This window comes from Streptomyces sp. NPDC002853 (genome assembly GCF_053591915.1).
In genome coordinates this window covers 453,001-510,179 of the sequence record NZ_JBSFUS010000001.1, presented here as the reverse complement: position 1 = coordinate 510,179, position 57,179 = coordinate 453,001, and the positions used below count along the sequence as shown (strand labels likewise).

The following is a 57,179-nucleotide window of genomic DNA, read 5'->3' as shown; positions in this document are numbered from 1 at the left end:
CGCGGTGATGCGACCGCCCAGGAGCCCGGCGATCTCGCGGCTGATGGAGAGGCCGAGGCCGGTGCCGCCGTACTTGCGGTTGGTGGTGCCGTCCGCCTGCTGGAACGCCTCGAAGATGGCCGGGAGCTGATCGGCGGGAATGCCGATGCCGGTGTCCGTGACCGCGAAGCAGAGGCGGTCGCCGCCGTCGTGGAGCCGCCGCTCGCCGGTGTTCTTGACGCGGCTGACGCGCAGCTCGACCCGGCCGCTCGCGGTGAACTTGACCGCGTTCGACAGGAGGTTGCGCAGGATCTGCTGGAGCCGCTGCTCGTCGGAGAACATCTCGCGCGGCACGTCCTCGCCGACCGACACCTCGAAGGCGAGACCGCGGTCCAGGGTGAGCGGGCGGAACGTCGCGTGGACGTAGTCGAGGACCTTGATGAGGGGGAGCTTCTTGGGGCGGACGTCCATCCGGCCCGCCTCGATCTTCGACAGATCCAGGATGTCGTTGATGAGCTGGAGGAGGTCCGAGCCCGAGCGGTGGATCGTGGTCGCGAACTGCACCTCCTGGTCGGAGAGATGGCTGTCGGGGTTGTCGGAGAGCAGCCGGGCCAGGATGAGCAGGGAGTTCAGCGGCGTGCGCAACTCGTGCGACATGTTCGCGAGGAACTCCGACTTGTACTGCGACGACGTGGCGAGGAGCGCCGCCTTCTCCTCCAGTTCGGCGTTCGAGCGCTGCAACTCCGCCTGCTGGAGCTGAAGTTCGTCCGATCGGTCCTGGAGCTGCGTGGCGAGCCGCTGGGACTCGCTGAGCAGCGACTCCGTACGGGAGTTGGCGATGATGGTGTTGATCGCGACGCCGATGGTGCTCACGAACTGGTCGAAGAACGCCAGGTGCACGTCCGAGAAGCGAGAGAACGTGGCCAGCTCGATGACGCCGAGCAGCTTGTCCTCGAAGAGGATGGGGATGATCACCAGGCTGGCCGGGGCGGCGTCCCCGAGCCCCGAAGTGATCTTGATGTAGTCGGGCGGTACCTCGTCCACGAGGATGCGCTTCTTCTCCAGGGCCGCCTGCCGCACCAGGCCGTGCGCGGGCATCGCGCCCGTGTCGACGACCGAGCCCTGCGCGGAGCCGTACCCGGCGATGAAGGCGAGGCCCTTGACCGGGGGAGTCTGCAGCGTCGTGGCGTCCCCGGCCTCCGGATCGGCCAGGAAGAAGGCGCCGTACTGCGCGTTCACCAGCGGGGTCAGCTCGCGCAGGATCAGGTCCGCGACCTCCATCAGGTCACGGTGGCCCTGCATCAGGCCCGCGAGACGGGCCAGGTTCGACTCCAGCCAGTCCTTGGCGCGGGTGGTCTCGCGGAGGTTGGAGACCATGACGTTGATGTTGTTCTTGAGCTCGGAGACCTCGCCGCGGGTCTCCACGGTGATGGACCGGGTCATGTCGCCCTGCGCCACGGCCGACGCGACCTCGGCGATCGCGCGGACCTGGGTGGTGAGGTTCAGGGCGAGTTCGTTCACGTTCGTCGTCAGGCGCTTCCACGTGCCGTAGACGCCCTCGACCCGGGCCTGGCCGCCCAGTTGGCCCTCGGAGCCGACCTCGCGGGCCACCCGGGTGACCTCCGAGGAGAACGAGGACAGCGTGTCCACCATGGTGTTGATGGTGGTCTTCAGCTCCAGGATCTCGCCGCGCGCGTCCACGTCGATCTTCTTGGAGAGGTCGCCCTGGGCCACCGCCGTCGCGACCTGCGCGATGTTGCGGACCTGGCCGGTGAGGTTGTCGGCCATGTAGTTGACGTTGTCCGTGAGGTCCTTCCACACGCCCGATACGCCGAGCACCTGGGCCCGCCCGCCGAGCCGGCCGTCCGTGCCGACCTCGCGGGCGACGCGGGTCACCTCGTCCGCGAAGGCACGCAGCTGCTCCACCATCGTGTTGACGGTGTCCTTCAGCTCCAGGATCTCGCCGCGAGCCGTCACCGTGATCATCTTGGACAGGTCGCCGTTGGCGACGGCCGTGGTGACCTGGGCGATGTTCCGCACCTGGGAGGTGAGGTTCAGCGCCATGAAGTTGACGTTGTCCGTGAGGTCCTTCCAGACGCCGGACACGCCGCGCACCTGGGCCTGTCCGCCCAGGTTTCCTTCGGTGCCGACCTCGCGGGCCACGCGCGTGACCTCGTCGGCGAACGCGGAGAGCTGGTCGACCATCGTGTTGATGGTCGACTTCAGTTCGAGGATCTCGCCCTTCGCCTCGACCGTGATCTTCTTGCCGAGGTCTCCCTGGGCGACGGCCGTCGACACCAGGGCGATGTTCCGCACCTGGGAGGTGAGGTTGTCGGCCATGAAGTTGACGTTGTCGGTGAGGTCCTTCCAGACCCCGGACACGCCGCGCACCTGAGCACGACCGCCCAGGTTGCCCTCCGTGCCGACCTCGCGGGCCACACGCGTGACCTCGTCGGCGAACGCGGAGAGCTGGTCGACCATCGTGTTGACCGTCGACTTCAGCTCCAGGATCTCGCCCCGGGCGTCGACGGTGATCTTCTGGCTCAGGTCGCCGTTGGCGACCGCCGTGGTGACCTGCGCGATGTTCCGCACCTGAGAGGTGAGGTTGGACGCCATGAAGTTGACGTTGTCCGTGAGGTCCTTCCAGACCCCCGAGACACCACGGGCCTGCGCCCGGCCGCCCAACTGACCCTCGGTGCCGACCTCGCGGGCCACGCGGGTCACCTCGGCCGCGAACGCGGAGAGCTGCTCCACCATCGTGTTGACGGTCAGCTTCAGTTCGAGCAGCTCGCCCGTCGCCTCGACCGTGACCGTCCGCGTCAGGTCACCCTGCGCCACCGCCGTCGTCACCAGGGCGATGTCACGCACCTGGGCGGTGAGCCGGGCGGCCATCGTGTTGACGGCCTCCGTCACGTCACGCCAACTGCCCGAAAGGCCCCGCACCTTGGCGCGCCCGCCGAGCCGCCCCTCCGTGCCGACCTCACGGGCGACCCGGGTGACCTCGCCCGTGAAGAGTGACAGCTGGTCGACCATCGTGTTCACCGCGCGGCCGAGCCGTCGCAGGTCTCCCCGCAGTTCACGGGAGCCGTCGTGCAGATCCACGCGCTGGGTGAGGTCACCGCCCGCGACCGCGTTCAGGACGCGCGTCGCGTTGGCCGCCGGGGCGACCAGGGAGTCGAGCAGGGAGTTGGCGTCCGCCACGCGCGTGGCCCAGCTGCCCTGCCCCGGACTCGCGGTGAACCGCTCGTCCAGGTGGCCGTGCCGGATGATCTCCCGGCGCACGCGCGTGAGTTCGCTGTCGAAGTGCAGGGAACGGTCGAGCATCTCGTTGAACACCGTGTGCAGCTCGGCGACCACGCCGTGGCCACCCACCGTGACCTTGGTGAAGTCCCCGTCGCGCGCCGACCGCATGGCGGCCAGGAGGTTACGCAGATCGGACGCCGCTTCCGGGGCGGTTTCCGAGATGTTTTCTACTGCCGTGTCCGGATCGCTCCCGGTGCGCGGCTGAGGTGTCGAGGCTGGTTTCGGCGCCGGAATCCGACCGTAACCGAGCGCGGGCATAGCACTGTTATCACTCATAGCGGCCCACTTCAGTAACTCGGTGCTTATGGGCGTGGCCAGTCTGTCACTCTGTCCGTGTCGCCTGAGGCGTATTCGACCGAACTGCTCAGGAGCCGAAACGTGGGGTCCATTCCGATGCAACGGGAGAACACTTTCCGTGCGTCCGCCCAGCCGGGGCACCAGCCCGGCCCGCCGGCGGTGGTGTGCACGTCGCTGCCCGGAAACCCGATGGCGCCCGCCGCCGCACGAAGGTTTGTGCGGGCCGCACTCGCCGACTGGGTGGAGCTCTCCGTGCCCGCCGCCGCGGGCGTCACCGACCGCCTCGTGGACGACGCCGTGCTGCTGGTCAGCGAGCTCGTCACGAACGCCGTCGTGCACGCGGGCACGACGGTCGAGCTGGTGTGCAGGCTCGACGAGGCGGGCCTGGGGGAGAACTGCGACACCCTGGTCATCGAGGTCTCCGACCACCACCCCGCCCGCGCGGTCCGCAGCGAACCCCCGCCCCAGCAGCCCGGCATGCCGGAGTACGGCCGCGGCCTCCAGCTCGTCGCCACCCTCGCCGACTCCTGGGGCATCACCTACCGCACCGGCACGAAGGCCGTCTGGGCCCGCCTCCCCGTCGGCGGCGTACAGGCGGCAGGCCAGGAGATCGAGTCGTACGCGAGTGAACAGGCGGCACAGCGGGGTCTGCGCACCGCCGAGATCCTCGCGCCGCTGCCCCGACGGATCACGCACGACACGGAGTGGGTCAACCGCGGCGCGCTCACCTTCCTCGCCGAGGCCTCCGATCTGCTCGCCGGGCAGTTCGACGAGGACCTGGTGGCCGCGCTCGCCGGGCAGCTGCTCGTGCCGCGGCTCGCGGACTGGTGCGCGGTCTGGCTCGACGACGAGGCGGAGGTCGCGCAGCGCGGCTCCGCGAGCGGGAGCACGGGCTCCCGGCTCGCCCGCGTCTGGCACACCAGCGAACAGCGGATAGAGGAACTGCGCCGCAGCCTGGAGAAGGACCCGCCCCAGCTGCCCGACACGGTGGGCTCCGGCGCCGTCCCCGTGCCCTGGCCCATCGAGGCGTCGGCGGGAGAGGCGAACGGCACGGCCCTGGCGTACCGCCTCACGGCGGGCGGCCGGGTGCTGGGCACGCTCGTCATCGGGCGGGCCGGGATGATGCGTTTCGCGGACGAAGTCACCGGCCTCATCGAGGACTTCAGCCGCCGCGTCGCCCTGGCCATCAGCGCGGCGCGGCGCTATCAGCGCCAGGCCACCATCAGCCAGGTCCTGCAGCGCGGACTCCTGCCGAGCTCCGTCGCCGACATCCCCGGCGTGAGCAGCGGTGTCGTGTACGAGCCGCGGGACAAGGGCGGGCCGGGCGGCGACTTCTACGACGTGTTCCAGGCGGGCAAGGGCCGCTGGTGCTTCGCGCTCGGCGACGTGCAGGGCAAGGGCGTCGAGGCGGCCGTCGTGATCGGCCTCGCCCGGCCCTGGCTGCGGCTGCTCGCCCGCGAGGGGTACGAGGTCGCGGAGGTGCTCGACCGTCTCAACCAGCTCCTCCTCGACGACGCGACCGAGGCGGCGGACGCGGCCGCGGCGGTGGTCGCCGTGGCGGGCGGCCAGGGCGTGCCGCCCGACGGGGCCACCTCCCGCTTCCTCTCCCTGCTCTACGGCGAGCTGGTGCCCATGGACGACGGCGGCGTCCGCTGCACGGTGGCCAGCGCGGGGCACCCCCTGCCGCTCCTCCTCTCCCCGGACGGAAACGTCCAGGTGGCGGCCACGCCCCAACTGCTGCTCGGGGTCGTCGACGACGCGACGTACAAGAGCGAGACCTTCGAGCTGCGCACGGGGGACACGCTCCTCTGCGTCACGGACGGGGTGACGGAGCGGCGTACGGGACAGCGGATGTTCGACGACAGCGACGGCCTCGCGGCGGCCCTCGCGAGCTGCGCGGGCCTCGACGCGGGCCTGGTGGCGGAACGGATCAAGCGCATGGTCCACGAATTCTCGGAGCGGCCGCCGGACGATGATCTGGCGGTGCTCGTGCTGCAGGCGCAGTGACTCGTGCCACAGGCGCGGTGATGTGGGGGTGAGACGCCGTAGCGGCGTCGGTCTTCTCCGGGGTGCGGGACAATCGGGGTATGCCTTCCGCACTGCCCGATGGTGAGCCCATGCCCGAGGACGGGGCCCTGCCCGCGTCCGCCCTCGCGGGTGCGGGGACGCGTCCGCTCGGTTTCTACCTGCACGTCCCGTACTGCGCCACGCGCTGCGGGTACTGCGACTTCAACACGTACACCGCGACCGAGCTGCGCGGCTCCGGCGGTGTGCTCGCCTCGCGCGACAACTACGCGGACACCCTGATCGACGAGGTGCGGCTCGCGCGCAAGACCCTGGGTGACGACCCGCGTCCGGTACAGACCGTCTTCGTCGGGGGCGGTACGCCGACGCTGCTCGCCGCGGGCGATCTGGTCCGCATGCTGGGGGCCGTGCGCGAGGAGTTCGGCCTCGCGGACGACGCGGAGATCACGACGGAGGCGAACCCGGAGTCCGTCGATCCGGCGTACCTGAGCGAGCTGCGGGCGGGGGGCTTCAACCGCGTCTCCTTCGGGATGCAGAGCGCCAAGCAGCACGTACTGAAGGTGCTCGACCGTACGCACACCCCCGGCCGGCCCGAGGCCTGCGTGGCCGAGGCGCGTGCGGCGGGCTTCGAGCACGTCAACCTGGACCTGATCTACGGCACTCCGGGCGAGACCGACGACGACTGGCGGGCCACGCTGGACGCGGCCATCGGCGCCGGGCCCGACCACGTCAGCGCGTACGCCCTGATCGTCGAGGAAGGCACGCAGCTGGCGCGGCGGATCCGGCGCGGTGAGGTGCCCATGACCGACGACGACGTGCACGCGGACCGGTACCTGATCGCCGACGAGGTCCTCGGGGGCGCCGGCTTCTCCTGGTACGAGGTGTCCAACTGGGCCACGTCCGATGCCGGGCGCTGCCTGCACAACGAGTTGTACTGGCGTGGGGCCGACTGGTGGGGGGCCGGGCCGGGGGCCCACAGCCACGTGGGGGGCGTGCGGTGGTGGAACGTCAAGCATCCGGGGGCTTATGCGGGTGCGCTTGCCGCTGGGCGCTCACCTGGGGCCGGGCGGGAGATTCTCGCCGCCGAGGACCGGCGGGTGGAGCGGATTCTGCTGGAGCTGCGGCTGCTCGAGGGGTGCCCGTTGTCTCTCCTGCGCCCCGCCGGCCTCGCGGCCGCGGGACGGGCCCTCACGGACGGCCTCCTCGAGGCGGGGCCGTACGAGGAGGGGCGGGCCGTGCTGACCCTGCGGGGGCGGTTGCTGGCGGACGCCGTCGTGCGGGACCTGGTGGACTGAAGTGGGCTGAGGTCCGTGCGGCCCCTGCGGGGCTTCCCCCAACCCCACCCCACCCCACCCCTCCCCGAACCCGGGGCTCCGCCCCGAACCCCGGTCCTCAAACGCCGGACGGGCTGGAGAAGGGCTCGGGTGGGCGGGCTGCGGGGTGATCGGGTGGGTGGGAGAGTTCTGAGCTGCAGGGGGCTGTGGCGAGGGCCGGGGCCCGGGTGGGCAGGGCCGCGGGGTGATCGGGCGGGTGGGTGGGGAAGATCCGCCGCGCAGCGGCGGTGTAGTGCGCCGTGCAGCGGTGGTGCAGGGCGAGGGGAGCACGGCCCGCGAGGCTAGTTATCCGGGGCCGTGACGAAGTCGATCAGCTCCTCCACGCGACCCAGCAGCGCCGGCTCAAGATCCCGGTAGCTGCGGACCGAGCCCAGGATCCGCTGCCACGCGGCACCCGTGTTGGGGGGCCAGCCCAGCGCCTCGCAGACGCCCGTCTTCCAGTCCTGTCCCCGAGGCACCCGGGGCCAGGCCGCGATCCCCACCGACGACGGCTTCACCGCCTCCCACACGTCGATGTAGGGGTGCCCCACCACCAGGGCCGAAGGGGAACTCACCTGCGCCGCGATCCGTGATTCCTTCGAGCCGGGCACCAAGTGGTCCACCAGGACGCCCAGGCGCGCGTCGGGCCCGGGGGAGAACTCCTCGACGATCCCCGGGAGGTCGTCGATGCCCTCCAGGTACTCGACGACCACACCCTCGATCCGCAGGTCGTCGCCCCACACCCGCTCGACCAGCTCCGCGTCGTGCCGCCCCTCGACGTAGATCCGCCCGGCACGGGCGACCCGGGCCCGCGCCCCCGGCACGGCCACCGAACCCGACGCGGTACGCGTAGGACGTACGGGAGTGGAGGCAGCGGAAGAGGGGCGGACGAGAGTGACCCGCCGGCCCTCCAGGGCGAAGGCCCCCGGCGTCATGGGAAAGACGCGGTGCTTGCCGAAGCGGTCCTCCAGGGTCACCGTCGGACCCTCCGCCGTCTTCTCGCAGCGGATCACCGCCCCGCAGAACCCGGTGCTCAGCTCCTCCACCACGAGGTCCGCCTCCGCGGCGACCTCCGGCACGGGCTTCGGCTTCTTCCACGGCGGAGTGAGGTCTGCGGAGTACTGGCGCATTCGCATGACGATAAGAGAAGCGGCGTACGAGCGGCTACGACACGCCGAAGCGAGCCGCCAGTGTGGCGCGTTGCGCGCGGACAAATGCCGCATCGACCACCGCCCCGTGCCCCGGCACGTACAACGCGTCCTCGCCGCCCAGGTCCAGCAGCCGGTCGAGCGCGGCCGGCCACCGCGACGGGACCGCGTCAGGACCGGCCTGCGGTTCGCCCGACTCCTCGACCAGGTCGCCGCAGAAGACGATCTCGGGGGTGTCGCCCGTGCCGGGGACCAGGACCGCCAGGTCGTGGCCCGTGTGCCCCGGGCCGACGTTCGCGAGCAGGACCTGTGCCCCGCCGCCCAGGTCGAGCGTCCACTCCCCGCACACGGAGTGGCGCGGGCGGACGAGCAGGTCGGCGGCCTCCGCCGCGGCGTCCGGGGCGACCCCCTGCCGCACGGCGTCGTCGCGCAGCTCGTCGCGTCCCCTCGCGAGCAGCGCGTCGAGGCCGACCGCGCCGTACACCTCCACGCCCGCGAACGCAGCGGCGCCCAGGACGTGGTCGAAGTGCGGATGCGTCAGGGCGAGATGGGTGACCCGGCGGCCCCCGCCGAGGATGCCGCGCGCCTGGGTCCGCAGCTCCGCACCCTCGCGCAGGGTCGCGCCCGCCTCGATCATCAGCGCCGACTCCCCGCCGACGACCAGGCCCGCCGTACAGTCCCAGACCGGCAGGCGCCTGCGTCCCACGTGCGGCGCGAGCCGTTCCCAACCCGCCTCGTCCCAAGCCAGTGCCACGTCCATGGAGCCGACGCTAGTCCCGCGCGGGCGGCTTGGCAGCCGTCACTTCGGCCGTCGGACCGACATAGGGTCCGGCCCTTGCCGGGCCCGTACCTCGCAGCCGTACACTGGGCGCGGTGCAGGCTGGCACTCACCTGCGGGGAGTGCCAGGCAGGACCGCGGGGCAGACAGGTCTCAGGGCGAAAAGGTGGAGGTGTTGCGCGGATGCTCAGTGAACGCAGGCTCGAGGTGCTGCGCGCCATCGTCCATGACTACGTCGGCACCGAGGAGCCCGTCGGCTCCAAGGCGCTCACCGAGCGGCACAGCCTCGGCGTCTCTCCGGCCACCGTCCGAAACGACATGGCGGCACTGGAGGAGGAAGGGTTCATCGCCCAGCCTCATACGAGTGCGGGGCGCATCCCGACGGACAAGGGGTACCGCCTCTTCGTCGACAAGCTCACCGCCGTCAAGCCGATGGCGGCGCCGGAGCGCAGGGCCATCCAGAACTTCCTCGACGGCGCCGTCGACCTCGACGACGTCGTGGCGCGCACGGTGCGGCTGCTCGCGCAGCTGACCCGGCAGGTCGCGGTCGTGCAGTATCCGTCCCTCACACGGTCGACGGTGCGGCACGTGGAGCTGCTCTCGCTGGCCCCCGCCCGCCTGATGCTCGTACTGATCACGGACACGGGCCGGGTCGAGCAGCGCATGATCGACTGTCCCGCCCCGTTCGGCGAGACCTCGCTCGCGGACCTGCGGGCGCGGCTCAACAGCAGGGTCGCGGGGCGTCGCTTCGCGGACGTGCCGCAGTTGGTGCAGGACATGACGGAGTCCTTCGACGCGGAGGACCGCGGCACGGTGGCGACGGTGCTCTCCACCCTCCTCGAAACCCTTGTCGAGGAGACCGAGGAGCGGCTGATGATCGGCGGAACGGCCAATCTCACCCGCTTCGGACATGACTTTCCCCTCACCATCAGGCCCGTCCTGGAGGCTCTTGAGGAGCAGGTCGTCCTGCTCAAGTTGCTTGGCGAGGCCACGGATTCGGGCATGACCGTACGGATCGGTCACGAGAACGCCCATGAGGGACTCAGCTCTACGTCCGTGGTCTCCGTCGGCTACGGTTCGGGCAGCGAGGCAGTAGCCAAACTCGGCGTGGTCGGCCCGACCCGCATGGACTATCCGGGAACGATGGGAGCAGTACGCGCAGTGGCACGTTACGTCGGACAGATCCTGGCGGAGTCGTAAGTGGCCACGGACTACTACGCCGTACTAGGCGTGCGCCGCGACGCTTCCCAGGACGAGATCAAGAAGGCCTTCCGGAGGCTTGCGCGAGAGCTTCACCCGGATGTGAATCCGGACCCGAAGACTCAGGAGCGCTTCAAGGAGATCAACGCCGCGTACGAGGTGTTGTCGGACCCGCAGAAGAAGCAGGTCTACGACCTCGGCGGTGACCCGCTGTCCCAGGCGGGCGGCGGCGGTGGCGCGGGCGGTTTCGGGGCCGGTGGCTTCGGCAACTTCTCGGACATCATGGACGCGTTCTTCGGGACGGCGTCGCAGCGTGGCCCCCGGTCGCGCACGCGCCGCGGCCAGGACGCCATGATCCGGCTCGAGATCGACCTGGACGAGGCGGCCTTCGGGACCACCAAGGACATACAGGTCGACACGGCGGTCGTCTGTACGACCTGCAGCGGTGAAGGTGCCGCGCCGGGAACGTCCGCCCAGACGTGTGACATGTGCCGCGGTCGCGGCGAGGTGTCGCAGGTCACGCGGTCCTTCCTCGGCCAGGTCATGACGTCGCGGCCGTGCCCGCAGTGTCAGGGCTTCGGCACGGTCGTGCCCACCCCCTGCCCGGAGTGCGCCGGCGACGGCCGCATCCGGTCGCGGCGGACGCTCACCGTGAAGATCCCCGCCGGTGTCGACAACGGCACGCGGATCCAGCTCGCGGGCGAGGGCGAGGTCGGCCCCGGCGGCGGCCCCGCCGGCGACCTGTACGTGGAGATCCACGAGCTGCCGCACGCCGTGTTCCAGCGGCGCGGGGACGACCTGCACTGCACGGTCACCATTCCGATGACCGCAGCGGCTCTGGGAACCAAGGTGCCCCTGGAGACGCTGGACGGCCTGGAAGAGGTCGACATCCGGCCGGGCACGCAGTCCGGCCAGTCGGTGCCGCTGCACGGCAGGGGCATCACGCACCTGCGGGGCGGCGGCCGTGGTGACCTCATCGTGCACGTCGAGGTCCTCACGCCGAGCAAGCTGGACGCGGAGCAGGAGCGGGTCCTGCGGGAGCTCGCGCAGCTGCGCGGCGAGGAGCGGCCCACGGGGCAGTTCCAGCCGGGGCAGCAGGGCTTGTTCTCTCGCCTGAAGGACGCGTTCAACGGGCGGTAGCGCCTGAAGCGGTTCTCTTTGTGCCCCCGGTCGCGGATACCGCGCCGGGGGCACTTCGCCGTCTTCGCCCGCAGGTTGTGTGTGGTTGCTCGCGCCCCGCGGCGGAGCCGCACATGTCACAGCCCCGCGCCCCCTATGGGGCGCTCGCAGGCCCCGCGCGAGCGCGATTCGGCGCCCCGGCCAGGGCATGGCACGATGCGTTCATGCCCACCGCACTGACCGATCTCTGCCGCCTTCCGATCGTGCAGGCCCCCATGGCGGGCGGCGCCTCGTGCCCCCAGCTCGCCGCGGCCGTCTCCGAGGCCGGGGGGCTCGGATATCTCGCCGCCGGATACAAAACCGCCGACGGGATGTACCAGGAGATCAAACAGCTGCGGGGGCTCACGAGCCGGCCGTTCGGCGTGAACCTGTTCATGCCGCAGCCCGAGTACGCCGACGCCGCCGCCGTCGACGTCTACCGCAACCAGCTCGCCGGCGAGGCCGCCTGGTACGAGACGCAGCTCGGCGACCCGGACAGCGGCCGCGACGACGGCTACGACGCCAAGCTCGCCATCCTCGTCGAGGACCCGGTGCCGCTGGTGTCGTTCACCTTCGGCTGCCCCACCCGCGACGTCTTCGACGCCTTCGCGCGGGTCGGCACGATCACCGTCGCCACCGTCACCTCGCCCGAAGAGGCGCAGACCGCCCAGTGGTCGGGCGCCGACGCCGTGTGCGTCCAGGGCATCGAGGCGGGCGGCCACCAGGGCACGCACCGCGACAACCCCGAGACGGACGGCGCCGGGCTCGGCCTCCTCTCGCTCATCGCGCAGGTGCGCGACACCGTGCAGATCCCGGTCGTCGCGGCCGGCGGCCTGATGCGCGGCTCACAGATCGCCGCGGTGCTCGCGGCCGGCGCGGACGCCGCGCAGCTCGGCACGGCCTTCCTGGTCTGCCCCGAGTCGGGCGCGAACGCCCTGCACAAGCAGGCCATGACCAACCCGCTGTTCACCCGGACCGAACTGACCCGGGCCTTCTCGGGGCGCCCCGCGCGCGGCCTCGTCAACCGCTTCATGCGGGAGCACGGGCCCTACGCCCCCGCCGCGTACCCCCAGGTCCACCACCTCACCAGCGGCCTGCGCAAGGCCGCGGCCAAGGCCGGTGACGCGCAGGGCATGGCGCTGTGGGCGGGACAGGGGCACCGCATGGCGCGGGAGCTTCCCGCCGGGCAGCTCGTGGAGGTCCTCGCGGCCGAACTGGCCGAGTCGAAGGCCGCGTTGGCGGCCGGAGGGCAGCAGGGGACCCAGCCCGGGAGCCAGGCGTGACCGCGCCCGTCTTCGTCGTCGAGACCTTCGGGAACGCTGCCGGACGCCACGTACTCGATGGTCCCGAAGGACGCCACGCCGTCTCCGTGAAGCGGCTGCACGCCGGTGAGGACGTCGTCCTGACCGACGGGGCCGGGCGCTGGGCCGACTGCGTGGTCGAGGACACCGAGGGCAAGGACCGGCTGATCCTGCGGATGGGCTCCGTACGGGAAGAGGCCCCCCAGGAACCCCGCATCACCGTCGTACAGGCACTGCCCAAGGGCGACCGCGGTGAACTCGCCGTCGAGACCATGACGGAGACCGGCGTCGACGCGATCGTGCCCTGGTCCGCGTCGCGCTGCATCACGCAGTGGAAGGGCGAGCGCGGGCTCAAGGCCCTCGGCAAGTGGCGTGCCACGGCGCGCGAGGCAGGCAAGCAGTCGCGCCGGGTGCGCTTCCCCGAGGTGGCGGACGCCATGTCGACCAAGCAGGTGGCGGCGCTGCTCGCCGCCGCCGACCTGGCCGCGGTCCTGCACGAGGAGGGCAGCGAACCGCTGGCCACGGCCGATCTCCCGGCGGCGGGGCACATCGTCCTCGTGGTCGGCCCCGAGGGCGGCGTGTCACCGGACGAGCTCGCGGCCTTCGCGGACGCGGGGGCGAAGCCGTACCGCCTGGGGCGCAGCGTGCTGCGTACGTCGACCGCGGGGACGGCGGCGGCCGCGCTGCTCCTGGGACGCACCGGCCGCTGGTCCTGAACTTCCGCGCCGGGCGAGGAAGACGCCGTGGAACATCCTCGGCCGCAAGCCGCAGTCACCGACCGGAACTTGGTGGAGATGCGGGAGTGGCTGCTGCCGCGCGGCTGAGCGTGCCCTCCAGCAGGGGCCAGCCGTCCAGCTCGCGCGGCGATCCGGCGTCGTGGCCCGGCAGCAGTGCGCGTGCCGTCGCCTCGTCGACGAGCAGCCGGACGGTTCCGGGCTCGTAGAGGTTGAGCCACTTCCGGTCGTCGTCCGCTGTCGTGCCGACGAGCGAGCCATGCTCCCAGTGGCCCTCGGAGATGATGTGCCCGGGTCCCGCCCGGAAGACGAACGCCGTGCGCGACCGGCTGCCCTCGCGGTAGAGGGACAGCACGTGCCGGCAGCCGGGACCGCCGAGACCTGCGGCGCTGTCGTGGCGGTGCCGGAACGACCACAGGTAGACGGTGTGGTCATCGACGACCAGGCGCCGGAGTCTGCGGTCGTTTCTCATGCGGGGAGGCTATGTGCGGGAGCCGGTGCCAGGCGTGTTCTTTTCCGGGCCCCATGTCCCTTGGCTCCCTCGGGACCGGACGCAAAGGGGACTGTCGTCAAACGGCTCGCAGTGGCACCCTGCCGCCTATGGGGGCATTGAGGCGCTTACGTGATCATTCGGTGGCGGTACGCGGACGGCGCGGGCGGGTGCTGTACGCCGTCGCGTTCGCGGGGGCGGCGGTGGTCGGGGCCGCCGCGTGCGATCCGGTGGCCGGCGGCATGAACACCGCGGCCATCGCGATCACCACGGACGAGATGGCGACCAAGGAGCTGGAGCGGCAGCGTCTCGACGTGCTGTGGATCAGCTGCACCGCCCGCTACAAGTCCAGGGTCACACCGTCGAGCGGATCCCCGGACCGGGACGCCGTCGCCACCGTCGACTGCCAGGGCCAGGCCAAGACCGGCAAGGGCTCGGACGACACCAGCGACATCACCGTCAAGGGCTCGGTGCGGTCCGTCGTCGACGGCCACTGCGTACGCGGCAACCTCACCGCCAAGGTCGACGGTGTGGTCATCGACGACCAGGCGCCGGAGTCTGCGGTCGTTTCTCATGCGGGGAGGCTATGTGCGGGAGCCGGTGCCAGGCGTGTTCTTTTCCGGGCCCCATGTCCCTTGGCTCCCTCGGGACCGGACGCAAAGGGGACTGTCGTCAAACGGCTCGCAGTGGCACCCTGCCGCCTATGGGGGCATTGAGGCGCTTACGTGATCATTCGGTGGCGGTACGCGGACGGCGCGGGCGGGTGCTGTACGCCGTCGCGTTCGCGGGGGCGGCGGTGGTCGGGGCCGCCGCGTGCGATCCGGTGGCCGGCGGCATGAACACCGCGGCCATCGCGATCACCACGGACGAGATGGCGACCAAGGAGCTGGAGCGGCAGCGTCTCGACGTGCTGTGGATCAGCTGCACCGCCCGCTACAAGTCCAGGGTCACACCGTCGAGCGGATCCCCGGACCGGGACGCCGTCGCCACCGTCGACTGCCAGGGCCAGGCCAAGACCGGCAAGGGCTCGGACGACACCAGCGACATCACCGTCAAGGGCTCGGTGCGGTCCGTCGTCGACGGCCACTGCGTACGCGGCAACCTCACCGCCAAGGTCGACGGCAAGGTGTGGTTCCGGGTGGACGTGCTCGGCGACTGCGCCGGAGGCGACGAACCGGAGCAGCCGGAGGACCCGGGCCAGTCGGACCAGCCGGATCAGCCGGATCAGCCGGATGAGCCCGACCAGCCGCCCGCGGCGACCGTCACGGTGACCGTCACGCCCCATCCGTCCTGCTCGTGCATCAGGGGCAAGTGATCCAAAACCCTGTCCGGCTCCGCCGACGCTGCCTAGGCTGGCTGAGTGACACTGACTGGGCACTCTGCGTATCTCCGGTTTCCCCATCTGCGCGGCGAGTTGGCCGCCTTCACCGCCGAGGACGACGTCTGGGTCGCGCCTCTCGACGGCGGCCGGGCGTGGCGCGTCAGCGCCGACAACATGCCGGTGAACCACCCCCGCATCTCCCGGGACGGGACGACCGTCGCCTGGACGTCCACGCGGGACGGCTCCCCGGAGGTGCATGTCGCCCCGGTCGACGGCGGGCCGTCCAAGCGCCTCACGTACTGGGGCAGTGCACGCACCTCGGTGCGCGGCTGGACCCCGGACGGCCGGGTCCTCGCGGTCAGCACGTCCGGCCAGGCCTCGCTGCGCCGCAGCTGGGCGCGGGCCGTCCCGCTGGACGGCGGGCCCGCGGACACGCTGCCGTACGGACTCGTGGGAGACGTCGCGTACGGCCCGCGGGACGGTCAAGTCCTGCTGCTCTCCGCGCCGATGGGACGCGAGGCCGCCTGGTGGAAGCGCTACCGCGGCGGCACGGCGGGCAAGCTCTGGATCCGGCGCGGGGACACCGGCGCGGACGCGGACGGCGGCGAGACCAGCTTCGTACGCGTCCACGAAGAACTCGACGGGAACATCGAGTACCCCCTGTGGGTGGGCGAGCGCATCGCCTTCCTCTCCGACCACGAGGGCGTCGGCGCCGTCTACTCCTCGCTGCCCGACGGCTCCGACCTGCGCAGGCACACCGGCGACGGCGGAGGCTTCTACGCCCGGCACGCCGCGACCGACGGCACCCGCGTCGTGTACGCGTCGGCGGGTGAACTCTGGCTCCTGGACGACCTGATGGACGCCGAGCCGCGCCGCGTGGACGTCCGTCTCGGCGGCCAGCGCACCGACCTCCAGCCGCACCCCGTGAGCGCGTCACGCTGGTTCGGCGCGGCCTCTCCCGACCACACGGGACGGGGCAGCGCCGTCTCCGTGCGCGGCGGCGTGCACTGGGTGACGCACCGCGAGGGGCCCGCCCGCGCGCTCGCCGCCGAGCACGGGGTGCGCGCACGGCTGCCGCGCACGTTCCGTGTCGACGGCGAGGAACACGTGGTCTGGGTGACGGACGCGGAGGGCGACGACGCGCTCCAGTTCGCGCCGGCCACCGGCCTCGCGCCCGGTGCCACCCCGCGCAGGATCGCCGCGGGGCAACTGGGCCGGGTGCTCGGGCTCGCCGTGGCCCCCGACGGCAGCCGGGCCGCCGTCGCCGCGCACGACGGCAGGGTGCTGCTGGTCGAGCGGGAGAGCGGTGAGGTGCGTGAGGTCGACCGCGGGGAGCACGGGGACGCCACCGGGCTCGTCTTCTCGCCGGACTCGGCCTGGCTCGCGTGGTCGCATCCGGGGCCGAGTCCGCTGCGCCAGCTGAAGCTGGCGAACACGGCCGATCTCTCGGTGTCCGAGGCGACGCCGCTGCGGTTCCGTGACTACGCGCCCGCGTTCACCCTCGACGGGAAGCACCTGGCGTTCCTGTCCGCGCGGGCCTTCGACCCCGTCTACGACGAGCACGTCTTCGACCTCGCCTTCGTAGGCGGATCGCGGCCCCACCTCATCACGCTGGCCGCCACCACGCCCTCGCCCTTCGGGCCGCAGCGGCACGGGCGGCCATTCGAGGCGCCCGACAAGGACGAGACCCCGGACAGCGAGGGTTCGCCCGTCACCCGCATCGACCTCGACGGTCTCGCCGACCGCATCGTGCCGTTCCCCGTCGAGGCCGCCCGGTACTCGACGCTGCGGGCCGCCAAGGACGGCGTCCTGTGGCTGCGGCACCCCGTGCGGGGCGTCCTCGGCGCGTCCCGGGCCACCCCGTCCGACCCCGACCCGCGGACCGAGCTCGAACGCTACGACCTCGTACAGCAGCGCATCGAGGAACTGGCGTCGGACGCCGACCACTTCGCCGTCAGCGGGGACGGCAAGCGGGTGCTGCTGTGGGCCGACGGGAAGCTGAAGGTCGTGCCGAGCGACCGGCGTGCCTCCGGCGACGAGAGCTCCGACTCGAACATCACCGTCGACCTGACACGGGTCCGGCAGACCGTCGATCCGGCCGCCGAATGGCGCCAGATGTACGACGAGGCCGGCCGCCTCATGCGGGACAACTTCTGGCGGCCCGACCTGGGCGGGATCGACTGGGACGGCGTGCTCGACCGGTACCGTCCGGTGCTCGACCGGGTGGCCACGCACGACGACCTCGTGGACCTCCTGTGGGAGGTGGCCGGGGAGCTCGGCACCTCGCACGCGTACGTCATGGGGGGCGGGTCCAGGGGGAGTTCGGCGGCACGTCAGGGGCTGCTCGGCGCGGACATCTCGCGGGGCGCGGACGGGGCATGGCGCATCGACCGCGTCCTGCCCTCCGAGACCTCTGATCCCTCCGCCCGGTCGCCGCTCGCCGCGCCCGGAGTCGCGGTGCGTGCCGGGGACGCCTTGCTGGCCGTCGCGGGACGGCCGGTCGATCCGGTGGTGGGCCCCGGGCCGCTCCTGGTGGGCACGGCGGGGAAGCCGGTGGAGCTGACGGTGTCGCCCGCGGGCGGGGGTGACCCGCGGCACGCGGTGGTGATCCCCGTCGACGACGAGGAGCCGCTGCGGTACCACGCCTGGGTCGTGGACCGGCGTGCGTACGTCCACGAGCGGTCGGGCGGGCGGCTCGGATATCTCCACGTGCCGGACATGCAGGCTCCCGGCTGGGCGCAGATCCACCGGGACCTGCGGGTGGAGGTGGCCAGGGACGGTCTCGTGGTGGACGTACGGGAGAACCGCGGCGGGCACACCTCCCAGCTGGTGGTGGAGAAGCTGGCCCGCAAGATCGTGGGCTGGGACCTGCCGCGGGGTTCGCGGCCCCTCAGTTATCCGGCGGACGCGCCGCGGGGGCCCGTCGTCGCCGTCGCCAATGAATTCTCCGGCTCCGACGGGGACATCGTGAACGCGGCGATCAAGGCGCTGGGGATCGGGCCCGTGGTGGGGACGCGGACGTGGGGCGGCGTCATCGGCATCGACAGCCGCTACCGGCTGGTGGACGGGACGCTGGTGACCCAGCCGAAGTACGCGTTCTGGCTGGAGGGTTATGGCTGGGGCGTCGAGAACTACGGGGTCGACCCGGACGTGGAGGTGGTGGCGACCCCGGAGGATCACGCCGCGGGACGCGACCCGCAACTGGACGAGGCGATCCGCCTGGCACTGGCCTCCCTGGAGACGACACCGCCCAAGACGGCACCGGAGCTGCCGGGGGTCTGAGGCCGCCGGATAGCATGCGCAAGGACCAGTGAAGAGCGAGGACCGGAGGCACCACATGGCGGGAGAACCGCAGGCCGACTGCCTGTTCTGCAAGATCGTCGCGGGGGACGTGCCCGCGACCCTCGTCAGGGAGACGGACACGACCGTGGCCTTCCGGGACATCAACCCGCAGGCCCCCAGCCACGTACTGATCATCCCCAAGGCGCACTACGCGGACGCCGCCGCCCTCGCCGCAGCCGAACCCACCATCGCCGCCGACGTCCTGCGCGAGGCCGGCGAGGTCGCCGCCGAGGAGAAGGCGGAGAGCTACCGCATCGTCTTCAACACCGGCACCGGCGCGGGCCAGACCGTCTTCCACGCGCACGCCCACGTCCTCGGCGGACGCGGCCTGCAGTGGCCTCCGGGATAAGCCCCCTTGTCCGTACGTGAACTGGTGGTCCTCGGCACCGCGAGCCAGGTCCCCACCCGGCACCGCAACCACAACGGGTACGTCCTGCTCTGGGACGGGCAGGGCATCCTCTTCGACCCCGGCGAGGGCACGCAGCGCCAGATGCTGCGTGCCGGGGTCGCCGCGCACGACCTGCACCGGATCTGCGTCACCCATTTCCACGGTGACCATTCGCTGGGCCTGCCCGGGGTCATCCAGCGCATCAACCTGGACCGCGTCCCGCACGACGTGACGGTGCACTTCCCGCGCTCCGGGCAGCACTTCTTCGACCGGCTTCGGTACGCGACCGCCTACCGCGAGACCGTCTCCCTCGTCCAGGAGCCCGTGTCGGACGACGGGCCGCTGGCCGTCACCCCCTCCTTCACGCTCGACGCCGTCAAGCTCTCGCACCCCGTCGAGTCCTTCGGCTACCGCATCACCGAGCCCGACGGCCGGCGGATACTCCCGGAGCTGCTCGCCGCGCGCGGCATCGCGGGGCCCGACGTGGGCCGCCTGCAGCGGGAGGGCTCGCTGCGGGGCGTCACGCTCGACGAGGTGAGCGCGGTTCGGCGGGGGCAGAAGTTCGCCTTCGTGATGGACACCCGCCTCTGCGACGGCGTCCACGCGCTCGCCGACGGCTGCGACATGCTCGTCATCGAGTCCACCTTCCTGGACGAGGACGAGCAACTCGCCCTGGACCACGGGCACTTGACCGTGGGTCAGGCGGCCCGGGTCGCCGTCGACTCCGGCGTCCGGCATCTCGTGCTGACCCATTTCAGTCAGCGCTACCCCGACCCCGGCGTCTTCGAGCAGCAGGCCCGGGACGCGGGATTCGGCGGTGAACTCACCGTCGCCAAAGACCTGCTGCGTGTACCTCTGCCCAAACGAACCACCTGAGTGAGCCGCCGCCATGCCCCTTCCCAAAGCCGAACTCCACCTCCACATCGAGGGGACGCTCGAACCCGAGCTCGCTTTCGCCCTCGCCGCCCGCAACGGCGTGACGCTCCCGTACGCGGACACCGAAGAGCTCCGCAAGGCCTACCTCTTCGATGATCTGCAGTCCTTCCTGAACCTCTACTACGGCCTGATGACCGTCCTGCGCACCGAGGCGGACTTCGAGGAGCTCGCGGACGCCTACCTGGCGCGAGCGGCCCGGCAGGGCGTGCGGCACGCGGAGATCTTCTTCGACCCGCAGGCGCACATGGCGCGCGGCGTCGGCATCGGAACGGTGATCGAAGGGCTCGGGCGCGCCCTCGACCGCAGCGTCGAGCGGCACGGGATCTCGACCAAGCTCATCATGTGCTTCCTGCGCGACGAGTCCGCCGAGTCCGCCCTGGAGACACTGGAGGCCGCCAGGCCCCACCTGCACCGCATCATCGGCGTCGGACTCGACTCCGCCGAGGTCGGCCACCCGCCCGCCAAGTTCCGCGAGGTGTACGAGGCGGCCGCCGCGCTGGGGCTGCGCCGCGTCGCGCACGCCGGTGAGGAGGGGCCGCCCGCGTACATCACGGAGGCCCTGGACGTCCTTGGCGTCGAGCGCGTCGACCACGGGCTGCGCTGCATGGAGGACCCGCAGCTGGTGAAGCGGCTCGTGAGCGAGCGGGTGCCGCTCACCCTCTGCCCGCTGTCCAACGTCAGGCTGCGCGCCATCGACGTACTCGAACAGCACCCCCTCGCGCGGATGATGGACGCCGGGCTGCTGTGCACCGTGAACTCCGACGACCCGGCGTACTTCGGCGGCTATGTCGACGACACCTTCCACGCCGTACGCGAAGCCCTCGGTCTCGACCAGGAGCGGCTGCGTGAGCTCGCGCGCAACTCGTTCGAGGCGTCCTTCCTCGACGGGAGCGCGCAGGACGAGGAGCTGCGGGCGCGGTACCTCGCCGAGGTCGCGGAATATTCCTTCGACTGATCGCAAGGGGCGGGCCCACGGTCCGCCCATGCTCCGTCGAACGGCGGTCGTCCGTTACGGTCCCTGCATGGTCGTACCTCTCAAACCCAGCATCGACCCGCTCAAGGGAGCCCGCAGGGCCGGTGATCCGCCCTGTGACGTCTTCCTCACCGGCACGGTCTTCCTCGACATCATCTTCACCGGGCTCGATTCCGCGCCCGTGCGCGGCACCGAGTCCTGGGCCCGTGGCATGGGGTCGAGCCCCGGTGGCGTCGCGAACATGGCGACCGCGCTGGCCCGGCTCGGCCTGCGCACCTCGCTCGCGGCGGCGTTCGGGGACGACCACTACGGGGAGTACTGCTGGGACGCGCTCGAACAGGGCGAGGGCATCGACCTCACGACGTCACGCACCGTGCCCGGCTGGCACTCGCCGGTGACCGTCTCCATGGCCTACGAGGGCGAGCGGACCATGGTCAGCCACGGGCACGAGCCGCCGCCCGACGCCGAATCCCCGGACGGCGGCGCCCCGGAGTGCCCGCCCCGCGCGCGGGCAGCCGTCGCCTCCCTGACGCCCGGCACGCGCGCGCCGTGGATCGCCGAGGCCGCGCGCACCGGCACGCGGATCTTCGCCGACGTCGGGTGGGACGACACCGGGCGCTGGGACCTGGCGGGGCTCGCGGACCTGCGGCACTGCGAGGCGTTCCTGCCGAACGCGGAGGAGGCCATGCGGTACACCCGCACGCAGTGCCCCCGGGCCGCCGCTCGCGCGCTGACCGAACACGTGCCGCTCGCCGTGGTGACGCTGGGTGCCGAAGGGGCGTATGCGGTGGACGGGCGGACCGGCGAGACCGCCGAGGTTCCGGCCATCGCGGTGGAGGCGCTCGATCCCACGGGGGCCGGTGATGTCTTCGTGGCGGGCTTCGTGACCGGCACCCTCGCCGGGTGGCCGCTCGCCGACCGGCTCGCCTTCGCGGGGCTCACGGCCGCGCTGTCGGTGCAGGAGTTCGGCGGCTCCCTCTCCGCGCCGGGCTGGGCGGAGGTCGCCACGTGGTGGCGGACCGTGCGGGAGGTCGACGACCAGGACCCCGTGGCGCTGCGCAGGTACGGCTTCCTGGAAGGCCTGCTTCCGGAGGCCACCCGTCCGTGGCCGCTGCGGCGGGCGGTGCCCACGATCGGGTTCCGGTCGGCGTAGCCGCCCCAAGAAATCGCACAGTCGTGCGTGACCGGAGTGGAAAAGCCCTACGGCGGTGACAGTGGGGCGTCGTACTCTTGGCAGTGCAAGGCTGTCGAGCGGCCACCAAGCCCCGCATGAGGAGGATGAGCAGGCCATAGTGCCGGCCCATGACTCAGACACCCACAGCTCGTACCCCTGCCCAGGGCCAGTCGCGAGCACACTTCACCGTCCCGGCCAACCACCCGATGGTGACGGTGCTCGGTTCCGGAGACGCCCTGTTGCGCGTGATCGAGAAGGCCTTCCCGGCGGCCGACATCCATGTCCGGGGCAATGAGATCAGCGCTGTCGGTGACGCCCATGAAGTCACCCTCATCCAGCGCCTTTTCGACGAGATGATGCTGGTGCTCCGCACCGGTCAGCCGATGACGGAGGACGCAGTGGAACGCTCGATCGCCATGCTCAGGGCGGACGAGGCAGGGGAGGGCGACGGCCAGGAGACCCCGGCCGAGGTCCTCACGCAGAACATCCTCTCGTCCCGCGGCCGCACGATCCGCCCCAAGACGCTCAACCAGAAGCGGTACGTCGACGCCATCGACAAGAACACCATCGTCTTCGGCATCGGCCCCGCGGGCACCGGCAAGACCTACCTCGCCATGGCCAAGGCCGTGCAGGCCCTCCAGGCCAAGCAGGTCAACCGCATCATCCTGACCCGCCCCGCCGTCGAGGCCGGCGAGCGGCTCGGCTTCCTGCCGGGCACGCTCTACGAGAAGATCGACCCGTACCTGAGGCCGTTGTACGACGCGCTGCACGACATGCTCGACCCGGACTCGATCCCGCGTCTGATGGCGGCGGGCACGATCGAGGTCGCCCCGCTGGCGTACATGCGTGGCCGCACCCTGAACGACGCGTTCATCATCCTCGACGAGGCACAGAACACCAGCGTCGAGCAGATGAAGATGTTCCTCACCCGCCTCGGCTTCGAGTCGAAGATCGTGATCACGGGCGACGTCACCCAGGTCGACCTGCCGAACGGCACCAAGTCGGGTCTGCGCCAGGTCCAGGACATCCTGGAGGGCATCGACGACGTGCACTTCTCGCGGCTCACGTCCCACGATGTCGTCCGGCACAAGCTCGTCGGCCGTATCGTCGACGCGTACGAGAAGTACGACGACAGCCAGCAGAGTCAGCAGCACAAGAAACACGGGAAGTAGCGGAAGCCGCACCATGTCGATCGACGTCAACAACGAATCCGGAACCGAGGTCGACGAGCAGGCGATCCTCGACATCGCCCGCTACGCCCTCGCGCGGATGCGCATCCACCCGCTCTCCGAGCTCTCGGTGATCGTCGTGGACGAGGACGCCATGGAGCAGCTCCACATCCAGTGGATGGACCTGCCGGGGCCGACGGACGTCATGTCCTTCCCCATGGACGAACTGCGCCCGCCGGCCAAGGACGAGGAGGAGCCCCCGCAGGGCCTCCTCGGCGACATCGTGCTCTGCCCCGAGGTCGCCACCAAGCAGGGCAAGGAAGCGCCCACGGAGCACTCCATGGACGAGGAGCTCCAGCTGCTCACCGTCCACGGGGTGCTGCACCTGCTCGGGTACGACCACGAGGAGCCGGACGAGAAGGCCGAGATGTTCGGCCTCCAGGCGGCCATCGTCGACGGCTGGCGCGGGGAGAACGGCCTGACCGGTCCCTCTCCGGCGCCCACGGTCTCGTAGGCCCATGAGTTTCCAGCTGATCGCGGGCGCCGTCGCCCTGGTCGTCGTCGCCTGGCTCGCCGCCTGCGCCGAGGCGGGCATCGCCCGCACCTCCAGCTTCCGCGCCGAGGAGGCGGTCCGCTCCGGGCGGCGCGGCAGCGCCAAGCTCGCGCAGGTCGCCGCCGACCCCACCCGCTATCTGAACGTGGCGCTGCTCGTGCGCGTCGCGTGCGAGATGGCGGCGGCGTCCCTGGTGACGTACGCCTGCCTGAACGAATTCGCCGAGACGTGGGAGGCGCTGGCCGTCGCCATCGCGGTGATGGTCCTCGTGTCGTACGTCGCGGTGGGCGTCTCGCCGCGCACCATCGGCCGCCAGCACCCGCTCAACACGGCCACCGCCGCCGCGTACGTCCTGCTGCCGCTGGCCCGCATCATGGGTCCGATCCCGCCGCTCCTGATCCTCATCGGCAACGCGCTCACACCCGGCAAGGGCTTCAGGCGCGGCCCGTTCGCCTCCGAGGCCGAGCTGCGCGCGATGGTCGACCTCGCCGAGAAGGAATCCCTCATCGAGGACGACGAGCGCCGCATGGTGCACTCCGTCTTCGAGCTCGGCGACACCCTCGTACGCGAAGTCATGGTCCCCCGGACGGACTTGGTCGCCATCGAGCGCTTCAAGACCATCCGGCAGGCGCTCACGCTCGCCCTGCGCTCGGGCTTCTCCCGCATCCCCGTGACCGGGGAGAGCGAGGACGATGTCGTCGGCATGGTGTATCTCAAGGACCTGGCCCGCAAGACGCACATCAACCGCGACAGCGAGTCGGACCTGGTGTCGACGGCCATGCGCCCGGCGACCTTCGTGCCCGACACGAAGAACGCCGGTGACCTGCTGCGCGAGATGCAGCAGGAGCGCAACCACGTCGCCGTCGTCATCGACGAGTACGGCGGCACGGCCGGCATCGTCACCATCGAGGACATCCTCGAGGAGATCGTCGGCGAGATCACCGACGAGTACGACCGTGAACTGCCGCCCGTCGAGGAGCTCGACGACGGCTGCTACCGCGTCACCGCCCGCCTCGACATCGGCGACCTCGGCGAGCTCTTCGGACTCGACGAGTTCGACGACGAGGACGTCGAGACTGTCGGCGGTCTGCTCGCCAAGGCCCTCGGCCGGGTGCCGATCGCCGACGCGTCCGCGCTCGTGCCGCTGCCGGACGGCCGCGAGCTGCGGCTCACCGCGGAATCCGCGGCCGGGCGGCGGAACAAGATCGTGACGGTGCTCGTGGAGCCGGTCGCGCCGGCGGGCGCGGAGAAGGAGACCTCGGGGTGACGCCGCAGGAGCTGCGCACGTTCTGCCTGTCGTTCAACGACGCGGTGGAGGAGTTCCCGTTCGGCCCCGAGACCTCGGTGTTCAAGGTCGCGGGCAAGATGTTCGCGCTCACCTCGCTGGACGCCGAGCCGCTGAACGTGAACCTGAAGTGCGAGCCCGACATGGCGGTCCAACTGCGGGACGCGCACCCGGAGATCGCGCCGGGCTGGCACATGAACAAGCGGCACTGGAACACCGTGACCGTCGACGCGAAGCTCCCGGACCAGCAGGTCCGGGAGCTCATCGAGGATTCGTACGACCTGGTCGTCGCCGGTCTGCCGAAGGCGCAACGACTGCGGCTCGACCGCCCCTAGGCGTTACGCCGCACACGCAGGCCCGTCGCCACCAGGGCCGCCGTCACCAGCAGGACCGCCGCGTCGGTCAGGAGCACCGTGCGCGTTCCCGCCAGGAGATCGGTGCTCGTGGTGGCGAGGACGCCCAGGATCGGGATGCCGATCGTGATGCCCACCTGCTGGGTGGACGTCACCAGGCCCGTGGCCAGGCCCTGCTCCTCGTCCGGGACACCCGAGGTGACGGTCACGCCGTACGAGATGATCGCGCCCAGGTGGAACATGCTCGCCACCGAGACGCCCGCCGTGGCGAGCCAGACCGACCAGGTGCCCTCGTCGATGCCGAGCAGCGTCGCGATGAACAGGCCCTGGCCGAGCAGCGAGACGACGAGCGTGCGGCGCGCCCCGAAGCGGCTGATGACCCTGGGCGCGTAGATCCCGGCGACCACCGAGAGCACCCCCTGCACACCGAAGACGAGACCGGTCTCGAAGGCGGAGAGCTCCAGCACCTCCTGCAGGTACAGGGTGAGGGCGAAGATGACCGCCGACATCATCGAGAAGGTGACGAGACCGCCCAGGTTGCCCCACGCCACCGTCCGCCGCCGCAGCATCGGCAGCGAGACGAGCGGCGACTCGGCGCGCGACTCGACGTATCCGAATGCGGCGAGCAGCAGCACACCGGCGGTCAGCGTGACGATGACGTCCGCCCCGCCGAAGCCGCGCTCGGCGGCCGTGGAGAGCGCGTAGATCAGGGCGAGCAGTCCGCCGGTGACGGTGACCGCGCCCGGGATGTCGAGGCGGGGGCGGTCCGGGGTGCGGGACTCGGGCAGGAGGCCAGGCGCCAGCGGCAGCACGATCAGCACGAAGAGGGTCAGCAGGCCCATCGTGGAGCGCCAGCCGAGCGTGTCGGTGAGTACGCCGCCAAGGACCATGCCCACCGTGAAGCCGAGCGAGAGCAGCGTGCCGGATATCCCCAGCGCCCGGTCGCGCTGCGGGCCTTCGGGGAACGTGGTCGTGAGCAGCGACATGCCGGTCGGCACGATGGCCGCCGCGCCCACGCCCTGCAGCGCCCGCCCGGCGAGGAAGGACGCCGGGTCCCAGGCGAAGGTGGCCAGGAGCGAGGCGAGACCGAAGAGCGCGAGCCCGCCGATGAACAGCTTGCGGCGGCCGAACAGGTCGCCGGTGCGGCCGAAGAGGAGCAGGAAACCGCCGGAGGGAAGGGCGAACGCGGTCACCGCCCACTGCAGCGCGGACTGACTCATGCCCAGGTCGGCGCCGAGCACGGGCAGCGCCACGTTCAGCACGGAGAAGTCGAGCGCGACCATGAACTGGGCGGCGCAGAGCACGAAGAGGACGAGTCTGTCGCGGGAGGAGAGCTTGGGTGCCGCGACCGCGGGGGCAGGCGTGGGTGTCGTGGTGGACGGGGGAGTGGTGGTGTCGATCGCCATGCGACGAGCTTCGGGCGTCAGGAATAGCCGTGGGGAGCGGGAACTTATGCTGGTGGTCGTAACACCAGGCAGGGGGAGCTGCGGATGGCAGGGACGAGTGAGGCGGCGGCCGTCAGGCCCCAGGACGAGGCCAAGGCACGGCGGCTCGGCGAGCTGCGCGAGTTCCTGATGAGCCGCCGCGCCCGGATCAGCCCCGCGGAGGCCGGCCTCCCCGACGGCGGCGCGCGGCGGCGTACGCCGGGGCTGCGCCGCGAGGAGGTCGCCGTGCTCGCCGGGGTCGGCGCGTCCTGGTACCAGTGGCTCGAGCAGGGCCGTGACATCTCGGTGTCGCCGCAGGTCCTGGACTCCGTGGGCCGGGTCCTGAAGCTGTCGAGCACCGAGCGACGGCACCTGTACGTCCTCGCCGGTCTCAACCCGCCCGCGCCCGAGGTCGAGCAGGCCGACCGTGACATGTGCCAGGGGATGCAGCGCCTGATCGACACCTGGATGCCGTACCCGGCGCACATCATGGACCGCTACTACAACTGCGTCATGTACAACGACGCCGCCGGGATGGTCTTCGGGATGCGCCCCGAGATCACCCAGAACTGCATCGTGGACTTCTTCACGGACCCCATCTACCGCTCCCGGAGCGTGAGTTGGCGGACGAACGCGGAGACGGTCGTCGCGCAGTTCCGCGCTTCGTGCTCCGAGACCCCGAACGACGAGGGGTTCCAGGCGGTCCTGGCCGAACTGCGGGAGACGGCGGGCGCCGAGTTCACCGAGCTGTGGGAGCGGCGGGACGTGCGGCCCGCGGGACAGGTGCACAAGGAGCTCACGCATCCGCTGGTGGGGGCGTTGCACGTCGAGTCGACGGCCCTGCGGGTGCCGGCGCGGCCCGACCTCACGATCGTGCTGCACACGCCGTTGCCGGAGGCGGAGACCGCGGCGAAACTGGAGTGGCTCGCGTCGCCGGAGGGGCGGCGGGGTTCGATGTACCCGGTGGCCGGGTGAGCCCCTGTTCTCCGTCCTCCGTATGCTCGGCTCATGACCGAGAGTGCTGCGCTTGACGCTGAGGACCGGAAGATCGTTACGCTGGCTCGTTCGGCGCGGGCGCGGAATGGGGTGGCCGAGGGGGCCGCTGTGCGGGACGAGACGGGGCGGACGTATGTCGCCGGGACCGTCTCTCTCGACTCCCTGAAGCTTTCCGCGCTGCGTACCGCCGTCGCCATGGCTGTCGCCTCCGGTGCGGAGTCCCTTGAGGCTGCGGCCGTCGTCTCCTCCGAGGAGGCGCTCTCCGCCGAGGATCTTTCCGCTGTGCGGGACCTTGGTGGGGCCGGGACGCCGGTGTTCCTGGCGGGGCCTGACGGTGAGGTCCGGGTGCGGGCTCAGGCGAACTGATTCATTCCCCAACCCCACCCCTTCCCGAAAACCGTGCCTGCGCCCCGGACCTACCTGGGGCTCCGCCCCAGACCCCGCTCCTCAAACGCCGGAGGGGCTGGATCTTGGCCCCCGCGCCGAGCGGGTTTTCGGGAAGGGGCGGGGTCGGGGAGGATCAGACCGCGTCCGGGCCCCGTTCCCCCGTCCGCACCCGCACCACCGTCTCCACCGGGACCGCCCACACCTTCCCGTCACCGATCTTGCCCGTGGATGCCGCGCGGACGATTCCGTCGATGACCGCTTCGGCGTCCGCGTCGTCGACGACGACCTCCACCCGCACCTTCGGGACCAGGTCCACCTGGTACTCCGCGCCCCGGTACACCTCCGTGTGCCCCCGCTGGCGCCCGTACCCGCTCGCCTCCGTGACGGTGAGGCCCTGGACGCCCAGTTCCTGGAGCGCGGTCTTCACCTCGTCCAGGCGGAACGGCTTGATGACCGCGGTAACGAGCTTCATCGGACGGTGCTCCCCTTCATCGGGCTGACCAGGACGCCGTGATCGTAGGCCGTCTCCGCGTGGTGCGTCTGGTCGAGGCCCGTCTGCTCGTCCTCCGCCGACGCCCTGAAGCCCATGAGCCCGTCGATCGCCTTGCCGATGCCGTACGTCACCGAGAACGTGTACGCCGCCACCGCGAGCACCGCCACCGCCTGCTTGCCCAACTGGGCGAGCCCGCCCCCGTAGAAGAGGCCCTCCGCGCCCTGAGTCATCGTGGCCGTCGCGAACAGGCCGATCAGGAGCGTGCCGACCACGCCGCCGACCAGGTGGACGCCCACCACGTCCAGCGAGTCGTCGTAGTCGAGGCGGAACTTCCACGCCACGGCGTACGAGCAGACCACCCCGGCCGCGAGACCGACCACCCCGGCGCCGAGCACCCCGACGACCCCGCACGCGGGGGTGATGGCGACGAGGCCCGCCACCGCGCCCGACGCCGCCCCGAACGTCGTGGGGTGGCCGTCGCGCCGCTGCTCGACGAAGAGCCAGCCGAGCAGGCCCGTGCAGCCGGCGAGCAGCGTGTTCAGGAGGGAGGCGGCCGCGAGGCCGTTCGCGCCGAGCGCCGAGCCGCCGTTGAAGCCGAGCCAGCCGAACCACAGCAGGCCCGCGCCCATCAGGACCATCGGCAGGTTGTGCGGACGCATCGCGTCCTTCTTGAAGCCGATGCGCGGGCCGATGACCAGGACGAGCGCCAGGCCGGACGCGCCGGAGGCGATCTCGACGACCAGGCCGCCCGCGAAGTCGAGCGCGCCGAGGGACGAGGAGATCCAGCCGTCCGGCCCCCACACCCAGTGCGCCACGGGAACGTATACGAGCAGCGCCCAGAGCGGCACGAAGACCAGCCAGGCCGCGAACTTCGTGCGGTCCGCGATGGCACCGCTGATCAGTGCCGTGGTGAGGATCGCGAAAGTGAGCTGGAACGTGGTGAAGAGGAGGGTGGGGACCGTCCCCGTGAGCGTGTTCGGGCCGATGCCCGCCATGCCGAGGTGGTCGAGGCCGCCGATCAGGCCCCCGAAGGCGTCCTCGCCGAACGCGAGCGAGTAGCCGGCGAGCAGCCACACCACGGTGACCAGGGCGATCGAGACGAAGGACATCAGGAGCATGTTGAGGACGCTCTTCGTGCGGACCATGCCGCCGTAGAAGAGTGCGAGGCCCGGTGTCATCAGCAGGACGAGCGCGGTGGCCGCGAGCAGCCAGGCGGTGTCGCCGGTGTCGGGGCCCTCGGCCGCGGCCAAGGTGGTGGTCAGGGACTGCACGGGGAATCTCTCCTCCGGGTGGGGGCAGAGGGAGAGCGTCACCGCCCCGCGTTTCGGAACGGGCACCCGGGCGTTTCCGCGATGTTTCGTGTTGCGCGAGGGTTTCCGGAGGCTCACGGACGGCCTGCCGGTGCCCGATCGGCGGCCCGGGGGCGCCTCGGGGTGCTGCGGGCCTCCGGCGATCAGGGAGAATGGGCGCCATGAGCGTTCGTACCGAGTCATCCGAGCCGTCAGAATCGTCGGGGGCACCCCACCGCGCCGGCTTCGCCTGCTTCGTGGGCCGCCCCAACGCGGGCAAGTCCACCCTCACGAATGCTCTGGTCGGCCAGAAGGTGGCGATCACCGCCAACCAGCCGCAGACCACGCGGCACACGGTCCGCGGCATCGTGCACCGGCCCGACGCCCAGCTGATCCTGGTGGACACCCCCGGGCTCCACAAGCCGCGCACGCTGCTCGGCGAGCGGCTCAACGACGTCGTGCGGACCACGTGGGCCGAGGTCGACGTCATCGGCTTCTGTCTGCCCGCGAACGAGAAGCTCGGCCCCGGCGACCGGTTCATCGCCAAGGAACTGGCCGGCATCAAGAAGACGCCGAAGATCGCGGTCGTGACGAAGACCGACCTCGTCGACAGCAAGACGCTCGCCGAGCAGCTCATCGCCATCGACCAGCTCGGCAAGGAGCTCGGCTTCGAGTGGGCGCAGATCGTGCCGGTCTCGGCGGTCGGCGACAAGCAGGTCCAGCTGCTCGCCGACCTGATCGTCCCGATGCTCCCGAAGAGCCCGCCGCTCTACCCCGAGGGCGACCTCACGGACGAGCCCGAGCAGGTCATGGTCGCCGAGCTGATCCGCGAGGCCGCGCTCGAAGGCGTGCGGGACGAGCTGCCGCACTCCATCGCCGTCGTGGTGGAGGAGATGCTGCCGCGCCAGGACCGGCCCGCGGACAAGCCGATGCTCGACATCCACGCGAACGTCTACATCGAGCGCCCCAGCCAGAAGGGCATCATCATCGGCCCGAAGGGCAAGCGCCTCAAGGAGGTCGGGATCAAGTCCCGCCAGCAGATCGAGGCACTCCTGGGCACGCCGGTCTTCCTCGACCTGCACGTAAAGGTCGCGAAGGACTGGCAGCGCGACCCCAAGCAGTTGCGCAAGCTGGGCTTCTGAGGGCCACACCTCCGGTTACTTCACACCCCTGATCCGCGTCACCAGCAAGGCCCCCGTCAGGCCGATCGCAGCAGCCACCAGGTACAGCACCCGATAGCCCCCCAGGTGTGTCACGAGGGGGGCCGCCAGGGCCGGGGCGGCCACCTGGGGGAGTGAGTTGGCGATGTTGATGACGCCCATGTCCTTGCCGCGGTCCATGGCCTTCGGCAGGACGTCCGTCATCAGGGCGAAGTCCACCGACGTGAAGACGCCGAAGCCCACCCCGAGCACCGCCGCCGCGACGATCGCGCCCGGCCAGGTCTGCCAGCCGGACAGCAGGGCCGTCGCCACCGCCATCAGGACGCCGGACCAGAGCACGAACGGCTTGCGGCGGCCCACGCGGTCCGACCAGACGCCGCCCACGACCACGGTCGCGAGCAGCGTCACGCCGTTCACCGCCGTGAGGATCAGGACGCCCTCGTCGGGGTCGGAGTGGTGGAGGCGGTCCCGTAGGTAGTAGAGGAGATAGAGCAGGACCAGGGCGTTGCTGAGGTTGATCAGGAAGCGGGTCAGCCAGGCCCACCCCAGGTCCGGGTAGCGGCGCGGGCTCAGCCAGAAGGCGCGGGCGAACGAACGCCAGGCGAACGGCGGCCTGTCCCGCGGCGCGAGGCGCAGGTCCCGGTGGCGCAGGACGTACGGGAGCACCCCCACCACCGTGAACACCGCGCACGCCGCATACCCCGCGCCCACGCCCCCGGCAGCCGTCGCGAGGCCCGTCCCCACGACCACGCCCAGGATCTGCGCCGCCCCCAGCCAGCCGCCCACCGCGCCCCGCTGGAGCCGCGGCACCCGGTCCGGCACGGCCGCCGTGACCGCGGCGAACGCGGCGTTCAGGGTGAGCTGGACCAGGCACCAGCCCGCCGCCATCCACCACACCGACCCCGCGGCCGACAGCAGCAGGAGCGACGCCGCGCCGCCCGCCGTGCCCGCCACGATCCACGGCGTGCGCCGCCCGAAGCGCGACACCGTCCGGTCCGAGAGCGCGCCGAAGAGCGGGTTCGACGCGAGGGACACCACGGCTCCCACGCCCGCGACCCATGCGAGGACCGTCTCCTTGGAGGTGCCGGCCGGGGCCAGATCCTCCGCCTGCACGGCGAGCAGGATCTGCAGCGGGCCGTACCAGCCCACCCAGATCGCGCCGTTGGCGAGCGACAGGGATGCCGTCCAGCCCCGGCCGACCCGGTCGACCGGCTCCCGCAGCGCGTCGGCCGTCATGCCCGTTGCGCCCGCAGCGTGTCGCGCAGCCACGCGTACGACGCCTTCGGGGTGCGCTCCAGGGTCGCGAAGTCGATGTGGACGAGACCGAAGCGCTGCCGGTAACCCTCCGCCCACTCGAAGTTGTCCATCAGGGACCAGACGAAGTAGCCGCGAACGTCCACTCCCTCCTGCAACGCCCGGTGCAGCGCCCGCAGATGGCCGTCGAGGTAGTCGATCCGGCGTTGGTCGTCGATGCCCTCGTACGAGCAGCCGTTCTCGGTGATCACCAGCGGTGGCAGGCGGTCGCCGTACCGGTCGCGGAAGCCGGTGAGCAGCTCGGTGAGTGATTCCGGGACCACCGGCCAGCCGAAGTCCGTCACCGGGCGCCCCTCGATCTCCCTCGGTGAGAAGGGGAGTTCGGGCGGGAGGGTGAGGCCGGAGAACTCCGTCGATGTCGTTGCCGACGCCGGGAGCGGGGCACCCACCTTGGTCGGCTGGTAGAAGTTGATGCCGTACCAGTCGACCGGCTCGGCGATGACCTTCAGGTCGGCGTCGATGTCGCCGCCCGGCATCAACTCCCCGATGCCGTCCGGGTAGCGGCCCAGGATGAGCGGGTCCGCGAACAGGCGGTTGAGGAGTACGTCGTAGAAGTCAGCGGCCTGCGTGTCCTCGGCCGATGACGACGCCGGCCAGGTGGGGCCGTGCGAGTTGGCGATGCCGATGTCCGTGACGCCCGCCGCGCGCAGCGCCCGTACGGCGAGACCGTGGGCGAGGAGCTGGTGGTGTGCCACCGGCAGCGCGTCGAACATCAGCTGCTGACCGGGCGCGTGCTGGCCGAGCGCGTGACCGAGGAGGGTGTGCTCGGCGGGTTCGTTCAGAGTGATCCACTTCTTGGCGCGGTCGCCGACGCGCGCTGCCACCACCGCCGCGTACTCGGCGAACCGCTCGGCCGTGTCCCGCCGCAGCCAGCCGCCCTCGTCGGCGAGGGCAAGGGGGGTGTCCCAGTGGAAGAGGGTGGGGACGGGGCTCACGCCCGCCGCGCACAGTTCGTCGACAAGGCGGTCGTAGAAGTCCAGGCCCGCGGTGCTCACCTCGCCCGTCCCGCCCGGCAGCACGCGCGGCCACGACACCGAGAAGCGGTAGGCGTCCGCGCCCAACTCCCGGATGAGCGCGACGTCTTCGCGGTAGCAGTGGTAGTGGTCGCAGGCGACGGCGGCCGTCGTGCCGTCCTTGACCCGGCCCGGAACCGCCGTGAACGCGTCCCAGACCGAGGGGCCGCGTTCGTCGACGGCGCCCTCGATCTGGTGAGCCGAAGTGGACACCCCCCACACGAAGTCGCGGGGGAACTGAGGGAGTGGTTCGCGCGCAGGGGTCGCATCGCTCGCTGCCATGGGCGCGATCTTCCGTACGGCCGCGTACGGAAGTCAATGGGCGTGCCTCAGAAAAGGTGAACACCGCTCAAGTTTTACGAGCCCTCCTGTTCTAGGAGCCCTCCTTGAGGACGCGCGTGATCAGCTTGCGCTGTGGATCGGTCAGGCGGGGGTCCGAGCAGTACACCGTGTGTCCGTCCACGGTGAGCTGGTAGCTGAAGCCGTCCGGCACCCCTATCGGTGGCGTGCTCCGGCCCTCTGCCACGGCCTCTTCGGCCAGGGCCTGCCACTCGTGGGCATCGGGCAGTCCCGAGGTGTCGACCTCGGCGTGCCGCTCGATGCCCGCGAATCCTCCCGTGCGCTTCACCTGGATACGCATGGAACCTGTCTACTCCATGGGGAGGCCGGTGGGTAGGTCAGTTGGTGGGCACGCCGACCTGGGACCACGCCTTCACCACGGCGCCGTGCTCCTCGCCCTCGCCGTACTTGGCGCGCGCCGCGGCCACGGTCAGCTTCGCGAAGTCCGCGAAGGACGCGTCCTGGGCCAGCTCGCCGCCGGTCAGGACGGCGTACCAGATCTGTCCGGCCCGCTCCCACGCGTTGCCGCCGAGCGCCTCGGCCAGCAGGTAGAAGGCGTGGTTGGGGATGCCGGAGTTGATGTGCACGCCGCCGTTGTCGCGGCCGGTGCGGACGTAGTGGTCCATGTCGGCGGGCTGCGGGTCCTTGCCGAGGACATCGTCGTCGTACGCCGTGCCCGGGGCCTTCATGGAGCGCAGCGCCTTGCCCGTCACGCGCGGGGCGAGCAGCCCGGCGCCGATCAGCCAGTCGGCCTCGGCGGCGGTCTGGCCGAGCGTGTACTGCTTGATCAGCGAGCCGAAGACGTCCGCGAAGGACTCGTTCAGGGCGCCCGGCTGACCGAAGTACGTGAGGTTCGCCGTGTACTGGACGACGCCGTGCGTCAGCTCGTGGCCGATGACGTCCACCGGGATGGTGAAGTCGAGGAAGATCTCGCCGTCACCGTCGCCGAACACCATCTGCTCGCCGTTCCAGAAGGCGTTCCCGTACTTCTCGCCGTAGTGGACCGTCGCGTTCATCGGCAGACCGCTGCCGTCGATGGAGTTGCGCTGGTACGACTTCAGGAACAGCTCGAAGGTCGCGCCGAGACCCGCGTACGCGCGGTTGACGGTCGCGTCCTTGCCGGGCTTCTCGCCCTCGCCGCGGATCTTGCGGCCCGGCAGCTCGGTCTTGTGCCTGGCGTCGTGGATCGTGCGGTGCGGTTTGCTCTCCGCGGCTTCCTTGGGCAGCGAGACGGACGGGGCGCCGATGACCGTGGTCAGGCGGCGGTGGGTGCGCTCGATGGAGTCCCGTTCCAGGGTGCGGCGGGCGGGACCCGCGAGCGTGGCGTCGTCACTCTGGGCCAGAGTGTCGAGCACGTGGGGCGGAATGATGGTGCAGAAGACAGGCTCGAAGCCTGGGTTGGCGGTCATGGCGGCAATGTGGCACTGGGTCATGCCGCTGTCACTACCTGCAACCATGATTAGTGAAATAGAGGGATTGATCACCTCCTACCCGTTACCTGATGGCGATCCCGCATACTGATACGCACCCGCGCACACAGCGCGGCTCGGCTAGGCTGCGGAGCATCATGCGTTACGGGCTGCTTCTCCTTAGCTGCCGCGGCGAGGGCCTGTAGTCGAGGCCGACCCCCTCCCCGCGGAGTTCGGTGTTGCTCGCGAAGCGACCGTCGGCCGTCCTTAAGGACACTCCCGAGGAGCCCCCGCATCATGGCGATCAAGCCCAATCTGCAGCGCGCCACTTCCATGCCGATCCACAAGTACGGGCAGTACGACCAGGTCGACATCCCCGACCGCACGTGGCCCGACAACCGGATCACGGTCGCTCCCCGCTGGCTCTCCACGGACCTGCGTGACGGCAACCAAGCGCTGATCGACCCGATGTCCCCCGCGCGCAAGCGGGAGATGTTCGACCTGCTGGTCCGCATGGGCTACAAGGAGATCGAGGTCGGCTTCCCCTCGTCGGGTCAGACCGACTTCGACTTCGTGCGGTCGATCATCGAGGACGGCGCGATCCCGGACGACGTCACCATCTCCGTCCTGACGCAGGCCCGCGAAGAGCTGATCTCCCGCACCGTCGAGTCGCTGGTCGGCGCCAAGCGCGCCACCGTCCACCTCTACAACGCGACCGCGCCCGTCTGGCGCGAGGTCGTCTTCCGTGGCTCGAAGGACGCGGTCAAGCAGATCGCCGTCGACGGCACGCGCCTCGTCATGGAGTACGCGGAGAAGCTGCTGGGCCCCGAGACCGTCTTCGGCTACCAGTACAGCCCCGAGATCTTCACGGACACCGAGCTGGACTTCGCCCTGGAGGTCTGCGAGGCCGTCTGTGACGTATGGCAGCCCGAAGAGGGCCGCGAGATCATCCTGAACCTGCCCGCCACGGTCGAGCGCTCGACGCCCTCCACCCACGCGGACCGCTTCGAGTGGATGTCCCGCAACCTGACCCGCCGCGAGCACGTCTGCCTGTCCGTCCACCCGCACAACGACCGCGGCACCGCCGTCGCCGCCGCCGAACTGGCCATCATGGCCGGCGCCGACCGCATCGAGGGCTGCCTGTTCGGGCAGGGCGAGCGCACCGGCAACGTCGACCTGGTCACGCTGGGCATGAACCTGTTCTCGCAGGGCGTGGACCCGCAGATCGACTTCTCCGACATCGACGAGATCCGCCGCACCGCCGAGTACTGCAACCAGATGGAGGTCCACCCGCGCCACCCGTACGCGGGCGACCTCGTCTACACCGCCTTCTCCGGCTCCCACCAGGACGCCATCAAGAAGGGCTTCGAGGCGATGGGCGTCCGGGCCGAGCAGCAGGGCAAGACGGTCGACGACATCGAGTGGGCCGTGCCGTACCTGCCCATCGACCCCAAGGATGTCGGCCGTTCGTACGAGGCCGTCATCCGCGTCAACTCGCAGTCCGGCAAGGGCGGCATCGCCTACGTCCTGCAGAACGACCACAAGCTGGACCTGCCGCGCCGCATGCAGGTCGAGTTCTCGAAGATCATCCAGACGAAGACCGACTCCGAGGGCGGCGAGGTCACGCCGGACGCGATCTGGGGCATCTTCCAGGACGAGTACCTGCCCAACCCCGAGAACCCGTGGGGACGCATCCAGGTCAAGAACGGCCAGACCACCACCGACAAGGACGGCACGGACACCCTCACCGTCGAGGCGACGGTCGACGGCGCCGACACCGTCCTGACCGGCACCGGCAACGGTCCGATCTCGGCCTTCTTCAACGCGCTGCAGGGCATCGGCATCGACGTACGCCTCCTGGACTACCAGGAGCACACGATGAGCGAGGGAGCCTCCGCGCAGGCCGCGTCGTACATCGAATGCGCCATCGGTGACAAGGTCCTGTGGGGCATCGGCATCGACGCCAATACGACGCGCGCGTCGCTGAAGGCCGCGGTCTCCGCGGTGAACCGCGCCGCCCGCTGACACCATCCGGCCGCCGGACAGGCCGAAAACGAGCCTGTCCGGCGATCGTCTACCGGCCATCTCTCGCACAGGGTGCTGACGCCACATCAACAATGTGGCTAACATCACGCCCAACGCGGCAATGTTGCCGGGGCGTTACGGAGGTGTGCGGTGCTGCCAGATCGGGGACGAAACGGCCGGGAATCCCGCATCTTCGCCACGCCCGTTTCCCGCGGGCGGGTCCTGCGCAGGCGTGTGATCGGCGTGCACACGGCCTGGACCACCGTCGGGGACGGCGAGTTCTTCTGCCCCGGCTGCGGCGGTGACCGCAACTACCAGCGCCGCACCGGCCGTCGCCGCTTCGTCCTGCTCGGCGTTCCGGTCCTGCCGCGCGGCGCCGCGGGCCCCATCGTCGAGTGCGCCGCCTGCGGCGACCACTTCGGCACGGACGTTCTCGGCCATCCCACCACCACACGGCTCTCGGCCATGGTGCGCGACGCCGTGCACACCGTCGTCCTCGCCATCCTCGCCGCGGGCGGCACCTCGTCGCGCACGACGCTCGACGCGGCCGTCGGCGCGCTGCGCGGAGCCGGCTTCGACGACTGCCGCGAGGAACAGCTCGTCGCGCTCGTCGACGCGCTCGCCGCGGACACCGGACGGGCGACCGTCCCGGACTGCGGGCCCGGTCTGGCCATAGAACTCCACGAGGCGCTCGGCCCGTTGGCCCCGCACCTGGCCCCGGCCGGACGCGAGGCGCTGCTGCTCCAGGGCGCGCGGATCGCCCTCGCCGACGGCCCGTACACCCCCGCCGAGCGCGAGGTGCTCGCCACGGCGGGCGGCGCGCTGACCATCGGCGCGGACGAGGTGACACGGCTGATGGTGGCGGCGCGGACCACGCACTTCTGATCCCGGGGGTGCAGGGACGCTACTCCCGTGGGAGTAGTACGCCGCTGATGTCTCCCCGCGCCGTACTCCTCAACTCGCCCTCGCGCCCGACGGATCGCGCGGCCCCCTCCGGAAAGGTTGGCACCGAACCTGCCAACCTGCCGGAAGGAGGCCCGTCATGCGGGCCGAAGAGACCACCGCACGACGGCGACGAGCCGTGCCCTGGGTGTTCCTCGCACTGTGGATCGGCGTCATCGCGCTCGCCGGGCCCTTCGCGTCGAAGCTGGCCGACGCCCAGCAGGACCGCGTCGTCGACTACCTCCCCGCCAGCGCCGACTCCACCCAAGTAGCCAAGATCCAGGACCAGTTGCCGGGCGGTGAAGCGACCGAGCTGGTGCTCGTCTACCACCGTGACGGCGGCCTCACCGCCGCCGACCGCGAGGCGGCGGCCGCCCAGGTCGCCGAGATCGGCCAGGCCCACAAGCTGACGTCCGACCCGCGCGCCGTGCCCTCCAAGGACGGCACCACGCTGATGTACCCCGTGGCGAGCACCGAGCCCGGCCAGGACGAGGAAGCCAGGGACGTCCTCGTCGACGACGTACGCGAGATCGCCGCGGGAGAGGGCGGGTTGAGCGTCGACGTGGGCGGGGCGGGGGCGCTCGACACCGACGCGAGCAAGGTCTACAACTCCCTCGACGGCCCGCTGCTCTACACCACCGCCGGCGTGGTCGCCCTGCTCCTGATCCTCATCTACCGCAGCCCGTTCCTGTGGCTCGTGCCGCTCGCCGTGGCAGGAGTCGCCGACTACCTGGCGATGGGCATCGCGTACGGACTGCACGAAGGCTTCGGGACGTCCGTCAGCGGCCAGAGCAGCGGCATCATGACGATCCTCGTGTTCGGCGCGGGCACGGACTACGCCCTGCTCATCGTCTCCCGCTACCGTGAGGAACTGCGCAGGATCGAGCGGCCCCACGACGCGATGGTCGCCGCCCTGAAGGGCTGCGGACCCGCGGTGCTCGCCTCATCGGGGACGGTCGCGGCAGGGCTGCTCTGCCTGCTGGCCGCCGACCTCAACAGCAGCCGGGGCATGGGCCCCCTCGGCACGGTCGGTGTGCTGTGCGCACTCGTCGCGATGCTGACGCTGCTGCCCGCCATCCTGGTCCTGCTCGGACGGCGCGTGTTCTGGCCCCTCGTGCCCGCCTTCGGCAGCGAACCCAAGCAGCGGCGCAGTCTCTTCTCCATGATGGGCAGCTCGGCGGGGCGCAGGCCGCTCACCGTCCTCGCGGGCGGCGCCGTGCTCCTGGGCGCGCTCGCCCTGGGGGCGCTGAATCTGCCGGGCGCGATGAAGCAGGAGGACTCCTTCACCAAGACGCCCGAATCCGTCACCGCCATGGAGACCCTCGCCAGGGCCTATCCCGAACGCGGCACCCAGCCCATCACCGTGATGGCCCCCGAGGACCGCGCCACCGCCGTCCTCGCCGACATCAAGGACACCCAGGGCGTGGACAGCGCCGAGAAGGGACGTACGGCGGAGGGCTGGACGGAGATCTCCGTGATCGCGACGTCCGCGCCAGAGTCGGAGGGCGAGACAGCGACGATCAAGGCGCTGCGGGCGGATCTCGACGGCTCGTACGTGGGCGGCTCCAGCGCCCAGCAGCTGGACCTGAAGGAGACGAACGACCGTGACCGCCTGATCATCGTGCCGCTGGTCCTCGCGGCCGTGTTCCTGATCCTGATGGCGCTGCTGAGGTCCCTTGTCGCGCCACTGCTGCTGCTCGCCGCGGTGGTCGCGGTATGGGGCGCGTCGCTGGGCATCGCGGGCCTCGTCTTCGAACCGCTGATGGGCTTCGAGGGCACCGATCCAGGGCTGGGGCTGCTGTCGTTCGTGTTCCTCGTCGCGCTGGGCGTCGACTACGGGATCTTCCTCATGCACCGCATGCGGGAGGAGTCCCTCGCCGGGGCCGAGCCGGGGGCAGCCGCGCTGATCGCGCTGCGGACGACGGGCGGCGTCGTCGCGTCGGCGGGCCTGGTCCTCGCGGCGACCTTCGCGGTGCTCACCAACATGCCGCTGGTGCAGCTGGTCGAGCTGGGCTTCGTGATCGCGGTCGGGGTGCTCCTCGACACGTTCCTGGTGCGGACATATCTGGTGACGAGTGCGAGCGTGGCGCTCGGGCGGAAGGTGTGGTGGCCGGGCAGCCTCTCGCGCCCCCGGCCGGCTGCGGACCCGGACCCGGAGAACGAGCCCCAACGGGCCTCCGTCTCCTGACCGTTGGGCGGGCCGTCGGCCGGACCGCCGCAGGGTGCCCCTCCACTGCCGGAGGGGCACCCTCGTACGAGAGGATGCAGCCGTGGGGGACATGACGCGGGTTCACGAGAGGCCGTCCGCGCCGCGCGGCCTGGCCGCCTTCACGGGGGCCGTGCCCGGCAGCCGGCGCGCCCTGCGCGACGACGCGCTGTTCGCCGTGGGGCTCGCGGTGCTGTCCGCCGCGCTCGCCGCGTTCGTCGAGGACGGACGGCGGCCCGACCTCCTCGGGTGGAGCCTGCTGCTCTGCGCGCACGTGCCGCTGGTGTGGCGACGCGCCCGCCCCCTGCTCGTGCTCCTCGGGGTGGTCGCCTGCATCGTCCCGTACCACGCCGTCGACTACACCCACATGGCCGCCATCCCGGTGGGCATGGTCGCGCTCTACACCGTCGCCGTGTCCGGGCGCCCGCGCCGGGCCCTGCTCACCGGGCTCTTCATCGTCGGCATCACGATGACCGCCAACGCGAGCGTCTCCCCGCACCAGCTCGCGGAGGTGCTGCGGATCTCCGGCTGGATCGTCGCGGTGCTGCTGCTCGGCGTGTACGTACGCATCCACCGTCAGCACGTCACCTCCGTACTGGAGCGTGCCGAGCGGGCGGAGCGAACGCGCGAGGAGGAGGCGCGGCGGCGCGTCGCGGAGGAGCGGCTCCGGGTCGCCCGCGACCTGCACGACCTCCTGGCGCACAGCATCACCCTCGTCGGCGTCCAGACCTCCGTCGCGGCGCACGTACTGGCCGCCGATCCGGACCGCCTCGACCGGGCGGCGGTGGCCAAGGCGCTGGACGACATCGCCGAGACGTGCCGTTCGGCGCGGGGTGAACTCCGGGCCACGCTCGAGGTGTTGCGGGCGGGTACCGCCGAGGAGTCGCGCGGGCCGCTGCCGGGCCTTGACGGCCTTGAGGACCTGGCGGAGGCGGCGCGGACCTCCGGGGCGGCGGTCGATCTCGCGGTACGGGAGGTGGAGGCGCCGGCGGCCGTGGGCGCCGCGGCCTACCGGATCGTGCAGGAGGCGCTGACCAACGCGGTGCGGCACGGCGGACCCGGGCTCACCATCCGGGTGGGCGTAGGCGTGGCTGACGCGGCGCTGCGGGTGACGGTCACGGACGACGGGCGAGCTCCTGAGGATCCCGCGCACACCCCCGGGTTCGGCCTCGTGGGGATGCGGGAGCGGGCCCGGAGCGTGGGCGGCACGGTGGAGGCGGGGCCTCGGGAGGGGGGCGGGTTCGCGGTGTCGGCCGTACTGCCGCTGGTGCCCGTGGGAGGACTTCGATGACGATCCGTGTACTGCTCGCCGATGATCAGACGCTGGTACGGGCGGCGTTCGCGATGCTGGTCGAGTCCGCTCCGGACATGGAGGTGGTGGGGCAGGCGGGGACGGGGCGGGCGGCGGTCGATCTCGCCCGCTCGGAGCGGGCTGATCTCATCGTCATGGACATCCGGATGCCGGACCTGAACGGGATCGAGGCGACGCGGCTGCTCGCGCGGGACGAGGATCTGGCCGGGGTGAAGGTTTTGATGCTGACGACTTACGACACGGATGAGCATGTCGTGGAGGCGCTTCGGGCCGGGGCCTCGGGGTTTCTGGTGAAGGACACGAAGCCTGCGGAGCTGCTGGAGGCGATTCGTACGGTGGCGGCGGGGGAGTCCCTGCTTTCGCCGGGCCCGACGTCTCGGCTGATCGCCAGGGTCCTGCGGGCCCCGGAACCCCCGCCCACGGGGGCCGCGGGCCCCGAAGGGCTTTCGGAGAGGGAGCGTCAGGTTCTCGCGCTGGTGGCGCGGGGCCTGAACAACACGGAGATCGCTGACGCGTTGGGGTTGAGTCCCTTGACCGCGAAGACTCATGTCAGCCGGATCATGGGGAAGTTGGGGGCGAGGGACAGGGCCCAGTTGGTGATCGTGGCTTATGAGTCGGGGTTGGTGCGGCCGGGGGTGGAGGGGTCGGCGTAGGGGCGGTCCCTGCGGGGCTTTCCCCAATCCCGCCCCTTCCCGAGACCAAGGGGCTCCGCCCCCTGGACCCCCGAAAAGATGGCCTCAAACGCCGGCCGGGCTGAAAGGTAGAACCGTTACAACAACCCCGCCCCCGCCAGAAACTTCCCCACCCGCTCGACCTCCCCCGAAGACAACGGAACCTGCGGCTCCGCCGTAGCGGGGCAGGCGATCACGCCCCGTAGGTACAGCGCCGCCTTGAAAGCTCCGAGCGCGGACGAACTGCCCCCCATCCTCCCGGCGGCGTCCCCGACCCGCACCATCCCGAACAGCCCGCACAACCGCTCCTGCTCACCCCGGGCCCGCGCCCAGTCCCCCTCCCGGCAGTAGCGGTACAGCCGCGCGTATCCCTCCGGGTCCACGTTCCCCAGCCCGGGTACCACCCCGTCCGCCCCCATCGCGAGGGCGCCGTCCACCGTCGTCTCCGAACCCGTGAGCACGCTGAAGCCCGCGACGTCCGTCCGGGTCCGCGCCCCGAGGGCCACCTCCCGGAAGTTGCCCTCCTCCCCGCTGGAGTCCTTCAACCCGGCAAGGACCCCCTCCGCCGCCAGCTCCAGGACCAGTTCCGCGGTCAGTTTGGAGTGGACCGAGACAGGCAGGTCGTACGCGAAGACCGGCACCGGTGAGCCCGCCGCCACCAGGCGGAAGTGGCGGGCCACCTCCGCCGGGTGCGTGCGCGTGTAGAAGGGGGCCGTCACCACCACCCCGTCCGCCCCCGCGTCCGTCACCGCGCGGACGTGGTCCAGGACCCGCGCCGTCGCCATGTCGATCGCCCCTGCCAGTACGGGCAGTTGACCCCCGACATGACCCGCCACCGTCTCGATCACGACCTTCCGCTGGGCATCCGTCAGGTAGGCCGTCTCCGACGACGAGCCGAGGACGAAGAGGCCGTCCACGCCGCCGTCGACGAGATGGTCGACCAGCCGCGTCAAGGACGCCGTGTCCACCTCGCGGTCCGGTGTCAGGGGCGTGCAGACGGGCGGAACGACACCGTTCAGCGGGGTGGGCAGTGTCATGGAGTCTCCCTGGGGCTCGCGTCCGTGGCGGCGGACTGGATCACTAGCTCGTGCGTGGACTGGCCGTCCGGCACGGGGTGGTGGCAGCGGTAGCGGTGCCCGGAACCCTCCGTCGACGCGAAGTCCGGCATGGTGGACGCGCAGGCCTCGTCAGCCTTCCAGCACCGGGTGCGGAAGGGGCAGCCGCTCGGCGGTCGCGTGGCCGACGGCACCGGGCCGACCAGCGGGATCGGGTCGATGGGGTCCAGCAGGCCGGGGGTCGCGGAGAAGAGGGCCCGCGTGTAGGGGTGGCGTGCTCTGTCCAGGATCTCCTCGGCCGGTGATTCCTCCACGATCCTGCCCAGGTACATCGTGATGACCCGGTCGCTCATCCGCCGCACCGTCTGGATGTCGTGCGACACGAAGACCAGGGCGAGGCCGAGCCGCTCCTTGAGGTCCAGGAGGAGGTTGAGGATCTGGGCGCGCACGGACACGTCGAGCGCGCTCGTCGGCTCGTCCGCCACCACCAGCTCCGGTTCGAGGGCCAGCGCGCGGGCGATCGCCACGCGTTGGCGCTGCCCGCCCGACAGCTGGCCGGGCAGTCCGTCCGCCAGGACCTTGGGGAGGCCCACCAGCGACATCAACTCCCGTACGCGTGCGTCGCGTTGAGCGGGCGCCCCCATTCTGTGCACGTCCAGGGGGTCGCGGAGGATCTGGCGTACGGTCAGCCTGCGGTTCAGTGCCGTCGACGGGTCCTGGAAGATCATGCCGGTGTTCCGGCCGATCGCGGTCCGGCGCTCGGCCGGCTTCATCGTCCACAGGTCGCGTCCCCGGAAGGACACCGTCCCCGCAGTGGGCTGCTGCACTCCCACCAGCACCTTCGCGAGCGTCGACTTGCCGCATCCCGACTCGCCCACGACGCCCACCGTCTCGCCGGGCGCGATGGTCAGGTCGGCGCCGGTCAGCGCGTACACACGCTCACGCGAGAACAGTCCGCCCGAGCGGGCCCTGTGCACGACGTGCGCGTCGGACAGCGTGATGAGAGCGGTCACTTGAGGGCCTCGTTTCCCCTGGGCCGCGGCACCTGTGGCGGCAGCTGCGCCGGATGGTGGCAGGCGATGGAATGCCGGGTCCCGCCGGTGAGTTCGGGCGCCGTCGTGCGGCACACCTCGCTCGCGAGGGGGCAGCGGTCCGCGAAACGGCAGCCCGCGGGGAAGTCGGCCGGTGAGGGGACGACGCCCTTGATCTGGGTCAGGCGTTCCGCCGCCGATTCGAGCGAGAGGACCGAGCCGAGCAGGCCGCGCGTGTAGTGGTGCGACGGCGCTTCGACGAGGTCCGCCGTCACGCCCGTCTCGACGATCTGGCCGCCGTACATCACCACCACCCGGTCGGTGACGTCCGCGACCAGGGCCAGGTCGTGCGAGACGAGGATCAGCGCGAAGCCGAGCTCCTCGCGCAGGCGCAGGAGGAGCTGGATGACCTGGGCCTGGACCGTGACGTCCAGGGCCGTCGTCGGCTCGTCGGCGACGATCAGTTTCGGGTCGCGGGAGAGGGCCATCGCGATCAGGACGCGCTGGCGCTGGCCGCCGGAAAGTTCGTGCGGGTAGCTGCGCAGGGTGCGGTCCGGGTCGAGGCCGACGAGTTCGAGGAGTTCGACCGCCGTGCGGCGCCCGCCCCTTCGTACGACCTGCTTGAGCTGGGAGCGGACCGTCATCGCGGGGTTGAGGGAGGACAGGGCGTCCTGGTAGATCATCGCCATGTCGTGGCCGAGCAGTCGTCTGCGGACGCGCATCGGCATGCCGAGCAGTTGCTCGCCGTCGAAGGTCACCTGACCGCCGATGCGGGCACCCTTGGGTTCCAGGCCCATCACGGTCAGCGCGGTGAGCGACTTGCCGCAGCCCGACTCGCCCACCAGGCCGAGGACTTCGCCCGGCCGCACGTGGAAGCTGATGCCGTCGACGATGTCCACGCCGCCGTGGCGGGAGTCGAAACCGATGGTGAGATCGGAGACGGTCAGCACAGGAGTGCCCTCCGGCAGCGGGCGCGCGCGGGAGCGCAGGCGCTCGGCCGCCTCCGTCAGGCCCGGCAGCTCGAGGACCTTGCCGCTGCCCGGCTCGGGCGCTTCGAGGCGGTCCTCCTTGCGGGCCTCTCCCGGCACGTCGCGGGTCGCGGGCGCCGCCCACGCGTCCGACACGCCCTCGGAGAGGATGTTCAGGGCCAGGACCGTGACCAGCATGAGCAGGCCGGGGAAGACCGTCGCCCACCAGCCGCCGAGCAGCACCATGTTCTTGCCGTCGGCGATGACACTGCCCCAGGACGGGTCCGGCGGCCGTACGCCCGCGCCGATGAACGACAGCGAGGCCTCGAAGACGATCGCCTCGGCGACCTGCACCGTGCAGAACACCAGGATCGGCGCCGCGCAGTTGATGGCCACGTGCTTGATCAGGATGTGTGGGGTGCGGGCACCGACGATGCGTTCGGCGACGACGTAGTCCTCGCCGTACTGATCCATCACGTTCGCGCGCACGACCCGCGCGATCGGTGGGGTGAACAGGAACGCGATGGCGCAGATCAGTACGACGATGCCGCCGCCGAAGACCGCCACGAGGACGGCGGCAAGCGCGATCCCGGGGAACGCCATGACGATGTCCAGGCACCGCATCAGCGTCTCGTCGACGGCCTTGCGCGAGGTCGCCGCGATCGCCCCGAGCGCAGCCCCGACGATCAGGGCGAGCAGCGTCGCCCCGAGCCCGATCGCCAGGGACCAGCGCGCCCCGTACATCAGCCTGCTGAGGATGTCCCGGCCGAGGCTGTCCTGGCCCATCCAGTGGTCGCCGGTCGGGTGTCCCGTGCCGTCGGCCTGCGGCTGCTGGTCGAGCGGGTCGTGCGGGGCGATCAGCGGCGCGAGGAGCGCCACGAGGACGACCACGCCGATCACGCCCGCCGCGATGCGCGAGAGCACGGGCAGGCGGCGCAGGGAGCGCAGCCGGATGCCGGGCCGCGAGAGCCGCTCGGCCAGGGCCTTGCGCGACGTGATCATCAGGCGGTCCCCCTCAGGCGCGGATTGACCAGCAGATAGAGGATGTCGAGGACCAGGTTCACGACCACGAATCCGACGGCCGTCGTGATGACGACCCCCTGCACGACGGCCGGGTCGCCGTTCTTCACGGCGTCGATCATCAGCTTCCCCATGCCGGGGAGCGAGAAGATCGTCTCGATGACGACCGCGCCGCCGAGCAGATAGCCCACGCGCAGGCCGAGCACGGTCAGCGGGTTGATGAGGGCGTTGCGCAGGACGTTGCGGCCGACCACCACGACCGGTGGAAGGCCGCTGCCGATCGCCGTCCGCACGTAGTCCTTGTCGAGTTCCTCGACCACCGCCGTGCGGATGATGCGGGTGAGCCCGGCGGCCACGGGGAGCGAGAGCGCGAAGGCGGGGAGCGTCATGGTCTTGAGCCAACCGCTCAGTGAATCACCGGGGTTGACGTATCCGCCGGTCGGGAACCAGCCCGCCTCCACCGCCAGGTACTGGATCATGAGCAGCGCCAGCCAGAATCCGGGCGCCGCCACACCGGTCAGCGAGATGACACGGATCAGCTGGTCCGGCAGCCGGTCGCGGTAGATCGCGGCGGTCACGCCGAGCAGCAGCGAGATGACCACCGCGATGCCGAGGCCCAGGAAGGTCAGCTGCAGGGTGAGCGGAAGCGCGGTGGTGACCTGGTCCATCACCGGCGAGCGGGTGAGCACGCTGATGCCCATGTCGCCCTGGACCAGATCGCCGACGAACGCCACATAGCGCACCGGCAGCGGATCGAGCAGCCCGTTCTCCTCGCGGAAGTCCTGCAGCTGCTCCTCGGTCGGATTGGCGCCCTGGAAGAACGCCGACGCCGGGTCGACGTCCGAGAACCGCATCACGAGGAAGACGAACAGGACGATGCCGAGCAGCAGCGGTACGAGCAGGACCAGGCGGCGGACCAGGATTCTGAGGACCGCGATCACGTCGCCCACTTCGCCTGGAGCAGGTTGATGCCCGGATAGGGCTGGGCCTTGACGCCGGTGAGCTTCTTCGGGTCCCAGGCGGTCATCAGCTCGTTGTGGACGACCGGGTAGATCACCGCCTGCTCGGCGACGGTGTCGATGTAGTCCTGGACCATGGCCTTCTTCTTGGCCGCGTCCGGCTCGCGCGTCGCCTGGTCCATGTCCTTGAAGAGCTTCTTGGCCACGGAGTTGTCCGCCCAGCGCGCGTAGCCCATCCACAGGTTCTCGGGCCCGTAGTTGTAGTGCATGATCAGGTCGGGGTCGATGCCGAACTGGTTGGGGTTCGAGGCGGCCGCGACGACCTGGTAGTCCTTCTTCTGGTCCATCTTGGTGAAGACGGCCGTGGTCTCCTGCGGGTCAAGGGTCGTCTTGACGCCGATCGCGTCCCACGAGGCCTTGATGGTCGGCAGGCAGTCGACGATCCAGCTCACGTTCACCGCCATGAGGTCGATCGACAGATCCTTGACCCCGGCCTCCTTCAGGAGCTTCTTCGCCTTCGCGGGGTCGTACTCGTAGACCGTCTTCGCGGGCCGGTAGGCGGGGTTGGACTCGTTCAGGAACGACGTCGACGCCTTGCCGTGGCCCTTGAGCGCGACCTGGATCATCTTCTCGGTGTCGATGGCGTGATGCAGGGCCTGGCGCACGCGTACGTCGTCGAAGGGCTTGTGCGCGGTGTTGAACATCAGGAACAGGTTGTTCATCCCCGCCCCGCCCTCGACGGTGAGCCCGCCCTTCTTGAGCTGCTCGATGTTGGCGTACGGGATGTTGTCCGCGATCTCGGAGTCCGCGCTGCCGCCGGAGATCTTCGCGACGCGGGGGGCCGCGTCCACGATGGTCAGCCAGTTCATCTTCTTGAAGGCGGCCTTGCGGGGGCCGTTGTAGTCGTCGAAGGCCTCGAAGGTGGTGTTGGACTTCGGGGCGTGCGACGCCTGCTTGTACGGGCCCGAGCCGACCGCCTTGCCCTTGGTCGCGTCGTCCCATGCGCCAGGCTTGGAGAACACGTGCTTCGGCATGATCTTGGCGAGGGAGAGCCGGGCGAGGCCGTCCGGGAACGGGAACTTCAGGACGAGCTCGACGGAGGTCGCGTCGACCTTCTTGACCTCCTTCAGCCAGCTCTCGAAGAAGCCCTTGGCCAGGGTCTGGGTCTTGGGGTCCAGGATGCGGTCGAAGACGAACACCACGTCGTCGGCGGTCACGGGCTTCCCGTCGTGCCACTTGGCGCCGGGCCGCAGCGTGAACTTCCAGGTGGTCGCCTTGGCGTCGGTGGGGATCTCCGTGGCGAGCGCCGCGTACGGCTCGCGGGTGATGGGGTCGGTGTTGAGGAGCCCCTCGTAGATGTGTTCGTTGCCGGCCATCGCGAAGGCGGACGCGGTCTGCGTCGGGTCCCAACTGCCGTCGTTCCCATAGCCGATGACAGCGGTGAGGGTCGAGTCGCCGCCCTTGCCGCCGCCGTCCCCGGCCTCGTTCGTGGACTCGGGTCCCGACGAGCAGGCGGAGAGCGTGGTGGTGATGGCGGCGGCCGCGCCGAGTACACCGGTGTACTTGAGGAAGGACCGACGGTCCGGTGCGGGTCCGGTGTGACCGGTGGAGCCGATGCTGGTCTTCTGGTCGCTCACTGTGTCTCCCCTTGCTCCCTTGAGAGATCCCACGTCCTACGTCGTGGTGGCGTGGCGACCATAGGAGCGCCGCGAGAGCCGGTCAAGAGATCGCGCACGGATCCGAATCCGGCCTGCCCGCAACGATGTTGGTCCGGAGGTGGGACGTGGGATGTCATCCGTGCCTACGATGTGCCGCATGCCTCAGGAGCCAGTCCGCGAACGGCGTGTGGGCAGCCAAGTCCAGCGCGCCGTCATGCAGTTGATCCTCGACAGAAGGCTTCGGCCGGGCGCGCTGCTGCCCACCGAGGCCGAGCTGATGGAAGAGCTGGGGGTCAGCAGGAACTCGGTGCGCGAGGCGCTGAAGGCACTCCAGGCCCTGGACATCGTGGAGATCAGACACGGCTACGGGACCTATGTGGGCCAGGCGTCCCTGACACCGCTGGCCGACGGACTCACCTTCCGTACGTTGGTGCAACTGGCCGACGACACGCATGCGCTTGCGGAGATCCTGCAACTGCGGGAGGTTCTCGAAGAGGGCCTGGTGCGGCGGGTCGCGGTGCTGCTCACGGACGAGGAGCTGAGCCAACTGGAGGCTCTGGTCCGCAAGATGGAGGAGTCGGCGGACGCGGGCGCCGCCTTCCCCGAGCTCGACCGCGAGTTCCACGAGACGCTCTACCGCTCGCTCGGCAACGAACTGGTGCCGCAGCTGCTCGGCGCATTCTGGAACGTCTTCAACCGGGTCGCGGGCGTGCGGGGGTGGGCGCGTGACCCCGCGCCCGACGTGACGGTGAGCAGACACCGGGACATAGTGACGGCGCTGCGGGAGCGGGACGTGGAGCGGGCTCAGCGGGCGATGGCGGATCACTTCCGGGGGATCGAGGCGCGGGCGGGGCAGGAGTCGAGGGGCGTGGGATGAGGGGCGACGGTGGGAGCGGGATGAGACTGAGTCACTTCTGTGACCGGGTCACGTCGCTGGGGTACGGGGGTGACTACAACCCCGAGCAGTGGGGCCCCGGCGTCCACGGGGAGGACGCCGAGCTGATGCGCGAGGCGGGGGTGAACCTCGTGACGCTCGGGATCTTCTCCTGGGCGAAGACGGAGCCGGCCCCCGGCACGTACGACTTCGGCTGGCTGGACGGCCACCTGGACCGTCTCGCGGAGGCGGGCGTCGCGGTCAGCCTGGCGACGATGACGGCGTCCCCGCCGCCGTGGCTGAGCCGGCTGCACCCCGCCACCCTCCCGGTCACGGAGGACGGGGTCCGTCTGCACCCGGGCTCCCGCCAGCACTGGTGCCCGTCGAGCCCGGTATACCGCACGCACGCCGTACGCCTCGCGGAACGCCTGGCCACGCGCTACGGCGAGCACCCCGCGCTCGCGCTCTGGCACATCGGCAACGAATACGGCTGCCACATCTCACGCCACTGCCACTGCGAGGTGTCGACGGCGGCGTTCCGCAGGTGGCTGCGGGAGCGGTACGGGACGGTGGCGGCGCTCAATGACGCCTGGTCGACGGACTTCTGGTCGCAGCGCTACGGCACGTTCGAGGAGATCCACACCCCGCGCAAGGCCCCGTCCTTCCGCAATCCGGCCCAGCAACTGGACTACTGGCGCTTCTCGTCCGACGAGCTCCTCGCGTGCTATCTGGCGGAGAAGGAGGTCCTGACCCGCATCACCCCGCACGTCCCCGTCACGACGAACTTCGTCCCGGTGGCCAAGACGCTGGACCTGTTCGCGTGGGCGCCGCACCTGGACGTGGTGGCGTACGACTCGTACCCGGACCCGCACGACAAGGACGCCCTCCACCGGACGGCGTTCTCGTACGACGTCATGCGCGGCCTGAAGGGCGGGCAGCCGTGGCTGCTCCTGGAGCAGGCGCCGGGCGCGGTGAACTGGCGCGGGCGCAACGGCAGGAAACCGCCGGGCCGCATGCGCCTGGACAGCTGGCAGGCGGTGGCGCACGGCGCGGACTCGGTGCTGTTCTTCCAGTGGCGGCAGTCGCGCGGTGGAGCGGAGAAGTTCCACTCGGCGATGGTTCCGCACGGGGGCCGGGAGACGCGCATCTTCCGGGAGGTACGGGAGCTCGGCGCGGAGCTCGCCTCGCACCCCGAGCTGCTGGGCGCACGTCCCGAGCGGGCGGACGCGGCGCTGCTCATGGACTGGCCGAGCTGGTGGGCCCTGGAACTGGACGCGCATCCGAGCGCGGACCTCACGTTCCTTGAGGCGGCCCTGGCCCACCACAAACCGCTGTACGACGCGTCGGTGGCGTGCGACGTGGTCCCGGTGGACGGGGACGTGACCGAGTACCGCTTGCTCCTGATCCCCAATCTTTACTCGGTCACGAACGAGACCGGGGAACGCATCCGCGCGTACGTCCATGGTGGCGGCACCCTGCTCATGTCCTACTTCTCCGGAATCGTGGACGAACACGACCGCGTCCACCTCGGCGGCTATCCGGCTCCCTTCCGTGAACTGCTCGGCCTCCGGGTGGAGGAGTTCGACCCCCGCCCCGACGGCACGTGGTCGGAGGAGATCCGCCTGGAGGGCGCGGAGGCGGTGCGCACGTCGCCCACCGGCGCCCCGACGGCGACCCGCCACCCCTACGGCGACGGCGTGGCCTGGTACCTGGGCACGCGCCCCACTCCGAAGGAGATGCGAGAGCTGCTCGACCGGGTGCGCGCGGAGTGCGGCGTGCACCCCGTCCTCCCGGGCCTCCCCGAGGGGGTCCAGGCACGGACGCGGGTGACGGCGGCGGGGGAGCGGGTCCACGTGGTGCTGGATGAGCGGGACCTGAGCGTGGAGGTACGGCGCGCCCAGGGGCGTTAGTGAGGCGTTAGCCAGACGGCGACAGATCATCAGCGGCGCCGGTCAGTCTTGTTCCGTCGAACCCCGCACCACCCGACAGAACGGTAAGAACATGTCGCACGCCACCCTCCTCCACGCCCGCAAGGCCGCAGCCGCCGTGGTCATCACCATCGCCGCGTTCGGGCTCACCGCCTGCCAGGGCGGCGGCAACGACACCTCGTCATCGTCGGCCCCCGCTTCCGCGGCCAAGGCCGGCAAGTCCGGCGGTGACTCCGCCGGCGAGAAGTCGTCGGGGACGCGGGACGAGGCCGGGGAGCGCTGCACGGACCAGATGAACTACGCGGGCGACCCGCGGTCGAACGCCGAGATCAACTCCATCGGTACGGACACCGGCACCTGCCCCACGCCGATCAAGGACGACAAGCCGTCGGGCACGCCCGACAAGTCCGGCACGAGCTGCACGGACCAGATCAACTACGCGGGCGACCCGCGGTCGAACGCCGAGATCAACAGCATCGGCGCGGACACCGGCACCTGCCCCACCCCGGAGAAGGGCGACAAGCCCTCGGGCACGCCCAACAAGCCCGGTGTCAGCTGCACCGACCAGATCAACTACGCCGGCGACTCCCGGCCGAACGCCGAGATCAACTCCATCGGCGCGGACACCGGCTACTGCCCGCCGGTCAAGAAGTAGCGGGACGCGGTCACACGTCGAGGTTCTCGCGCAGCGCGTCGACGACGTGCTCGGGCGTGAACTCCAGGAGCCAGTCCAAGAACCGCGCGCTAGGTTTCAGGCATGCCCGAACTCCAGCGCCTGCGCGCCGATCACGCTCCCGCCCTGCTCGCCTTCGAGCGCGAGAACCGGGCCTACTTCGCGAAGTTTGTGCCCGACCGTGGCGATGCCTACTTCGCCGAGTTCGACGCGCGGCATGCCTCCCTGCTCGCCGAACAGGACGCGGGTACCTGCCACTTCCACGTGCTGGTGGGCGGCGAGGGAGACATCCTCGGGCGGGTCAATCTGGTCGACGTCGCAGACGGCGAGGCGGAGCTGGGGTATCGCATCGCCGAGAGCGCGACGGGCCGCGGGCTCGCCACGGATGCCGTACGTCAGGTGTGCGGGGTCGCCGGGGCCGAGTACGGGCTCACTGCGCTGCGGGCGGCGACGGACGTGGACAACAGCGGGTCGCGGGCCGTGCTGGTCCGCTCCGGGTTCGTGGTCGTGGACGAGGCCGACGTCGACGGGCACGGGCGGGTCGAGGTGCGCTATCGCCGTGCCCTGACCGCTGGTTGACACATGATCCGGCCCGCGCAAGGCTCGCGCCGATGGAGATCACGGATCTGAGCGAGGCCGAGCGGCAGGTGTGGGCGGCGTTCCCGCTGGGGCGGCTCGTCGACTTCCGGGAACGCACGAGGGAACCCGCCGATCTCGGCGCCGACTGGGGCCCTGAGCGGACCGTGCGGGCCGAGGTGCTCCGGGCGCTGCTCATCGACGGGCCCCGCCAAGAGGGCGAGACGCCCTGCCTGCGGCTCAACGGAGCCCGCATCACGGGCAAGCTCGATCTTCAGTACGCGGAGGTCGCGGGGGCGATCCATCTTTGGGCGTGCTACTTCGACGAAGAACTGGACATCTACGGCGCGCAGTTACGGCAGCTGAACCTGGGCTGGTCCGTGTTCCCCGGCCTCTACGGCGTCGGGCTGCGCATCGACGGTTCGCTGCGGATGACCGGCGTTCGCGTCCGGGGAAGCGTCCGGCTCGGCGGCGCGCGCATCTCCGGGGCCCTGTTCCTCGACAGGGCGCACCTGGGCGAGGAAGGGACGGTCACTGACCCCAGTGAGCCCATCCTGACCCTCAACCGCGTCACCATCGACGACGACCTGACCGCCGACAAGGGCTTCACCGCCCACGGCATGGTCCGCCTCGCGGGAGCGGTCGTGACCGGGACCATCACGTTCGATGACGCGGTGCTCAGCAACCCGGGCGGCACCGCCCTGCAAGCATCGAATCTGAGCAGCGGCACCGATCTGCACGCGATGCGGCTCACGGCGTACGGGCGGGTCAACCTGCCGGGCGCCCGAATCCCCGGCCAGCTCAACCTGGAGGGCGCCCGGCTCTCCAACCCGGGCGGCACGGCCCTGCGCGCGAGCGTCACCGGGGGCACGCTGTGGATGGACCAGGCCGCACCCGTCGAGGGCACCGTCACCCTGCGGGGCTGCCAACTCGATCTCCTGTACATAGCCCCGGAGACCTGGCCGGACCAAGTCCGCCTCGATGGCCTCACATACGGCAGGCTCGGCCCCCACGAGCCCGCCGAGCGCAGGCTCCAGGTTCTGGAACGGGACACCGAGGGCTACGTCCCCTTCGCGTACGAGCAACTCACCGCCGCCTACCGCCGCGTCGGCGACGACGCGGCCGCCCGCACCGTCCAACTGGCCAAGCAACGCCGCCACCGCACCACCCTGCCCTGGTACGCCAAGGCCTGGGGGTATCTCCAGGACCTCACCGTCGGCTACGGCTTCCGGCCTACGCGCGCCGCGGTCTGGTTGCTGTCGCTGCTGCTGATCGGCTCCGTCACGTACGCGGTGCGGGAGCCGGTGGCGCTGAAACCGAAGGAAGCGCCGGAGTTCAGCGCCGTCTTCTACACCCTTGACCTGCTGCTTCCGATCATCGACTTCGGGCAGGAGCACGCGTATGCCGCGCGGGGGGCGTTGCAGTGGTTCGGGTACGCCCTGGTCATCATGGGCTGGACCCTCGCCACGACGATTGCCGCCGGCATCACGAGGGCGATCAGTCGCCAGTGAGGTGGCGTTTCGCCGCGGGCCGGTGGGGGCTGGTCGCGCGGTTCCCCGCGCCCCTACGGGGCGCTCACCTCGGGCGGTCTCCAACGTTCCCCACAAACGCCGCCCACGCTTCGGCGCGGATCAGCAGGGCGGGGCCCTGGGGGTCCTTGCTGTCCCGTACCGGGACGATGCCGGGGACTCCGTCGGCCACTTCGACGCAGGCCTCCCCGCCGTCGCCGCTGCTGTAGCTGCTCTTGCGCCAGCGGGCGGCGCCGATGAAGTCGTACGCCACCTCGACGCAGCTGCCACCCTCGCCGTTGCTGTAGCTGCTCTTGCGCCAGCGTGCGTTGCTCAGGTCGTACTCGCGCATCGTCTGTAGTCCTCCGCCGCCGACTCGACCAGGGCGAGGGATGCCTCCGGCGACAGAGCGGCGCCCCTGAGCAGATCGTATGCGCGCTGTGCTCTCACCACCACCGCCGGTTCGTCGACGAGAGTTCCCGAAAACGACGTCTCTGTATAGGCCGTTGGCGGCGCGTCCTCGAATCCCATGAGCGTCAGCATCCCGCCCATCGTGGCGTGCGCCCCCGCCTCGTACGGAAGCACCATCACCAACACCTGCCGCTCCCGCATCAGCGACGCCAGGTGGTCCAACTGCTGCGCCATGGCGTCCGGCCCGCCCACCGGGATGTACAGCGCGTTCTCGTGCAGCACCACCCAATACTCGGGCCTTGTTGCGTCCTTGAGGATGCCCGCCCGCTCCAGCCGGGCGCCGACAATCTCGTCCACGTACTCGTCCGTGACGAAGGGATTGGCCGCGAGAGTCACCGCCCGCGCGTACGCGGCGGTCTGCAGAAGACCCGGAACCAGCGTGGGCGCGAACTCGCAGATCCGCGTGGCCAGCGCCTCAAGTTCCACGACGTGCGCGAAGTAATCCGCATACCGCTTGTCGTCGATCAGCTTGCGGCACATCCGCTCGAAAATACCGTCGGATTGCAGTACCTCATCGATCCGCTGCGCGACATCCAACTGCGGCTTCCGAATGGCCTGTTCGAATTGGCCGATGTACGCGCCGGACACGAAAACCTGAAGCCCCAGCGCCGACTGCGTAAGTCCCGCGTCCTCACGCCGCCGCTTCAGCTCCGCGCCGAAGAACTCCCAGGCCGCCTGACGTGAACCATTGGCCATGGCCAACCGCCTTTCGCTGCCCCGCAGTTGTAGGAGACAGACTCCTGTCGAGTCTAGGTGTATTCCGTCACCGTAGGGATGCGAAGAGTGAGATCCGACGGCAAAGGGGAGCCACCCGATGGGTGGGAACAAGGCGCACGCGCCACTATGCGTCGCAGAGGCGGAGGAGACCATGAAGGAATTGCGGACCGCGCTCACGAGGGCGGGAATTACGCTGCCGTCATTGCGGATCGACCCCACATCTTTGGCCCGGGAGGCTCCTTGTCCGCGCATTGAATTGGGCGGATGTGGTGTCGAGACGGCTGCTCGGCTCGTCGCCGCGCCGGGGGTCGCGCCATGAACCTGTACCTCCCCGTCGGCGCCTACGCCGTGGACACCAGTACCGGACAGGTCGGCAGGGTCATGGGGCACGAGGGGCCCTACGTCCAGCTCCGCCCCTTCGGCGGCGGGCGGGAGTGGGACTGCGCGCCGGACGCGCTCAGAACCGCCACCACGTCCGAGCGGCTGCGCGCCGCCACCGCCTATGCGAACGCACGAAGCCGGGGCGAAGTCCCGTGACGTAGGCGAAGTCCCGTGACGTATGGTGCGGGCGCATGGCCATATGGAAGTGGAGCAAACCCAAGGTCGAGTCGAAGTACCCGACACCGCTCACCATGCACCAGCTCTGGATGGTGTCGCTGAGCGCGCCGGTCAGCAGGGACAAGGACGCGTCCCGGACGACCCTGTATCCGTTCACCCGCGTCGACGACGGCAAGGCGCGGAAGTGGCTGGCCGAGCAGTGGGAGATCACCGCGCCCGAGCAGCTGCTCGGGCGGCTGAGCGGGCTGGCGAGCACCGGCTATCGCGCGATGGCCCAGCGGCGCATCGGCGTCGCACCGCTGGCCTGGGACATCGCGCTCTACGTGGACATCTCCCGGCGCGGTTTCGCCTGCGGGATGCTGAGCGAGACCGACACCTGGAACCGCCTGAAGAACGTCGTGCCGACGGTGGCGGGGACGTACTCCTCCTGGCAGGAGTACGCCGACCACTACCTCCTCGGGAGGAAAGTCTGGCGGGACAGCCTCCAAGGGACCGAGGACGCGGACTTTCCCGCGCCCCAGGTCGCCTCCGACACCCACCTGCGGACCCTCCTCGACCCGGCGAACCGGACGAGCCCGTGGAACCTCGCCCCCTGGGAGGCGATCAGCCGTCCCGACCAGGCGCGCCCCGGCCGCTAGGACCCCGGGACACTAGTGCTGCTGCGGCTTCTGCGGGGTCAGCTCGCTCGGGCGCACGATGACGTACCCCTCGCCGCGCAGCATCAGCTGCACCGCCTCGCCCGAACCGCCCCTGAGCATGGAGCCGACGGACTGCGAGCGGTGCAGCGAGGTGTCCAGGTTCGCGGTCCAGCCGACCACCGCGTCCGTGTCCACGTACACCGGCTGCTGCGGTGACACCGGGATCACCAGCGGATTGCCGTCGCAGACCAGGCCCAGCTGCCCGGCCCCCGTGAAGACGCTGTTGAAGAGGCCGCCGCCGGTGACGCCCGCGCCCTTCACCGTCTTTATCTCGTACGAGAGCGT

The 57,179-nt window shown here is 70.7% G+C and carries 51 protein-coding genes (2 of these 51 only partly in view); 32 read left to right on the top strand and 19 right to left on the bottom strand.

Going from position 1 to position 57,179, the window contains the following annotated elements; translation table 11 throughout:
• A protein-coding gene (locus ACWD02_RS02295; protein ID WP_451203573.1) for a HAMP domain-containing protein crosses the window boundary here: on the bottom strand, positions 1–3,390 show its 5' portion. 708 nt of this gene lie to the left of the window's left edge; 3,390 of the gene's 4,098 nt are visible here — the first part of the coding sequence; it begins with the start codon at positions 3,388–3,390; its stop codon lies beyond the left edge, outside the window.
• Between the two features lie 270 nt (positions 3,391–3,660).
• Between ACWD02_RS02295 and ACWD02_RS02290 the strand changes: the two genes are divergently transcribed.
• Both ACWD02_RS02290 and hemW read left to right on the top strand, forming a co-directional pair.
• A complete protein-coding gene (locus ACWD02_RS02290; protein ID WP_451203571.1) occupies positions 3,661–5,586 on the top strand; it encodes a SpoIIE family protein phosphatase in 1,926 nt (641 codons plus the stop codon).
• A gap of 80 nt (positions 5,587–5,666) precedes the next feature.
• Complete coding sequence (gene hemW / locus ACWD02_RS02285; protein ID WP_451203568.1) at positions 5,667–6,899, top strand: radical SAM family heme chaperone HemW; 1,233 nt, start codon at positions 5,667–5,669, stop codon at positions 6,897–6,899.
• Positions 6,900–7,219: 320 nt separating this feature from the next.
• On the opposite strand, the gene ACWD02_RS02280 is transcribed toward hemW, so the two are convergent.
• Together ACWD02_RS02280 and ACWD02_RS02275 are read right to left on the bottom strand one after the other, a co-directional pair.
• Positions 7,220–8,047: a DUF3097 domain-containing protein gene (locus tag ACWD02_RS02280; RefSeq protein ID WP_451203566.1), complete on the bottom strand. Its 828-nt coding sequence runs from the start codon at positions 8,045–8,047 to the stop codon at positions 7,220–7,222.
• Between the two features lie 34 nt (positions 8,048–8,081).
• Complete coding sequence (locus ACWD02_RS02275; protein ID WP_451203564.1) at positions 8,082–8,825, bottom strand: MBL fold metallo-hydrolase; 744 nt, start codon at positions 8,823–8,825, stop codon at positions 8,082–8,084.
• 201 nt (positions 8,826–9,026) lie between these two features.
• On the opposite strand from ACWD02_RS02275, the gene hrcA reads away from it, so the two are divergent.
• The 4 genes from hrcA (at position 9,027) to ACWD02_RS02255 (ending at position 13,218) form a co-directional block, all read left to right on the top strand.
• Positions 9,027–10,043 carry a heat-inducible transcriptional repressor HrcA gene (gene hrcA / locus ACWD02_RS02270; RefSeq protein WP_451203563.1) on the top strand — a complete coding sequence of 339 codons (1,017 nt, stop codon included), beginning with the start codon at positions 9,027–9,029 and terminating at the stop codon, positions 10,041–10,043.
• Positions 10,044–11,183, top strand: coding sequence for a molecular chaperone DnaJ (gene dnaJ, locus ACWD02_RS02265; RefSeq protein ID WP_451203561.1), 1,140 nt, complete (start codon positions 10,044–10,046; stop codon positions 11,181–11,183). It begins immediately after the preceding gene.
• Positions 11,184–11,386: 203 nt separating this feature from the next.
• Entirely contained in the window at positions 11,387–12,484 is a 1,098-nt protein-coding gene (locus ACWD02_RS02260) for a nitronate monooxygenase (protein WP_451203559.1), read from the top strand.
• Positions 12,481–13,218, top strand: a complete 738-nt coding sequence (locus tag ACWD02_RS02255) for a 16S rRNA (uracil(1498)-N(3))-methyltransferase (RefSeq protein WP_451203557.1) — start codon at positions 12,481–12,483, stop codon at positions 13,216–13,218. Before ACWD02_RS02260 ends, ACWD02_RS02255 begins: the two co-directional genes overlap by 4 nt.
• Positions 13,219–13,273: 55 nt before the next feature.
• On the opposite strand, the gene ACWD02_RS02250 is transcribed toward ACWD02_RS02255, so the two are convergent.
• Positions 13,274–13,708 carry a hypothetical protein gene (locus ACWD02_RS02250; protein ID WP_451203555.1) on the bottom strand — a complete coding sequence of 145 codons (435 nt, stop codon included), beginning with the start codon at positions 13,706–13,708 and terminating at the stop codon, positions 13,274–13,276.
• 161 nt (positions 13,709–13,869) lie between these two features.
• Between ACWD02_RS02250 and ACWD02_RS02245 the strand changes: the two genes are divergently transcribed.
• The 11 genes from ACWD02_RS02245 to ACWD02_RS02195 all read left to right on the top strand — a co-directional run bounded on the left by ACWD02_RS02245 (position 13,870) and on the right by ACWD02_RS02195 (position 25,202).
• Positions 13,870–14,442, top strand: coding sequence for a hypothetical protein (locus ACWD02_RS02245; RefSeq protein ID WP_451203553.1), 573 nt, complete (start codon positions 13,870–13,872; stop codon positions 14,440–14,442).
• Between the two features lie 20 nt (positions 14,443–14,462).
• A complete protein-coding gene (locus ACWD02_RS02240) occupies positions 14,463–15,041 on the top strand; it encodes a hypothetical protein (RefSeq protein ID WP_451203551.1) in 579 nt (192 codons plus the stop codon).
• 51 nt (positions 15,042–15,092) lie between these two features.
• A complete protein-coding gene (locus tag ACWD02_RS02235) occupies positions 15,093–18,329 on the top strand; it encodes a S41 family peptidase (protein ID WP_451204363.1) in 3,237 nt (1,078 codons plus the stop codon).
• 55 nt (positions 18,330–18,384) lie between these two features.
• A complete protein-coding gene (locus ACWD02_RS02230; RefSeq protein ID WP_451203549.1) occupies positions 18,385–18,738 on the top strand; it encodes a histidine triad nucleotide-binding protein in 354 nt (117 codons plus the stop codon).
• Between the two features lie 6 nt (positions 18,739–18,744).
• On the top strand, positions 18,745–19,653 hold the full coding sequence (locus ACWD02_RS02225; protein WP_451203547.1) for a ribonuclease Z: 909 nt from the start codon (positions 18,745–18,747) through the stop codon (positions 19,651–19,653).
• A 13-nt stretch (positions 19,654–19,666) separates the two neighbouring features.
• Positions 19,667–20,668, top strand: a complete 1,002-nt coding sequence (locus ACWD02_RS02220; RefSeq protein WP_451203545.1) for an adenosine deaminase — start codon at positions 19,667–19,669, stop codon at positions 20,666–20,668.
• 67 nt (positions 20,669–20,735) lie between these two features.
• Entirely contained in the window at positions 20,736–21,839 is a 1,104-nt protein-coding gene (locus tag ACWD02_RS02215; protein WP_451203543.1) for a carbohydrate kinase family protein, read from the top strand.
• Between the two features lie 149 nt (positions 21,840–21,988).
• The gene (locus ACWD02_RS02210; RefSeq protein WP_451203541.1) at positions 21,989–23,032 is read left to right on the top strand and encodes a PhoH family protein; all 1,044 of its coding nucleotides are present in this window, start codon (positions 21,989–21,991) and stop codon (positions 23,030–23,032) included.
• A gap of 13 nt (positions 23,033–23,045) precedes the next feature.
• Positions 23,046–23,543 carry an rRNA maturation RNase YbeY gene (gene ybeY / locus ACWD02_RS02205; RefSeq protein WP_365817103.1) on the top strand — a complete coding sequence of 166 codons (498 nt, stop codon included), beginning with the start codon at positions 23,046–23,048 and terminating at the stop codon, positions 23,541–23,543.
• 4 nt (positions 23,544–23,547) lie between these two features.
• Positions 23,548–24,849, top strand: a complete 1,302-nt coding sequence (locus ACWD02_RS02200) for a hemolysin family protein (RefSeq protein WP_451203538.1) — start codon at positions 23,548–23,550, stop codon at positions 24,847–24,849.
• Positions 24,846–25,202, top strand: a complete 357-nt coding sequence (locus ACWD02_RS02195) for an MmcQ/YjbR family DNA-binding protein (protein WP_451203536.1) — start codon at positions 24,846–24,848, stop codon at positions 25,200–25,202. The genes ACWD02_RS02200 and ACWD02_RS02195 overlap by 4 nt, the downstream gene beginning before the upstream one ends.
• Here the strand turns inward: ACWD02_RS02195 and ACWD02_RS02190 are convergent.
• Positions 25,199–26,626: an MFS transporter gene (locus ACWD02_RS02190; RefSeq protein WP_451203534.1), complete on the bottom strand. Its 1,428-nt coding sequence runs from the start codon at positions 26,624–26,626 to the stop codon at positions 25,199–25,201. The two genes, ACWD02_RS02195 and ACWD02_RS02190, sit on opposite strands and share 4 nt — an antisense overlap.
• Before the next feature lie 84 nt (positions 26,627–26,710).
• Here ACWD02_RS02190 and ACWD02_RS02185 point away from each other — a divergent pair, with 84 nt between their 5' ends.
• Together ACWD02_RS02185 and ACWD02_RS02180 are read left to right on the top strand one after the other, a co-directional pair.
• Positions 26,711–27,619, top strand: a complete 909-nt coding sequence (locus ACWD02_RS02185; RefSeq protein ID WP_451203532.1) for a helix-turn-helix transcriptional regulator — start codon at positions 26,711–26,713, stop codon at positions 27,617–27,619.
• A 33-nt stretch (positions 27,620–27,652) separates the two neighbouring features.
• Entirely contained in the window at positions 27,653–28,006 is a 354-nt protein-coding gene (locus ACWD02_RS02180; RefSeq protein WP_451203530.1) for a cytidine deaminase, read from the top strand.
• Positions 28,007–28,160: 154 nt separating this feature from the next.
• Here the strand turns inward: ACWD02_RS02180 and ACWD02_RS02175 are convergent, their stop codons facing one another.
• Together ACWD02_RS02175 and ACWD02_RS02170 are read right to left on the bottom strand one after the other, a co-directional pair.
• Entirely contained in the window at positions 28,161–28,499 is a 339-nt protein-coding gene (locus ACWD02_RS02175) for a P-II family nitrogen regulator (RefSeq protein ID WP_451203528.1), read from the bottom strand.
• Positions 28,496–29,782 carry an ammonium transporter gene (locus ACWD02_RS02170; RefSeq protein ID WP_451204361.1) on the bottom strand — a complete coding sequence of 429 codons (1,287 nt, stop codon included), beginning with the start codon at positions 29,780–29,782 and terminating at the stop codon, positions 28,496–28,498. The genes ACWD02_RS02175 and ACWD02_RS02170 overlap by 4 nt, the downstream gene beginning before the upstream one ends.
• Before the next feature lie 200 nt (positions 29,783–29,982).
• On the opposite strand from ACWD02_RS02170, the gene era reads away from it, so the two are divergent.
• Positions 29,983–30,951 carry a GTPase Era gene (era, locus tag ACWD02_RS02165; protein WP_451203526.1) on the top strand — a complete coding sequence of 323 codons (969 nt, stop codon included), beginning with the start codon at positions 29,983–29,985 and terminating at the stop codon, positions 30,949–30,951.
• A gap of 15 nt (positions 30,952–30,966) precedes the next feature.
• Here era and ACWD02_RS02160 read toward each other — a convergent pair whose 3' ends face one another.
• The 4 genes from ACWD02_RS02160 to ACWD02_RS02145 form a co-directional block, all read right to left on the bottom strand.
• Positions 30,967–32,205, bottom strand: a complete 1,239-nt coding sequence (locus tag ACWD02_RS02160; RefSeq protein ID WP_451203524.1) for an MFS transporter — start codon at positions 32,203–32,205, stop codon at positions 30,967–30,969.
• Positions 32,202–33,578 (bottom strand): GH1 family beta-glucosidase, encoded by a 1,377-nt coding sequence (locus ACWD02_RS02155; protein ID WP_451203522.1) that lies wholly within the window; start codon positions 33,576–33,578, stop codon positions 32,202–32,204. The genes ACWD02_RS02160 and ACWD02_RS02155 overlap by 4 nt, the downstream gene beginning before the upstream one ends.
• 91 nt (positions 33,579–33,669) lie before the next feature.
• Positions 33,670–33,936 carry a protealysin inhibitor emfourin gene (locus tag ACWD02_RS02150; protein ID WP_451203520.1) on the bottom strand — a complete coding sequence of 89 codons (267 nt, stop codon included), beginning with the start codon at positions 33,934–33,936 and terminating at the stop codon, positions 33,670–33,672.
• A gap of 37 nt (positions 33,937–33,973) precedes the next feature.
• The gene (locus ACWD02_RS02145; RefSeq protein ID WP_451203518.1) at positions 33,974–35,044 is read right to left on the bottom strand and encodes a M4 family metallopeptidase; all 1,071 of its coding nucleotides are present in this window, start codon (positions 35,042–35,044) and stop codon (positions 33,974–33,976) included.
• A 297-nt stretch (positions 35,045–35,341) separates the two neighbouring features.
• On the opposite strand from ACWD02_RS02145, the gene leuA reads away from it, so the two are divergent.
• The 5 genes from leuA to ACWD02_RS02120 all read left to right on the top strand — a co-directional run bounded on the left by leuA (position 35,342) and on the right by ACWD02_RS02120 (position 42,182).
• Positions 35,342–37,069, top strand: coding sequence for a 2-isopropylmalate synthase (gene leuA, locus ACWD02_RS02140; RefSeq protein WP_451203516.1), 1,728 nt, complete (start codon positions 35,342–35,344; stop codon positions 37,067–37,069).
• Positions 37,070–37,219: 150 nt separating this feature from the next.
• Positions 37,220–37,954 (top strand): TerB family tellurite resistance protein, encoded by a 735-nt coding sequence (locus ACWD02_RS02135; RefSeq protein ID WP_451203514.1) that lies wholly within the window; start codon positions 37,220–37,222, stop codon positions 37,952–37,954.
• A gap of 157 nt (positions 37,955–38,111) precedes the next feature.
• Entirely contained in the window at positions 38,112–40,199 is a 2,088-nt protein-coding gene (locus tag ACWD02_RS02130; protein WP_451203512.1) for an MMPL family transporter, read from the top strand.
• A gap of 82 nt (positions 40,200–40,281) precedes the next feature.
• Positions 40,282–41,508, top strand: a complete 1,227-nt coding sequence (locus ACWD02_RS02125; protein ID WP_451203510.1) for a sensor histidine kinase — start codon at positions 40,282–40,284, stop codon at positions 41,506–41,508.
• A complete protein-coding gene (locus ACWD02_RS02120) occupies positions 41,505–42,182 on the top strand; it encodes a response regulator (RefSeq protein WP_451203508.1) in 678 nt (225 codons plus the stop codon). The genes ACWD02_RS02125 and ACWD02_RS02120 overlap by 4 nt, the downstream gene beginning before the upstream one ends.
• Positions 42,183–42,298: 116 nt before the next feature.
• On the opposite strand, the gene ACWD02_RS02115 is transcribed toward ACWD02_RS02120, so the two are convergent.
• The 5 genes from ACWD02_RS02115 to ACWD02_RS02095 are packed head-to-tail and all read right to left on the bottom strand — an operon-like array spanning position 42,299 to position 48,870.
• Positions 42,299–43,237: a dihydrodipicolinate synthase family protein gene (locus ACWD02_RS02115; protein ID WP_451203505.1), complete on the bottom strand. Its 939-nt coding sequence runs from the start codon at positions 43,235–43,237 to the stop codon at positions 42,299–42,301.
• Positions 43,234–44,268 (bottom strand): ABC transporter ATP-binding protein, encoded by a 1,035-nt coding sequence (locus tag ACWD02_RS02110; protein WP_451203502.1) that lies wholly within the window; start codon positions 44,266–44,268, stop codon positions 43,234–43,236. The genes ACWD02_RS02115 and ACWD02_RS02110 overlap by 4 nt, the downstream gene beginning before the upstream one ends.
• Entirely contained in the window at positions 44,265–46,256 is a 1,992-nt protein-coding gene (locus ACWD02_RS02105) for a dipeptide/oligopeptide/nickel ABC transporter permease/ATP-binding protein (protein ID WP_451203500.1), read from the bottom strand. Before ACWD02_RS02105 ends, ACWD02_RS02110 begins: the two co-directional genes overlap by 4 nt.
• Positions 46,256–47,215, bottom strand: coding sequence for an ABC transporter permease (locus tag ACWD02_RS02100; protein WP_451203498.1), 960 nt, complete (start codon positions 47,213–47,215; stop codon positions 46,256–46,258). Before ACWD02_RS02100 ends, ACWD02_RS02105 begins: the two co-directional genes overlap by 1 nt.
• On the bottom strand, positions 47,212–48,870 hold the full coding sequence (locus ACWD02_RS02095) for an ABC transporter substrate-binding protein (protein ID WP_451203496.1): 1,659 nt from the start codon (positions 48,868–48,870) through the stop codon (positions 47,212–47,214). The genes ACWD02_RS02100 and ACWD02_RS02095 overlap by 4 nt, the downstream gene beginning before the upstream one ends.
• A 169-nt stretch (positions 48,871–49,039) precedes the next feature.
• Between ACWD02_RS02095 and ACWD02_RS02090 the strand changes: the two genes are divergently transcribed.
• The 5 genes from ACWD02_RS02090 (at position 49,040) to ACWD02_RS02070 (ending at position 54,453) form a co-directional block, all read left to right on the top strand.
• Positions 49,040–49,768: a FadR/GntR family transcriptional regulator gene (locus ACWD02_RS02090; protein WP_451204360.1), complete on the top strand. Its 729-nt coding sequence runs from the start codon at positions 49,040–49,042 to the stop codon at positions 49,766–49,768.
• A gap of 20 nt (positions 49,769–49,788) precedes the next feature.
• Complete coding sequence (locus tag ACWD02_RS02085) at positions 49,789–51,675, top strand: beta-galactosidase (RefSeq protein WP_451203494.1); 1,887 nt, start codon at positions 49,789–49,791, stop codon at positions 51,673–51,675.
• 91 nt (positions 51,676–51,766) lie between these two features.
• Positions 51,767–52,348, top strand: a complete 582-nt coding sequence (locus ACWD02_RS02080) for a hypothetical protein (protein WP_451203492.1) — start codon at positions 51,767–51,769, stop codon at positions 52,346–52,348.
• A gap of 102 nt (positions 52,349–52,450) precedes the next feature.
• Entirely contained in the window at positions 52,451–52,945 is a 495-nt protein-coding gene (locus tag ACWD02_RS02075) for a GNAT family N-acetyltransferase (protein WP_451203490.1), read from the top strand.
• A 32-nt stretch (positions 52,946–52,977) separates the two neighbouring features.
• On the top strand, positions 52,978–54,453 hold the full coding sequence (locus ACWD02_RS02070) for a membrane-associated oxidoreductase (protein WP_451203488.1): 1,476 nt from the start codon (positions 52,978–52,980) through the stop codon (positions 54,451–54,453).
• Between the two features lie 64 nt (positions 54,454–54,517).
• On the opposite strand, the gene ACWD02_RS02065 is transcribed toward ACWD02_RS02070, so the two are convergent.
• Both ACWD02_RS02065 and ACWD02_RS02060 read right to left on the bottom strand, forming a co-directional pair.
• Complete coding sequence (locus tag ACWD02_RS02065) at positions 54,518–54,802, bottom strand: DUF397 domain-containing protein (protein ID WP_451203486.1); 285 nt, start codon at positions 54,800–54,802, stop codon at positions 54,518–54,520.
• The gene (locus tag ACWD02_RS02060) at positions 54,784–55,617 is read right to left on the bottom strand and encodes a helix-turn-helix domain-containing protein (protein WP_451204358.1); all 834 of its coding nucleotides are present in this window, start codon (positions 55,615–55,617) and stop codon (positions 54,784–54,786) included. Before ACWD02_RS02060 ends, ACWD02_RS02065 begins: the two co-directional genes overlap by 19 nt.
• Before the next feature lie 336 nt (positions 55,618–55,953).
• Here ACWD02_RS02060 and ACWD02_RS02055 point away from each other — a divergent pair, with 336 nt between their 5' ends.
• Positions 55,954–56,175, top strand: a complete 222-nt coding sequence (locus tag ACWD02_RS02055; RefSeq protein WP_451203484.1) for a hypothetical protein — start codon at positions 55,954–55,956, stop codon at positions 56,173–56,175.
• 35 nt (positions 56,176–56,210) lie between these two features.
• Complete coding sequence (locus ACWD02_RS02050; protein ID WP_451203482.1) at positions 56,211–56,834, top strand: DUF1266 domain-containing protein; 624 nt, start codon at positions 56,211–56,213, stop codon at positions 56,832–56,834.
• 12 nt (positions 56,835–56,846) lie between these two features.
• Here the strand turns inward: ACWD02_RS02050 and ACWD02_RS02045 are convergent, their stop codons facing one another.
• On the bottom strand, positions 56,847–57,179 hold the final stretch of the coding sequence (locus ACWD02_RS02045; protein ID WP_451203480.1) for an AIM24 family protein. It continues 345 nt past the right edge of the window; only the last 333 of its 678 coding nucleotides appear in the window; the start codon falls outside the window, past its right edge; its stop codon occupies positions 56,847–56,849.

Coding starts and splice junctions, on each gene's coding strand:
- ACWD02_RS02175 (WP_451203528.1), bottom strand. CDS start 28,499: ATGAAGCTCGTTACCGCGGTCATCAAGCCGTTCCGCCTGGACGAGGTG.
- ACWD02_RS02065 (WP_451203486.1), bottom strand. CDS start 54,802: ATGCGCGAGTACGACCTGAGCAACGCACGCTGGCGCAAGAGCAGCTAC.
- ACWD02_RS02220 (WP_451203545.1), top strand. CDS start 19,667: ATGCCCCTTCCCAAAGCCGAACTCCACCTCCACATCGAGGGGACGCTC.
- ACWD02_RS02090 (WP_451204360.1), top strand. CDS start 49,040: ATGTGCCGCATGCCTCAGGAGCCAGTCCGCGAACGGCGTGTGGGCAGC.
- ACWD02_RS02145 (WP_451203518.1), bottom strand. CDS start 35,044: ATGACCGCCAACCCAGGCTTCGAGCCTGTCTTCTGCACCATCATTCCG.
- ACWD02_RS02215 (WP_451203543.1), top strand. CDS start 20,736: ATGGTCGTACCTCTCAAACCCAGCATCGACCCGCTCAAGGGAGCCCGC.
- leuA (WP_451203516.1), top strand. CDS start 35,342: ATGGCGATCAAGCCCAATCTGCAGCGCGCCACTTCCATGCCGATCCAC.
- ACWD02_RS02210 (WP_451203541.1), top strand. CDS start 21,989: ATGACTCAGACACCCACAGCTCGTACCCCTGCCCAGGGCCAGTCGCGA.
- ACWD02_RS02155 (WP_451203522.1), bottom strand. CDS start 33,578: ATGGCAGCGAGCGATGCGACCCCTGCGCGCGAACCACTCCCTCAGTTC.
- ACWD02_RS02180 (WP_451203530.1), top strand. CDS start 27,653: ATGACCGAGAGTGCTGCGCTTGACGCTGAGGACCGGAAGATCGTTACG.
- ACWD02_RS02150 (WP_451203520.1), bottom strand. CDS start 33,936: ATGCGTATCCAGGTGAAGCGCACGGGAGGATTCGCGGGCATCGAGCGG.
- ACWD02_RS02085 (WP_451203494.1), top strand. CDS start 49,789: ATGAGACTGAGTCACTTCTGTGACCGGGTCACGTCGCTGGGGTACGGG.
- ACWD02_RS02060 (WP_451204358.1), bottom strand. CDS start 55,617: ATGGCCAATGGTTCACGTCAGGCGGCCTGGGAGTTCTTCGGCGCGGAG.
- ACWD02_RS02185 (WP_451203532.1), top strand. CDS start 26,711: ATGGCAGGGACGAGTGAGGCGGCGGCCGTCAGGCCCCAGGACGAGGCC.
- ACWD02_RS02260 (WP_451203559.1), top strand. CDS start 11,387: ATGCCCACCGCACTGACCGATCTCTGCCGCCTTCCGATCGTGCAGGCC.
- ybeY (WP_365817103.1), top strand. CDS start 23,046: ATGTCGATCGACGTCAACAACGAATCCGGAACCGAGGTCGACGAGCAG.
- ACWD02_RS02080 (WP_451203492.1), top strand. CDS start 51,767: ATGTCGCACGCCACCCTCCTCCACGCCCGCAAGGCCGCAGCCGCCGTG.
- ACWD02_RS02115 (WP_451203505.1), bottom strand. CDS start 43,237: ATGACACTGCCCACCCCGCTGAACGGTGTCGTTCCGCCCGTCTGCACG.
- ACWD02_RS02050 (WP_451203482.1), top strand. CDS start 56,211: ATGGCCATATGGAAGTGGAGCAAACCCAAGGTCGAGTCGAAGTACCCG.
- era (WP_451203526.1), top strand. CDS start 29,983: ATGGGCGCCATGAGCGTTCGTACCGAGTCATCCGAGCCGTCAGAATCG.
- ACWD02_RS02070 (WP_451203488.1), top strand. CDS start 52,978: ATGGAGATCACGGATCTGAGCGAGGCCGAGCGGCAGGTGTGGGCGGCG.
- ACWD02_RS02075 (WP_451203490.1), top strand. CDS start 52,451: ATGCCCGAACTCCAGCGCCTGCGCGCCGATCACGCTCCCGCCCTGCTC.
- ACWD02_RS02230 (WP_451203549.1), top strand. CDS start 18,385: ATGGCGGGAGAACCGCAGGCCGACTGCCTGTTCTGCAAGATCGTCGCG.
- hrcA (WP_451203563.1), top strand. CDS start 9,027: ATGCTCAGTGAACGCAGGCTCGAGGTGCTGCGCGCCATCGTCCATGAC.
- ACWD02_RS02120 (WP_451203508.1), top strand. CDS start 41,505: ATGACGATCCGTGTACTGCTCGCCGATGATCAGACGCTGGTACGGGCG.
- ACWD02_RS02275 (WP_451203564.1), bottom strand. CDS start 8,825: ATGGACGTGGCACTGGCTTGGGACGAGGCGGGTTGGGAACGGCTCGCG.
- ACWD02_RS02280 (WP_451203566.1), bottom strand. CDS start 8,047: ATGCGCCAGTACTCCGCAGACCTCACTCCGCCGTGGAAGAAGCCGAAG.
- ACWD02_RS02190 (WP_451203534.1), bottom strand. CDS start 26,626: ATGGCGATCGACACCACCACTCCCCCGTCCACCACGACACCCACGCCT.
- ACWD02_RS02105 (WP_451203500.1), bottom strand. CDS start 46,256: ATGATCACGTCGCGCAAGGCCCTGGCCGAGCGGCTCTCGCGGCCCGGC.
- ACWD02_RS02055 (WP_451203484.1), top strand. CDS start 55,954: ATGAACCTGTACCTCCCCGTCGGCGCCTACGCCGTGGACACCAGTACC.
- ACWD02_RS02250 (WP_451203555.1), bottom strand. CDS start 13,708: ATGAGAAACGACCGCAGACTCCGGCGCCTGGTCGTCGATGACCACACC.
- ACWD02_RS02130 (WP_451203512.1), top strand. CDS start 38,112: ATGCGGGCCGAAGAGACCACCGCACGACGGCGACGAGCCGTGCCCTGG.
- ACWD02_RS02160 (WP_451203524.1), bottom strand. CDS start 32,205: ATGACGGCCGACGCGCTGCGGGAGCCGGTCGACCGGGTCGGCCGGGGC.
- hemW (WP_451203568.1), top strand. CDS start 5,667: ATGCCTTCCGCACTGCCCGATGGTGAGCCCATGCCCGAGGACGGGGCC.
- ACWD02_RS02200 (WP_451203538.1), top strand. CDS start 23,548: ATGAGTTTCCAGCTGATCGCGGGCGCCGTCGCCCTGGTCGTCGTCGCC.